At 73.9% G+C, this 54330-nt stretch carries 57 protein-coding genes (1 of these 57 only partly in view); 30 read left to right on the forward strand and 27 right to left on the reverse strand.

The features are described from left to right. Nucleotides 1-293, reverse strand: a 293-nt coding sequence (locus L2C96_RS00005; protein WP_237334578.1) for a response regulator, incomplete at its 3' end; no start/stop codon positions are given. A gap of 168 nt (nt 294-461) precedes the next feature. Here L2C96_RS00005 and L2C96_RS00010 point away from each other — a divergent pair. The 5 genes from L2C96_RS00010 to L2C96_RS00030 all read left to right on the forward strand — a co-directional run bounded on the left by L2C96_RS00010 (nt 462) and on the right by L2C96_RS00030 (nt 7790). After that, nucleotides 462-896, forward strand: coding sequence for a pyridoxamine 5'-phosphate oxidase family protein (locus tag L2C96_RS00010; protein ID WP_020420164.1), 435 nt, complete (start codon nt 462-464; stop codon nt 894-896). A 358-nt stretch (nt 897-1254) separates the two neighbouring features. After that, the gene (locus tag L2C96_RS00015; RefSeq protein ID WP_020420163.1) at nt 1255-1860 is read left to right on the forward strand and encodes a DoxX family membrane protein; all 606 of its coding nucleotides are present in this window, start codon (nt 1255-1257) and stop codon (nt 1858-1860) included. Nucleotides 1861-1876: 16 nt separating this feature from the next. Beyond that, complete coding sequence (locus L2C96_RS00020; RefSeq protein ID WP_237335114.1) at nt 1877-2512, forward strand: CBS domain-containing protein; 636 nt, start codon at nt 1877-1879, stop codon at nt 2510-2512. A 146-nt stretch (nt 2513-2658) separates the two neighbouring features. After that, entirely contained in the window at nt 2659-5208 is a 2550-nt protein-coding gene (locus L2C96_RS00025) for a cation-translocating P-type ATPase (RefSeq protein ID WP_237335115.1), read from the forward strand. Then, the gene (locus L2C96_RS00030; RefSeq protein WP_237334579.1) at nt 5205-7790 is read left to right on the forward strand and encodes a cation-translocating P-type ATPase; all 2586 of its coding nucleotides are present in this window, start codon (nt 5205-5207) and stop codon (nt 7788-7790) included. Before L2C96_RS00025 ends, L2C96_RS00030 begins: the two co-directional genes overlap by 4 nt. Nucleotides 7791-7800: 10 nt before the next feature. On the opposite strand, the gene L2C96_RS00035 is transcribed toward L2C96_RS00030, so the two are convergent. Further along, nucleotides 7801-9081, reverse strand: a complete 1281-nt coding sequence (locus L2C96_RS00035; RefSeq protein WP_237334580.1) for a nitroreductase/quinone reductase family protein — start codon at nt 9079-9081, stop codon at nt 7801-7803. A gap of 119 nt (nt 9082-9200) precedes the next feature. On the opposite strand from L2C96_RS00035, the gene L2C96_RS00040 reads away from it, so the two are divergent. The 4 genes from L2C96_RS00040 to L2C96_RS00055 all read left to right on the forward strand — a co-directional run bounded on the left by L2C96_RS00040 (nt 9201) and on the right by L2C96_RS00055 (nt 13372). After that, nucleotides 9201-10016 carry an alpha/beta fold hydrolase gene (locus tag L2C96_RS00040; RefSeq protein ID WP_237334581.1) on the forward strand — a complete coding sequence of 272 codons (816 nt, stop codon included), beginning with the start codon at nt 9201-9203 and terminating at the stop codon, nt 10014-10016. 82 nt (nt 10017-10098) lie between these two features. Continuing rightward, complete coding sequence (locus L2C96_RS00045) at nt 10099-11061, forward strand: ABC transporter ATP-binding protein (protein WP_237334582.1); 963 nt, start codon at nt 10099-10101, stop codon at nt 11059-11061. Between the two features lie 2 nt (nt 11062-11063). Then, nucleotides 11064-12221 (forward strand): ABC transporter permease, encoded by a 1158-nt coding sequence (locus L2C96_RS00050; RefSeq protein WP_237334583.1) that lies wholly within the window; start codon nt 11064-11066, stop codon nt 12219-12221. Next, entirely contained in the window at nt 12218-13372 is a 1155-nt protein-coding gene (locus tag L2C96_RS00055) for an ABC transporter permease (protein ID WP_237334584.1), read from the forward strand. Before L2C96_RS00050 ends, L2C96_RS00055 begins: the two co-directional genes overlap by 4 nt. A gap of 275 nt (nt 13373-13647) precedes the next feature. Here the strand turns inward: L2C96_RS00055 and L2C96_RS00060 are convergent, their stop codons facing one another. Then, nucleotides 13648-13953: a helix-turn-helix transcriptional regulator gene (locus L2C96_RS00060; protein ID WP_051123592.1), complete on the reverse strand. Its 306-nt coding sequence runs from the start codon at nt 13951-13953 to the stop codon at nt 13648-13650. Between the two features lie 203 nt (nt 13954-14156). Between L2C96_RS00060 and L2C96_RS00065 the strand changes: the two genes are divergently transcribed. Both L2C96_RS00065 and L2C96_RS00070 read left to right on the forward strand, forming a co-directional pair. After that, complete coding sequence (locus tag L2C96_RS00065; RefSeq protein WP_237334585.1) at nt 14157-15131, forward strand: TerC family protein; 975 nt, start codon at nt 14157-14159, stop codon at nt 15129-15131. 103 nt (nt 15132-15234) lie between these two features. Continuing rightward, nucleotides 15235-16644: a Gmad2 immunoglobulin-like domain-containing protein gene (locus tag L2C96_RS00070; RefSeq protein WP_237334586.1), complete on the forward strand. Its 1410-nt coding sequence runs from the start codon at nt 15235-15237 to the stop codon at nt 16642-16644. Nucleotides 16645-16668: 24 nt separating this feature from the next. Here L2C96_RS00070 and L2C96_RS00075 read toward each other — a convergent pair whose 3' ends face one another. The 8 genes from L2C96_RS00075 to gap all read right to left on the reverse strand — a co-directional run bounded on the left by L2C96_RS00075 (nt 16669) and on the right by gap (nt 25873). Next, entirely contained in the window at nt 16669-17589 is a 921-nt protein-coding gene (locus L2C96_RS00075; RefSeq protein ID WP_237334587.1) for a galactose-1-phosphate uridylyltransferase, read from the reverse strand. Then, on the reverse strand, nt 17586-19007 hold the full coding sequence (locus L2C96_RS00080; protein ID WP_237334588.1) for a glycosyltransferase: 1422 nt from the start codon (nt 19005-19007) through the stop codon (nt 17586-17588). Before L2C96_RS00080 ends, L2C96_RS00075 begins: the two co-directional genes overlap by 4 nt. Further along, entirely contained in the window at nt 18982-20403 is a 1422-nt protein-coding gene (locus L2C96_RS00085; RefSeq protein WP_237334589.1) for a wax ester/triacylglycerol synthase family O-acyltransferase, read from the reverse strand. The genes L2C96_RS00080 and L2C96_RS00085 overlap by 26 nt, the downstream gene beginning before the upstream one ends. Nucleotides 20404-20412: 9 nt before the next feature. Continuing rightward, nucleotides 20413-21090, reverse strand: a complete 678-nt coding sequence (locus L2C96_RS00090) for an AMIN-like domain-containing (lipo)protein (RefSeq protein WP_237334590.1) — start codon at nt 21088-21090, stop codon at nt 20413-20415. 11 nt (nt 21091-21101) lie between these two features. After that, nucleotides 21102-22976: an ATP-dependent zinc metalloprotease FtsH gene (ftsH, locus tag L2C96_RS00095; protein WP_237334591.1), complete on the reverse strand. Its 1875-nt coding sequence runs from the start codon at nt 22974-22976 to the stop codon at nt 21102-21104. Between the two features lie 117 nt (nt 22977-23093). Next, nucleotides 23094-24260, reverse strand: a complete 1167-nt coding sequence (locus L2C96_RS00100) for a site-2 protease family protein (protein ID WP_237334592.1) — start codon at nt 24258-24260, stop codon at nt 23094-23096. 10 nt (nt 24261-24270) lie between these two features. Next, complete coding sequence (locus tag L2C96_RS00105) at nt 24271-24837, reverse strand: fructose 1,6-bisphosphatase (RefSeq protein WP_237334593.1); 567 nt, start codon at nt 24835-24837, stop codon at nt 24271-24273. A gap of 13 nt (nt 24838-24850) precedes the next feature. After that, a complete protein-coding gene (gene gap / locus L2C96_RS00110) occupies nt 24851-25873 on the reverse strand; it encodes a type I glyceraldehyde-3-phosphate dehydrogenase (protein ID WP_020420145.1) in 1023 nt (340 codons plus the stop codon). Between the two features lie 197 nt (nt 25874-26070). Here gap and L2C96_RS00115 point away from each other — a divergent pair, with 197 nt between their 5' ends. After that, a complete protein-coding gene (locus L2C96_RS00115; protein WP_237334594.1) occupies nt 26071-26586 on the forward strand; it encodes a hypothetical protein in 516 nt (171 codons plus the stop codon). A 60-nt stretch (nt 26587-26646) separates the two neighbouring features. On the opposite strand, the gene L2C96_RS00120 is transcribed toward L2C96_RS00115, so the two are convergent. Continuing rightward, nucleotides 26647-26910: a 2TM domain-containing protein gene (locus tag L2C96_RS00120; RefSeq protein WP_237334595.1), complete on the reverse strand. Its 264-nt coding sequence runs from the start codon at nt 26908-26910 to the stop codon at nt 26647-26649. 177 nt (nt 26911-27087) lie between these two features. Between L2C96_RS00120 and L2C96_RS00125 the strand changes: the two genes are divergently transcribed. From L2C96_RS00125 to L2C96_RS00140, 4 genes are read left to right on the forward strand one after another with little or no spacing between them, the layout of a single operon-like run. After that, nucleotides 27088-27981: a universal stress protein gene (locus L2C96_RS00125; protein WP_237334596.1), complete on the forward strand. Its 894-nt coding sequence runs from the start codon at nt 27088-27090 to the stop codon at nt 27979-27981. Nucleotides 27982-27993: 12 nt separating this feature from the next. After that, the gene (locus L2C96_RS00130; protein WP_237334597.1) at nt 27994-28599 is read left to right on the forward strand and encodes a CBS domain-containing protein; all 606 of its coding nucleotides are present in this window, start codon (nt 27994-27996) and stop codon (nt 28597-28599) included. A 48-nt stretch (nt 28600-28647) separates the two neighbouring features. Beyond that, on the forward strand, nt 28648-28872 hold the full coding sequence (locus L2C96_RS00135) for a hypothetical protein (RefSeq protein WP_237334598.1): 225 nt from the start codon (nt 28648-28650) through the stop codon (nt 28870-28872). After that, on the forward strand, nt 28862-29122 hold the full coding sequence (locus L2C96_RS00140) for a DUF1918 domain-containing protein (protein ID WP_020420140.1): 261 nt from the start codon (nt 28862-28864) through the stop codon (nt 29120-29122). Before L2C96_RS00135 ends, L2C96_RS00140 begins: the two co-directional genes overlap by 11 nt. 23 nt (nt 29123-29145) lie before the next feature. On the opposite strand, the gene L2C96_RS00145 is transcribed toward L2C96_RS00140, so the two are convergent. The 3 genes from L2C96_RS00145 to L2C96_RS00155 all read right to left on the reverse strand — a co-directional run bounded on the left by L2C96_RS00145 (nt 29146) and on the right by L2C96_RS00155 (nt 30829). Beyond that, nucleotides 29146-29460: a hypothetical protein gene (locus tag L2C96_RS00145; RefSeq protein WP_237334599.1), complete on the reverse strand. Its 315-nt coding sequence runs from the start codon at nt 29458-29460 to the stop codon at nt 29146-29148. Continuing rightward, complete coding sequence (locus L2C96_RS00150) at nt 29457-29705, reverse strand: PLDc N-terminal domain-containing protein (protein ID WP_020420138.1); 249 nt, start codon at nt 29703-29705, stop codon at nt 29457-29459. The genes L2C96_RS00145 and L2C96_RS00150 overlap by 4 nt, the downstream gene beginning before the upstream one ends. A gap of 569 nt (nt 29706-30274) precedes the next feature. Beyond that, nucleotides 30275-30829: a TetR/AcrR family transcriptional regulator C-terminal domain-containing protein gene (locus L2C96_RS00155; RefSeq protein WP_237334600.1), complete on the reverse strand. Its 555-nt coding sequence runs from the start codon at nt 30827-30829 to the stop codon at nt 30275-30277. Nucleotides 30830-30941: 112 nt separating this feature from the next. On the opposite strand from L2C96_RS00155, the gene bioB reads away from it, so the two are divergent. The 3 genes from bioB to L2C96_RS00170 are packed head-to-tail and all read left to right on the forward strand — an operon-like array spanning nt 30942 to nt 34428. After that, nucleotides 30942-32003: a biotin synthase BioB gene (bioB, locus tag L2C96_RS00160; RefSeq protein WP_237334601.1), complete on the forward strand. Its 1062-nt coding sequence runs from the start codon at nt 30942-30944 to the stop codon at nt 32001-32003. Then, nucleotides 32003-33262, forward strand: a complete 1260-nt coding sequence (locus L2C96_RS00165) for an adenosylmethionine--8-amino-7-oxononanoate transaminase (protein ID WP_237334602.1) — start codon at nt 32003-32005, stop codon at nt 33260-33262. The genes bioB and L2C96_RS00165 overlap by 1 nt, the downstream gene beginning before the upstream one ends. Then, the gene (locus tag L2C96_RS00170) at nt 33259-34428 is read left to right on the forward strand and encodes an 8-amino-7-oxononanoate synthase (protein WP_237334603.1); all 1170 of its coding nucleotides are present in this window, start codon (nt 33259-33261) and stop codon (nt 34426-34428) included. The genes L2C96_RS00165 and L2C96_RS00170 overlap by 4 nt, the downstream gene beginning before the upstream one ends. Here the strand turns inward: L2C96_RS00170 and L2C96_RS00175 are convergent. The 3 genes from L2C96_RS00175 to L2C96_RS00185 are packed head-to-tail and all read right to left on the reverse strand — an operon-like array spanning nt 34374 to nt 36232. Continuing rightward, nucleotides 34374-34814 (reverse strand): VOC family protein, encoded by a 441-nt coding sequence (locus tag L2C96_RS00175; RefSeq protein ID WP_237334604.1) that lies wholly within the window; start codon nt 34812-34814, stop codon nt 34374-34376. The two genes, L2C96_RS00170 and L2C96_RS00175, sit on opposite strands and share 55 nt — an antisense overlap. 45 nt (nt 34815-34859) lie before the next feature. Beyond that, nucleotides 34860-35411, reverse strand: a complete 552-nt coding sequence (locus tag L2C96_RS00180; protein WP_020420132.1) for a TetR/AcrR family transcriptional regulator — start codon at nt 35409-35411, stop codon at nt 34860-34862. 5 nt (nt 35412-35416) lie between these two features. Next, nucleotides 35417-36232: a mycofactocin-coupled SDR family oxidoreductase gene (locus L2C96_RS00185; RefSeq protein ID WP_237334605.1), complete on the reverse strand. Its 816-nt coding sequence runs from the start codon at nt 36230-36232 to the stop codon at nt 35417-35419. Between the two features lie 143 nt (nt 36233-36375). Between L2C96_RS00185 and L2C96_RS00190 the strand changes: the two genes are divergently transcribed. After that, the gene (locus tag L2C96_RS00190) at nt 36376-37662 is read left to right on the forward strand and encodes an MFS transporter (RefSeq protein WP_237334606.1); all 1287 of its coding nucleotides are present in this window, start codon (nt 36376-36378) and stop codon (nt 37660-37662) included. After that, a complete protein-coding gene (locus L2C96_RS00195; RefSeq protein ID WP_237334607.1) occupies nt 37659-38972 on the forward strand; it encodes an alpha/beta hydrolase in 1314 nt (437 codons plus the stop codon). Before L2C96_RS00190 ends, L2C96_RS00195 begins: the two co-directional genes overlap by 4 nt. Here the strand turns inward: L2C96_RS00195 and L2C96_RS00200 are convergent. After that, entirely contained in the window at nt 38939-39421 is a 483-nt protein-coding gene (locus L2C96_RS00200; protein WP_237334608.1) for a MarR family winged helix-turn-helix transcriptional regulator, read from the reverse strand. The genes L2C96_RS00195 and L2C96_RS00200 overlap by 34 nt on opposite strands. 76 nt (nt 39422-39497) lie before the next feature. Then, nucleotides 39498-40202 (reverse strand): type 1 glutamine amidotransferase domain-containing protein, encoded by a 705-nt coding sequence (locus L2C96_RS00205; RefSeq protein ID WP_237334609.1) that lies wholly within the window; start codon nt 40200-40202, stop codon nt 39498-39500. 83 nt (nt 40203-40285) lie between these two features. Between L2C96_RS00205 and L2C96_RS00210 the strand changes: the two genes are divergently transcribed. Continuing rightward, entirely contained in the window at nt 40286-41164 is an 879-nt protein-coding gene (locus L2C96_RS00210) for a LysR family transcriptional regulator (protein WP_237334610.1), read from the forward strand. 1 nt (nt 41165) lies between these two features. Here L2C96_RS00210 and L2C96_RS00215 read toward each other — a convergent pair whose 3' ends face one another. After that, a complete protein-coding gene (locus tag L2C96_RS00215) occupies nt 41166-41822 on the reverse strand; it encodes a hypothetical protein (protein WP_237334611.1) in 657 nt (218 codons plus the stop codon). Between the two features lie 101 nt (nt 41823-41923). Here L2C96_RS00215 and L2C96_RS00220 point away from each other — a divergent pair, with 101 nt between their 5' ends. Beyond that, on the forward strand, nt 41924-42922 hold the full coding sequence (locus L2C96_RS00220; protein WP_237334612.1) for an SDR family oxidoreductase: 999 nt from the start codon (nt 41924-41926) through the stop codon (nt 42920-42922). A 681-nt stretch (nt 42923-43603) separates the two neighbouring features. Continuing rightward, nucleotides 43604-44347 carry an LPXTG cell wall anchor domain-containing protein gene (locus L2C96_RS00225; protein WP_237334613.1) on the forward strand — a complete coding sequence of 248 codons (744 nt, stop codon included), beginning with the start codon at nt 43604-43606 and terminating at the stop codon, nt 44345-44347. A gap of 43 nt (nt 44348-44390) precedes the next feature. Here the strand turns inward: L2C96_RS00225 and L2C96_RS00230 are convergent, their stop codons facing one another. Next, entirely contained in the window at nt 44391-47057 is a 2667-nt protein-coding gene (locus tag L2C96_RS00230) for a helix-turn-helix transcriptional regulator (RefSeq protein WP_237334614.1), read from the reverse strand. 130 nt (nt 47058-47187) lie between these two features. Between L2C96_RS00230 and L2C96_RS00235 the strand changes: the two genes are divergently transcribed. Genes L2C96_RS00235 through L2C96_RS00245 form a run of 3 tightly spaced genes read left to right on the forward strand, consistent with a single transcriptional unit; the run spans nt 47188 to nt 48694 of the window. After that, nucleotides 47188-47733 carry a hypothetical protein gene (locus L2C96_RS00235; RefSeq protein WP_237334615.1) on the forward strand — a complete coding sequence of 182 codons (546 nt, stop codon included), beginning with the start codon at nt 47188-47190 and terminating at the stop codon, nt 47731-47733. After that, the gene (locus L2C96_RS00240) at nt 47730-48203 is read left to right on the forward strand and encodes a YceI family protein (RefSeq protein WP_237334616.1); all 474 of its coding nucleotides are present in this window, start codon (nt 47730-47732) and stop codon (nt 48201-48203) included. Before L2C96_RS00235 ends, L2C96_RS00240 begins: the two co-directional genes overlap by 4 nt. Before the next feature lie 59 nt (nt 48204-48262). Further along, nucleotides 48263-48694, forward strand: coding sequence for an archease (locus tag L2C96_RS00245; protein ID WP_235716207.1), 432 nt, complete (start codon nt 48263-48265; stop codon nt 48692-48694). 2 nt (nt 48695-48696) lie between these two features. On the opposite strand, the gene L2C96_RS00250 is transcribed toward L2C96_RS00245, so the two are convergent. From L2C96_RS00250 to L2C96_RS00265, 4 genes are all read right to left on the reverse strand, one after another. Next, nucleotides 48697-49398 carry a lysophospholipid acyltransferase family protein gene (locus L2C96_RS00250; protein WP_237334617.1) on the reverse strand — a complete coding sequence of 234 codons (702 nt, stop codon included), beginning with the start codon at nt 49396-49398 and terminating at the stop codon, nt 48697-48699. Nucleotides 49399-49515: 117 nt separating this feature from the next. Next, nucleotides 49516-49680 (reverse strand): hypothetical protein, encoded by a 165-nt coding sequence (locus L2C96_RS00255; protein WP_237334618.1) that lies wholly within the window; start codon nt 49678-49680, stop codon nt 49516-49518. A gap of 85 nt (nt 49681-49765) precedes the next feature. Further along, a complete protein-coding gene (locus tag L2C96_RS00260) occupies nt 49766-50236 on the reverse strand; it encodes a DUF7144 family membrane protein (protein WP_020420116.1) in 471 nt (156 codons plus the stop codon). Nucleotides 50237-50258: 22 nt separating this feature from the next. Then, nucleotides 50259-50684, reverse strand: a complete 426-nt coding sequence (locus L2C96_RS00265) for a DUF7144 family membrane protein (RefSeq protein ID WP_020420115.1) — start codon at nt 50682-50684, stop codon at nt 50259-50261. Between the two features lie 151 nt (nt 50685-50835). Between L2C96_RS00265 and L2C96_RS00270 the strand changes: the two genes are divergently transcribed. Continuing rightward, nucleotides 50836-51342, forward strand: a complete 507-nt coding sequence (locus tag L2C96_RS00270) for a DUF1269 domain-containing protein (RefSeq protein ID WP_020420114.1) — start codon at nt 50836-50838, stop codon at nt 51340-51342. A gap of 3 nt (nt 51343-51345) precedes the next feature. Here L2C96_RS00270 and L2C96_RS00275 read toward each other — a convergent pair whose 3' ends face one another. Continuing rightward, the gene (locus L2C96_RS00275) at nt 51346-52680 is read right to left on the reverse strand and encodes a diacylglycerol/lipid kinase family protein (protein ID WP_237334619.1); all 1335 of its coding nucleotides are present in this window, start codon (nt 52678-52680) and stop codon (nt 51346-51348) included. Nucleotides 52681-52791: 111 nt separating this feature from the next. On the opposite strand from L2C96_RS00275, the gene L2C96_RS00280 reads away from it, so the two are divergent. Continuing rightward, complete coding sequence (locus L2C96_RS00280; protein ID WP_237334620.1) at nt 52792-54222, forward strand: DUF2252 domain-containing protein; 1431 nt, start codon at nt 52792-52794, stop codon at nt 54220-54222. A 34-nt stretch (nt 54223-54256) separates the two neighbouring features. Then, nucleotides 54257-54330 carry the 5' portion of a hypothetical protein gene (locus L2C96_RS00285; RefSeq protein WP_020420111.1) on the forward strand. It continues 412 nt past the right edge of the window, so the window shows 74 of its 486 coding nt (coding positions 1-74); its start codon is at nt 54257-54259; its stop codon lies beyond the right edge, outside the window.

The following is a 54330-nucleotide window of genomic DNA, read 5'->3' on the forward strand; positions in this document are numbered from 1 at the left end:
GCGCCGGCGAGGATGGCGTTGAGCATGGCCTCCTCGTCGGTGTAGGAGGTCAGGATCAGCACGTTGAGCTCGGGGATCCGCGACCGCAGCTCGCGGCACAGCTCGATGCCGTTGCCGTCGGGCAGGCGGACGTCGAGCACCGCGACGTCGGGCTTGAGCGCCGGGATCCGGGCCATGGCCTGCGCGGCGGTGGTGGCTTCGCCGACGACCTCGAGTTCGGGCTCGGTCCCGAGCAGGTCGGCGACGCCACGGCGGACGACCTCGTGGTCGTCGACCAGGAACACGGTGATCACGGCACGGCCCCTTCCGCAGATGACCTTCCCAACCTAGAGGCCGCCGCACGTGCCGCGAACCGGCGGAAGTCACCTCCGGCAGGGACCAACGTCACTTGTCACCCCGATGATCGATCCGGTGACCTTCGGCCCTGTCCGTCCGCGCGAAGCCGGGGCGACGATGACGGGGTGATCGATCAGACCTCGCCGAGGGCCCCGCGTGAACTGGGCCGCGCCGAGTCGCTGAGCCTGCTGGGCAGTGTGGGCGTCGGCCGCGTCGTGTTCACCCACCAGGCGCTGCCCACCATCCGGCCGGTGAACCACGTGCTCCACGACGGATGCGTCATCGTCCGGACCCATCCCGGCGCGGCTTTGCTGTCCGCGATCGGCACCGTGGTCGCCTACGAGGCTGACTTCATCCACGAAGGTGACCGGATCGCGTGGAGCGTCATCGCGGTCGGGTACGCGCGCCGCGTCGGCGCTCGCGAGCTGACCCGGTTCCGGACGCTGCCGCGCCCGTGGGTGGCGGGCGAGATGACCGAGGTGATCCGGATCGACCCGGAACTCGTCACCGGCTTCGCCCTCGACGGCGGCGACGAGCTCCCGGCCGAACGGCCCGCCTAGCTGTGCTACTGACGGTGGCCGGTGACAGGCTGGGCTTGGGACTTCTGTCGCAGCCTCTCATAGGGGGTTTGGCCGCCGAGGCCGGCGTGGGGTCGGTGGTAGTTGTAGTAGTCCTCCCATTCCTTAGCGGCACGTCGCGGCCACATTGCCGCTGACCTCCTCGGCATGACGAAGCACAGCCAGAAGCCGGTTCGCGCGCCTGACCAGGTCCTTCTCACTCCACACTCGCTCAGCCGAGAAGCGCTTTCCAGAACCAACCGAAAGGCCCGCCGTCCCGGGACTTTGTCCCCTCACCGGCCGAGTCCGCGACCAACACACTCGGGGCATCTCAACGGAATCCGAGCGAAGGGCGGACACCATGTCCATCAAGGACCAACCGGGACTGACCGAAGCGATGCAGGTTCCGCCGCGGGACGCCGCGGAATCCGCGCCGGCGCACGGCGCGGTCATGACCCCCACCGCCGCGCGGCTCATCGCGGTGCTGCGGATCGCCACCGGGCTGGCGTTCCTGTGGGCGTTCCTGGACAAGACCTTCGGCTGGGGCTACGCGACGACGAGCGAGCAGGCCTGGATCAACGGCGGCTCGCCCACCCGCGGGTTCCTCAGCGGCGTCGACGTCGGCCCGATGGCGTCGACCCTGCGCTCGTGGGCGGGCGACGCCTGGGCGGACTGGCTGTTCATGGCCGGCCTGCTCGGCATCGGTGTCGCCGTGACCGTCGGCATCGGCCTGCGCCTGTCGGCGATCACCGGCACCGTGATGATGCTGCTGATGTGGGCCGCGGAGTGGCCGCTGGACCGCTTCACCGAGGCGGGCGAGCCGAGCCGGTCGACCAACCCGATCATCGACTACCACCTGCTCTACGCGCTGGTGCTGATCGTGCTGGCCGCCGTCTACGCGGGCAACACCTGGGGCGCCGGGCGCCAGTGGGCCACCGTCGCGCGGCACAACCGCTGGCTGCTCTGAGGACCCGGGGGACGTGATGCGCACATTGACGGCAGGCTCGGTGATGACGAGGGACCTCGTCACCGTCACGCCGGACACCGAGTTCAAGGAGATCGCCGCGTTGATGGCCGGTGCGGCCGTCAGCGCGGTCCCGGTGGTCGGTCCGGACGGCGCACTGGCCGGCGTGGTGTCGGAGGCGGACCTGCTGCCCCGCGGGGAAGCCGCGGGCGGGCGGGTGCGCGGACGCGCCCGCCGTCGGAAGGCGGCGGCGCTGCTGGCCCGTGACCTGATGACCTCGCCGGTGCGGACGGTCGACGTCGGCGACCCGCTGCCCGCGGTCGCGAAGCGGCTCGCCGGCCACCACCTCCGCCGGCTTTTCGTGCTCGATGGCGGCAAGCTCGTCGGGGTGATCGCCCGCCGCGACCTGATGGGGGTCTACCTGCGGCCGGACACCGACGTCCAGGCGGAGGTCGAGGCGGAGGTGTTCGACCGGGTGCTGCGGGCAAGGCCGGGCTCCTACCGGGTCAGCGTGACCAGCGGGTGCGTGACGCTGCTGGGCCTGCTGGAGCGCCGCAGCGCGGTGCGCATCGCGGGTCAGCTGACGGCACAGGTCCCTGGCGTGCTGGAGGTCCGCAACCGGCTCGACTACGTCTGGCAGGACCAGGCGCGCTGAGCCGGACGTCCACAACGGACTGACCAGGGCCGTTCCGCCGCAACGGGAAGGGACCAAAGTCCACCCCGTCGCGGCCGGGCGGCCCTGCCGCCGTGCCGTCCGGCGGCGTTGGCTGGACCCGGACGCCGAGAAGAGGGGTGCACACCATGCAGGTCGCCGGGCGGACGACGACGGGAGAACGCGGGCTGACCGCCGCGGAAGCGGCGGAGCGGCTGCGTCGGGACGGGCCGAACGCCCTGCCCGCGGCGCGGCGGCGCAACCCGGCGGTCGAGTTCGTCAAGCAGTTGGTGCATTTCTTCGCCCTCATGCTGTGGGTCGCCTCGGGCCTGGCCCTGTTCGCGGGCATGCCGGCCCTCGCGATCGCGATCGCCGTGGTGGTCGTGGTCAACGGTGTGTTCTCGTTCGTGCAGGAGTACCGCGCCGACCGGGCCGCCGAGCGGCTGCGGGACCTGCTGCCGGTGCGGGCGACCGTGCGCCGCGACGGCAAGCCCCTGGTCGTGAACGCGACCGAGCTGGTCACCGGTGACGTGCTCCTGCTGGAGGCGGGGGACCGGGTCTGCGCCGACGCCGAGGTCCTGGCGGGCGGACGGCTCTCGGTCGACGAGTCGCTGCTGACCGGGGAGAGCGCGCCGGTGCGCCCGGAGCCGGGCGGCGCCGTCCACGCGGGCACCTACCTGGTCGAGGGACACGGCGCGGCCGTCGTCACCGCCACCGGCAGCCGCACCCGGCTGGCCGGCATCGCCGCGGTGACGGCCGGGGCCACGCGCCCGCGCAGCCCGCTGACCGGGCAGCTGCAGCGCGTGGTGCGGATCATCTCGGTGATCGCGGTGTCGGTCGGCGTGCTGTTCTTCGGTGTCGCGCTGCTCCTGGACTTCGCGCCGAGCGAAGGATTCCTGTTCGCCATCGGCGTCACCGTGGCGCTGGTACCCGAGGGGCTCCTGCCGACCGTGACGCTGTCGCTGGCCCGCGCGGTGCAGAAGATGGCCGGCCGCAACGCGCTCGTGCGCCGCCTGGAATCGGTCGAGACGCTCGGCGCCACCACGTTCATCTGCACGGACAAGACCGGCACCCTCACCCGCAACGAGATGTCGGTGGTCACCGTGTGGACCGGCGCGGGCACGGCGACCGTGGAAGGGGAGGGCTACCGGCCGGAGGGCCGCCTCCTCGGCGACCCGGACGCCGTCGCGGCGGCCGCGGTCCTCGCCGACTCGGCGGCCCGCTGTTCGCCCGACTCCCGCGCCGTCGAGCAGTCGGGGGTGTGGCGGCCGGTCGGCGACCCGATGGAGGTCGCGCTGCACGTCCTCGCCACCCGCGCCGGCCGCGCTGCCCGCCCGGCGCCGCGGGACCGGCGCCCGTTCGACCCGTACCGCCGCCGCTCGTCGGTGTCCGACGAGGACGGTCTGCACGTGACCGGGGCGCCGGACAGCGTGCTGCCGCTGTGCCGGGACGTGCCGCCCGGCGCGGCGGAGGCGGTCCATGAGCTCAGCGCGCGGGGTCTGCGGGTGCTCGCCGTGGCGCGCGGCGACGGCGACGACGAACGCGAGCTGGCGTTGCTCGGCCTGGTCGGTCTCGAGGACCCGCCGCGGCCCGACGTCGCCGGCGCGATCGCCGCGTGCCGGACCGCGGGGATCAAGCTCGCGATGATCACCGGCGACCACCCGGGCACCGCCGCGGCGATCGCCGCCGAGGTCGGCCTGCTCGGGCCCGCCTCGGTGGTGGTGGAGGGCAAGGACCTGCCCGCCGACGACGCCGCGCTGGGCGAGCTGCTCGACGCCGACGGTTCGGTCGTCGCCAGGGTGACGCCGGAGCAGAAGCTGCGCATCGCACGGGTGCTCCAGTCCCGCGGGCACGTGGTGGCCATGACCGGCGACGGGGTCAACGACGGGCCCGCGCTGCGCACGGCCGACATCGGGGTGGCGATGGGCGAGTCCGGCACCGACGTGGCGCGCGAGGCCGCCGACCTGGTGCTGCTGGACGACCACTTCGCCACCATCGTCAACGCGATCGAACTGGGCCGCGCGACGTTCGCCAACATCCGCCGGTTCCTCACCTACCACCTGACCGACAACGTCGCCGAGCTCGCGCCGTTCGCGGTGTGGGCGCTCTCCGGCGGCTCGATCCCGCTGGGACTGACCGTGCTGCAGGTGCTGGCGCTGGACATCGGCACCGACCTGGTGCCCGCCCTCGCGCTGGGCGCCGAGCCACCCAACCCGCGCACGATGCGCGGGCGGGCGCGCACCGGCAACCTCATCGACGGCCGGCTGGTGCGCCGCGCGTTCGGCGTGCTCGGCCCGGCCGAGGCGCTCGTCGCGATGGGCGCGTTCGTGGTGGTGCTCGTCGCGGGCGGCTGGCGGTGGGGCGCCGAACCCGGGGCCGCGCTGCTGGCCACCGCGTCCGGCACCGCCTTCACCGCGATCGTGCTCGGCCAGCTGGCCAACGCGTTCGCCTGCCGCAGCGAGTCCAGCTGGGTCGGCCGCCGCGGTTTCGGCGGCAATCCGCTGCTGCTGTGGGCGACCGCGCTCGAAGCCGCGATGCTCGCGGTGTTCCTCCTGCTCCCGCCCCTGCCCGGACTGCTCGGCGGAGACCTGCCCAGCCCGCTCGGCTGGGCGCTGGCCGCGCTGGCCGTGCCCGCGGTCTGGGCCGCCGACGCGTTGCACAAGGCGATCCGGGCCCGACGACCGAAGGACATTCGATGACCACCACGGAGCAGCCCGGCCTGCGGGCGCACGCGGCGACGGCGGAGACCGTCGCCGCGTCCCTGGACACCGACCCCGCCACTGGTCTGTCCACACCGGACGCGGACCGGCGGCGGGAACGGTACGGGCGCAACGTGCTCACCGCGCCACGCGGGCCGGGCGTGATCCGCCGGCTGGCCGCGCAGATCCACAGCCCGCTGGTGTACGTGCTGCTCGCCGCCGGTGTGGTGACGGCGGTCTTCGGCGGTTACGTCGACGCCGCCGTGATCGGCGGGGTGGTCGTGCTCAACGCCGTGATCGGGTACGTGCAGGAGTCGCGCGCCCAGCGGGCCCTGGACGCCCTGACCCGGCTGGTCCGCACCGAGACGACCGTGCTGCGCGACGGGGCGCCCGTCCGCGTGCCGGCGGAGGAACTCGTGCCGGGCGACGTCGTCGAGATCGCCGCGGGGGACCGGGTGCCCGCCGACGGCCGCGTGACCGAAGCGCACCAGCTGGAGGTCGACGAGTCCGCGCTCACCGGCGAGTCCGCCCCGGTGGCCAAGCACGACGAGGTCCTGCCCGCGGAGACGGCCGCCGCCGACCGGGTCAACATGGTGCACTCCGGCACCCTCGTCACCCGCGGGACCGGCCGCGCGGTGGTCACCTCGACCGGCGCGCACACCCAGCTCGGCGACATCCAGCGGCTGGTCGCCACGACCGCCACCGTCGCCACCCCGCTGACCCGCAAGCTCGGCGTGTTCTCCCGCCAGCTGAGCGTCGGGATCGTGGTGGTCGCGGCCTTCGCGTTCGCGCTCGGCCTGCTGCGCGGCACCCCGGTGGCGGAGATGTTCACCGCCGCGGTCGCCCTCGCCGTGGGCGCGATCCCGGAGGGGCTGCCCGCCGCGGTGTCGATCGTCCTCGCGATCGGCGTGGTGCGCATGTCCCGCCGCCGCTCGGTGGTGCGCCACCTGCCCGCGGTCGAAACACTGGGCAGCACCACGGTCATCTGCACCGACAAGACCGGCACGCTCACCGAGAACCGGATGACGGTCGTCGCCGTCCACGCCGCCGGGCGCACCGTGGACGAGTGGGCCGATCCGGGCCCGGCCGTACGCGAGTGCCTGGTCGCGGGGGTGCTGTGCAACGACGCGAGCCCTGCCGAGGGCGATCCGACGGAGATCGCGCTGCTCACGGCCGCGGCCGGCCTGGACCCGGCCCGGTTGCGGGCGGAGCGGCCACGCCTCGACGTCGTCCCGTTCGACTCGGAAACCCGCCTGATGATCACCGCGCATCGCGGCGCCGCGTACGTGAAGGGCGCGGTGGAGGAGGTGCTCGTCCGGTGCTCGGCCGAACTCGGCGAGGACGGCGCCGAGCGGCCGCTCGACACGGCGGAGGTGCACCGCGCCCAGGCGGAGTTCGCCGCACAGGGACTCCGGGTGCTGGCCTTCGCCCGGTTCACGCCCACCGGCGGGCCGCTCCCCGGCCAGGGGGAGTGGACCTTCCTGGGGTTGCAGGCGATGCAGGACCCGCCGCGGGCGGAGGCCGCGCGCGCGATCGCCGCCTGCCGGGACGCGGGCATCGCGGTCAAGATGATCACCGGCGACCACGCGGTCACCGCGGGGGCGATCGCCGGGCAGGTCGGCCTCGCGCGGCCGGGCGAGGCCACCGTGCTGACCGGCCGCGACCTCGACGAGCTGGACGACGGCGCACTGGACGAGGCCGCCGCCCGCGCGGACGTGTTCGCCCGCGTCTCACCCGCGCAGAAGCTGCGCCTGGTGCGGGCGCTGCAGCGGCGCGGCCAGGTCGTCGCGATGACCGGCGACGGGGTGAACGACGCGCCGGCCCTGCGCCGCGCCGACATCGGCGTCGCGATGGGCCGCGGCGGCACCGACGCCGCCCGGCAGGCCGCCGACATGGTGCTTCTCGACGACGACTTCGTGGCGATCGAGTCCGCGGTCGAGGAGGGCCGCGGGGTGTTCGACAACCTGCGCAAGTTCATCGCCTGGACGCTGCCGACGAACATCGGCGAGGGCATGGTTATCCTGGTGGCCGTCGTGCTCGGCGCGGTCCTGCCGATCGTGCCGGTGCAGATCCTGTGGATCAACATGACCACCGCCGTCTTCCTCGGACTGACGATGGCGTTCGAGCCGAAGGAACCCGGGCTGATGCGGCGGCCGCCGCGCCCGCCGGCCCGCCCGCTGCTCACGCGGAACCTGGTGCGCCGCATCGGGCTGGTGTCGGCGCTGCTCGTGGCCGCGGCCTTCGCCGGCTATCACTGGGAGCTGGCCGACGGCGGGTCGCTCGCGCAGGCCCGCACGGTGGCGGTCAACGTGTTCGTCGGGGTGCAGATCGCCTACCTGTTCAGCTGCCGCTCGCTGGACCGCAGCCTGCTGCGCGCGCGGCCGGGGCGGAACCGCATGCTTGGCGTCGGCCTCGGCATCACCGTGCTGCTGCAGGCGCTGATCACCTACGTGCCCGGGATGAACCGGATGTTCCACACGGCGCCGATCGGGTGGGACTCGTGGTGGCCGGTGCTCGCCGCCGCGGCCGCCGCGTTCGTGGTCGTGGAGGCCGACAAGCTGATCCGGAGCCGGATCGGGTGAGAACGGCGGGTCAGCCCGCCGCCCGCGGCCCGATGCGGAACACCGGGTGGCGGTGCGCGACTTCCGCGATCTCGGCCAGGCCCGGTTCGCCGGTGATCCCGAAGAACGCCAGGGCATCACCGGCGACCCGGGCCGAGTCGGGTCGCCGTCCGGTGCGGAGCAGTTGCGCGCGGATCACCGGAGCGCGCTCGCCGGCCGGAATTTCGGTGAGCAGCACCGGCCATTTGCGCCGCCCCCGGGCGAGCACCGCGCGCCCGCCGGCGGCCCGCACGTTGCGGACCCATTCGGATTCGCCCGTGATGGACACGAGGTGCCCGGCGCCGTCGTGGTCGGTGCGCAGCAGGGTGGTGCGCCGGATGGCGCCGGTGCGGCGGCCGGGCACTTCGAGGGTGACCACGTCGCGCGGCGTGAGCCCCAGCCGTGTGAGCAGGCGGCCGGTGCCCTGCAGGCGGGTGTAGAGACGGGGTGGCGGCCGGTAGCCGCCGTCCGATGTGGACGCCTGCGGTCGCGCCGCGCGCTGCCACCAGGTGAGGCGGGTCGCGAGGGCGGCCAGTTCGTCACCGGTGACCGGGACCGGGTCGCCGTGACCGGGCGCCAGCAGCCGCGGGCGCAGCGCGGCCAGCCCGGCGAGGGAGCGCCTGGCGCGCACCGGGTCCCAGGTGGTGTAGCGCGGCGGGCCGGACAGCCGTCGCCGGCCGGTCAGCACGCCGGTGAGCGCGTTGAGGTCCACGGTCAGCGCGGCGTCGCCGGAGAGCAGCACGCCGTCGGCCCGGTGGTAGGCGACGTGACCCGGCGTGTGCCCCGGTGTCGGCACCGCGGTCCAGCCCGGCAGACCGGGCAGGTCCGCGGGATCGCCGAACGCGCGGGTCACGTCGCTGATGTCGCCGGCCGCCTCGATCCGGTCCCGCACCCGGGCCGGGAGCAGGCGCAGGAGCGGCACCACGGCCCACCGGTCCAGGGGCATGCCGAACGCGGGCAGGTACCGGCCGTGGGCCATCGGCAGCTCCGCGGCGGCGACGTGGACCTGGACGTGCCACTGCCGCGCCAGGGTCCCGGCCGCGCCGGAGTGGTCGGGGTGGATGTGGGTGAGCAGTATCGCCCGCGGCGGGTTCCCCTCGCCGAACAGGGTGGCCGCGGCCGCCCGGATAACCGGCGCGCTGGACGCCCATCCCGCGTCGACGAGCGCCCAGCCGCCCCCGGTCGCGACGAAGTACACATTGGACGCGAGCGCGTGGCGGCCCAGCCGCAGCCGGTGCACGCCCGGCGCGATTTCCTCTGGAGCGATGCCCATCCCGGCGAGGCTAGCCGGGGCCGGGGTGGCGGAGGAGTGCCGTTCGACCCTTCTCCCGCCGGACGGGAGCCGTCAGTGTCGAAGGCGGATCACCCGCGCAAGCGAAGAGGAGCCGCCCGATGTCGTCCACCTCGACGGAGCCGCGGCGGCTCGGACCCGCCGGGCTGGCCTGCCTCGTGACCGGCAGCGGCCCGCCGCTGGTGTTTCTCCCGGGGCTGGGCCCCCACCACCGCCCACCGGCGGGCCTCGACCGCCGGTTCCAGCTCGCCCAGGTCCGGCCGTTCGCCCGGCGGCGGCGGGTGTGGTGGGTCCAGCGCCGCGAAAACCTGCCCGCCGGCACCACGATGGCCTCGATCGCCGCCGACTACGCCGCCGCGATCCGGCAGCGGTTCGGTGGTCCGGTCGACCTCGCCGGCTCCTCCACCGGGGGCAGCGTGGCGCTGCAGCTCGCCGCCGACCACCCCGATGTGGTGCGGCGGGTGGTGCTGCTCTCGTCGGCCTGCCGGCTGGGCGACGGCGGCCGGACCGTGCAACGGGAACTCGCCGCCGCCGTGCGCGCCGGCCGCCGTCGCCGGGCCGGGGCGCTGATGTTCGCGACGCTCGCCGGGGGACCGGTGGCGCACCGGGCGCTGGCCGCGGCCGGACGGCTGTTGGGCCCGGCGATGCTGCGCGGCGACTGCGCCGACATGCTGACCGTGATCGACGCCGAGGACGCCTTCGACCTCACCGCCCGGCTGCCCGCGATCGCCGCGCCCGTGCTCGTCGTCGGCGGGGGCCGCGACCGGTTCTACGGCGCCGCGGTCTTCCGGGAGACCGCGGACGGGCTTCCGAATGGCCGGCTCCTGCTGCACCCCCGGCTGGGGCACGTGGCGGCGCAGAGCGCCAAAGCGACGGTGGCGGCGGTGGACCGGTTCCTGGCGGAACCGCCGGGCTGAGCCGCCGCGGCGGGCGGAAGTCACCGGCTCGCGGGACCTTCGCCCCTCGCCCCCGGCGGTGTCCGCCGCCACGGTGGAGCCCATGACCTCTACGGTGCTCACCGGGACCGCCGACGTCCTCACCGTGACCGGGCTGCGCAAGGGGTTCGACGGCCGGATCGCGGTGGACGACGTCGGTTTCCACATCGCCCCTGGCGAAACCTACGGCCTGCTCGGCCCCAACGGCGCGGGCAAGACCACGACGCTGCGGATCCTGTGCGGGCTGCTGGCCCCCGAGGCCGGCAGCGCGGTGATCGGCGGGTTCCCCATGAACAGGTTCGCGCGGGAGGCGAAGGCCCTCGTCGGCTACGTGCCGCAGGAGGTCGCGCTCTACCCGGACCTCACGGCGCGCGAGAACCTCCGGTTCTTCGGCCGCCTGTACCGGCTGCGCGGCGCCACGCTCGCCCGGCGGATCGACGAGGTGCTCGAGCTCGTCGGCCTGGCCGACCGGGCTGGGGAGAAGGTCGAGACCTTCTCCGGCGGCATGCGGCGCCGGCTCAACATCGGCGCCGGCCTGCTGCACCGCCCTACCCTGCTCGTGCTCGACGAACCCACCGTCGGCGTCGACCCGCAGAGCCGCCACGCGATCATGGAAAGCGTCCACTCGTTCGGCGCCGCCGGCCTCGCCGTCCTCTACACGACGCACTACATGGAGGAAGCCGAGCGGTTGTGCGACCGGGTCGGCATCATCGACCACGGCAGGCTGGTCGCCGAGGGCACCCGCCGGGAACTCGTCGCCCGTCTCGGCGAGCGCGACCGCATCACGCTCACCGTGGACGGCGACGTCGCCGCGCTCGCCGCGGCCTGCCGCGAGTTGTCCGAAGTGGACAGTGTCGACGTGGCGGGCGGTGAGCTGCACCTGATCGTGCGCGACGGCAGGCGGCTGCTGCCCACGGTGTTCGACGTCGCCGAACGGCTGCGGTCCGGGATCCGGTCCGCCGAGGTCACCGAACCGGACCTGGAAGCGGTGTTCCTGCACCTGACCGGCACGGCCCTGCGGGAGTGAGCATGCATCCGGCACTCGTGATCGCGGGAAAGGACCTGCGCCAGCGCCTGCGCGACCGCTCGGCGTGGATCCTGGGGATCCTGGCGCCCGTCGGTGTCGCGATGCTCATCAGCTTCGCCTTCCGCGGCGCGGAGACCTTCCACACCACGGTGGCGGTGGCCGATCTGGACCGGGGACCCGTCGCGGCCGCGTTCACCGGGTTCCTGACCGGGCCGGAGCTGGACTCGGTGCTGGCCGTCGAGACCGTGCCCGGGGTGGCCGAGGCGAGGCAGCGGGTCGACGACGGCGGCGTGAGCGCGGCACTGGTGATCCCCGCCGGGTTCTCCGCGGCCGCGCATTCCGGGGCCGCGGTGCCGGTCACGGTGCTGACCGACGTGGACGCGCCGCTGGCGGGCGAGGTGGCCCGCTCGGTGGCCGCGGCGTTCGTGGCCCAGCTCAACGCCGACCTGCTCGCCACGCGGACCGCGCTGGTGGCCGGCGCGGATCCGGCCGGGCTCGCCGAACGGGCCGCCGCCCTGCGGCTGCCGGAAAAGGTCGTCAGCCGGGCCGGCGGCACGGCGCAACAGTCCGGAGTCAGCTACTACGCCCCCGCGATGGGCATGTTCTTCATGTTCTTCTCCATCGGGTTCACCGCGCGCGGCTACTTCACCGAACAACGCAGCGGGTTGCTGGACCGCGTCGCGGCCGCGCCGGTGGCGCCGGGCACCGTGCTCACCGGGAAGGCGCTGGCGACGTTCGCGTACGGGACGGCCAGCCTGGGCACCGTCGCGCTGATCACCACGCTGGGGTTCGGCGCCGACTGGGGGCCGCCGGGTCCGGTCGCGCTGCTGATCGTCGCACTGGGCCTGGCGCTGGTGTGCCTGACCGCGTTCGTCATCACGCTCGCCCGCACCGAGCGGCAGGCCGAGGGGCTGGCCGTGATCGTCACGTTCGGGCTGGTGCTGCTCGGCGGCAACTTCGTCTACCTCGGCGGCGCGCCGGACGTCATCCGCACCCTCACCCTCGCCACGCCGAACGGCTGGGCGCTGCGCGGGTTCACGGACCTCTCCGGCGGCGCGGGCTGGCCCGCGGTCTGGCCGCCGCTGCTGGCGATCCTGGCGTTCTGCGTGGTTCTCGGCGGGGCGTCCGCGCTCCTGGCGCGACGGGATGCGGCCCGATGACCGCGCTGCTGTTCACCGGCGTGGCGCTGCGCCGGCTCGCCCGCGACCGGGTCGCGATGTTCTTCATCGTCCTGCTGCCGCTGGTGGTGATCCTCATCGTCGGCGCGACCATCCGCGGCCAGGACAGCTTCCGCATCGGGGTCGTCGAGCCGGGCACCCCGCTGGCCGCCGGGTTGTCCCGCGCCCTGGACACCTCGCCGGCGCTGGAGACCCGGACCTACTCCGACGAGGACGCCGCCACCGCCGCGTTGCGCCGCAACCAGGTCGACGCCGTCCTGGTGCTGCCGGACGGCTTCGACGAGCGCCTGCTGTCCGGCGCCCCGGTCGAGCTGCCGCTGCTGAGCACCGGTTCGGCGGGCACCACGCAGGGCGCGTGGTCGGCAGTGTCCGCGGTCGTGGCCGACCACGCGGCGCTCGTCCAGGCGGCTGGGTTCGCCGCCGAGCGCACCGGGACCGATCCGGCGCGGTGGTTGCCGCTGGCCGGATCGCTCGCCGCCATGGGTGACCGGATCACGGTCCGGACCGAATCCGCGGGCGGCGCCCCGGACGAGCGGGCGGGCGGGTTCACCGGCAGCGCGCCGACCATGCTGGTGCTGTTCGTGTTCGTCAACACGCTCGCCGCCGGGGCGGCCGTGATCGAGACCCGCAAGCTGGGCGTCTACTCGCGTTCGCTGGCGGCACCGGTCCGTCCGCGCGAGATCGTGTTCGGCGAGGCGCTGGGTTACGTCGTGCTCGCGCTGGGCCAGTCGGCGCTGATCATCGGGGCGTCGGCCGCGTTGTTCGGGGTGTCCTGGGGCGATCCGGTGGCGGCGCTGCTGCTGACCGGGCTGTGGGCGGTGGTCGGCGCGGGCGCCGGCATCCTCAGCGGCACCCTGTTCCGCACCTCCGAGCAGGCGTCGGCGATTGGGCCCGCCATCGGCATCGCGTTCGGCATGCTGGGCGGGTGCATGTGGCCGCTGGAGATCGTGCCGCCGGCGCTGCGTGCGGTGGGGCACGTCACGCCGCACGCGTGGGCGGTGGACGCCTGGACGACGGTGCTCTCCCGCGGCGGCGGGGTCGCCGACATCGCGGGCCAGCTGGCGGTGCTCGCCGGGTTCGCGGCCGTGCTGGTCGGCGCGGCGTCGTGGCGCATGGCGCGGAAACTGGCCTGAACGCGGCGCTCCGGGCGCTCAGCGGGCGTCGAGGAGAATCACGGCGGTCGCGACCGCGAAGGCGACGCTCGCCGCCACACGTCGGGAGCCGTGGACCACCGCGGCGGCGTCCCCGTGGGACCGCTTGCGCCGCAGGGCGTAGCCGGGCGCCTGCGATCACCGGGACGCCGTGCTCGGCCCAGTGCGGGAGGAGGGCGGATCCCTGGCCGGCCTGTTCCCCGAAGCGCGGGCAGCCGCTGGGCGGGGCTCCCGCCGCGGCGGTTTCGAGCGGCGCGTCAGGCCGGGCCGAGCGCGGCGATGAGGTCGGCGACCCGGTGGTGCGCCTCCAGCGGGTGGCGCAGGTGACCGTCGCCGTTGACGCGGTAGTGGTTGCGGCGGCCGACCTTCGTCCGCTCGACGTAACCGCCCTCGATGAGGTCGGCGAGGATGAGCTGCACGGCGCGGGTGGTGATGCCGACGCGCGCCGCGATCGCGGGCAGCGTCTGGTCCGGATCGGCCACGAGGCACAGCAGCACGTGGGCGTGGTTGCTCAGGAAGGTCCACGTGCCGCCGCCGGTGCCAGGGTGATCGCTCGCCGCCATGGCGCCGAGCATAGGGCCCGCGTCCTTGACAGGCGAACTCTGTTTCGTCATTCTGGTGGTGCGGAGGGGAGTACCCACCCCGTCCGGGATCGTCACTACGGCAGCGGATGCGGCTGCCCGGTCCCGGCGCCACCCGCCCCGGCTCGCGGAGCCGGGTGGTCGGGGAGACCTCCGGTTCGTCGGACTGAACCGGAGGTGTGACAGTGGTCGTCGAGGTGTGGGTGTGGGCCGCCGTGCTCGGCGTGATCGTCGTGATGCTCGCCGCCGACCTGTTCGCCCACCGCCGAGCGCACGTGGTCGGCGTGCGGGAGGCCGCCGCCTGGTCGGCGGTGTGGGTCGCGCTCGGCGCGGGGTTCGGCGGGATCGTCTGGTGGGTGTGGGGCGGTGAGTTCGCCGCGCAGTACTTCGCCGGGTACCTGATCGAGAAGTCGCTCGCGGTCGACAACGTCTTCGTCTTCACGATCATCTTCGGCTACTTCGCGGTGCCGCGGGAGCACCAGCACCGGGTCCTGTTCTACGGGGTGCTCGGGGCGCTGGTGTTCCGGGCGGCCTTCATCGCCGCGGGGTCGGTGCTGATCGCGAGCTTCGCCTGGATCCTGTACGTGTTCGGCGCGTTCCTGGTCGCCACCGGAGTTCGCCTGGCGCGGCACCGCGACGAAACCGTCGACCCCGGGCGCAGCCTGGTGCTCCGGCTGTTCCGTCGGTTCGTCCCGGTCACGGCCGACTACCACGGTTCGAAGTTCCTCGTCCGGCAGGGCGGCCGGTGGGTGGCGACCCCGTTGCTGGCCGTGCTCGTGCTGATCGAGGTGACCGACATCGTGTTCGCGGTCGACTCCATCCCCGCGATCTTCGCCGTCACCCAGGAGACGTTCCTGGTGTTCACCTCCAACGCCTTCGCCATCCTCGGCCTGCGCGCGATGTACTTCCTGCTCGCCGACCTGGTGCACCGCTTCGTGTACCTCAAGCTCGGCCTCGCGCTGGTGCTCGTGTGGGTCGGCGTGAAGATGCTGCTGCTGGACCTGGTCAAGATCCCCACCGTCGTGTCGCTCGCCGTGGTCGCCGTGCTGCTCGCCGCGGCGGTCACCGCGAGCTGGCTGCGCACCCGCGGCGCCGCCGGGGAGCGTGCGAAAGACGCTCCGGGCGAGCTGGTCCCGCCGTCGGGACAGCGGGACACCTGACCGCCGCGCCGGCCGGGAACTTGGTCCCCGCGGCAGTGGCCTTCCGGCCGTTCCGCGCCGCGGGGCCGGTTCCTAGCGTCGGTGGGAAAACGGGGAGGTACCCATGAACACCGTCAGCAAGCGCCGCCTCTGGGCCACCATCGGCGCACTCGCCGGCGTCGTCCTGGTCGCGGTCGGCGTCACCTTCTTCGCCATCCGCGACCGGGCCGCTGAACCCGGTGGGCCACCCGGTCCGACGCCGCCGGGCGGCGACACGATGGTCGTGCGCGTGTACTTCCACCAGGGCCAAGCCGACGACCCCGCCCGCGTCGTGCCGGTCGAGCGGACCGTGCCGCGGAGCGAGCAGGTGGCCACCGCGGCGCTCGGGCAGCTGCTCGCCGGCCCGACCGCGGCCGAACGCGCCGCCGGCTACCACTCGTTCTTCAGCTCCGCCACGGCGGACGCCCTGATCAGCGTCCGCGTCGCGAACGGCGTGGCCCGCGCGGACTTCAAGGACTTCAGCCGGATCATCCCGAACGCCTCCTCCAGCTACGGCAGCGCCGCGCTGCTGGCCGAACTCGACGCCACCCTGAAGCAGTTCCCGACGGTGAAGTCCACTGTGTACTCCTTCGAGGGCGACGTGGCGGCCTTCTACGAATGGCTCCAGCTGGCCCCGCCCACCGACGACAGCGGACAGGACGCGGCCGTGACCGAAGCGGCTCGCGCCTTCCTGACCGATGTGGCCGGCATGAACCGGCCGGTGCCCGGACCGGTGACCCGCACCGGCAGCGGCACCGCCGAGGCCACCTTCTACAGCCGCACGCCCGACGGCCAGCCCAACAAGGCGCTGGCGACCATCGTGTCACTGCGGCGTGGCGGCGGCGGCTGGTCGGTCACCGGGACCCGCACCGCGAACATCCTGGTGGACCAGCCCCGCGCCGGGCAGGCGATCACCTCCCCGGTCACCGTGACCGGCCGGGCGGTCGCCTTCGAGGGCACGGTGACGGTGCGGGTGCTCGCCGACGGCAAGGGCGAGATCGGCCGGGGGTTCGTCACCGGTGGGGGCGACGTGATCCGGCCGTTCAGCGGGCCGGTGACGTTCACGCCGCCCGCGGCCGCCGGATCCGGCTGGCTGGTCTTTTTCGAGGAGTCCGCGGCCAACGGCGAGGTCATCAACGCCACCTCGGTGCGGGTGTCCTTCGCCGGGCAGCCGGCGGCGCCCACGATCGGCGCCGTGACCTGGCAGCCGCCGATCCCGGCCGGCGACGGCTGGCTGCGGCTGCCGGACGGGCCTGGGACGCTCACCGTCACCGCCGAGGTCACCGGAGCCGACCGCGTGGAGTTCTACAGCACCCCGACCGGCACGGAGACCGAGTCCCTGGCGAAGCTGCTCGGCACCGGCGTGGCGCAGAACGGCGCCTGGACCCTCACCTGGGCCTACCCGGACGAGCCGCTGCTGGCGCACTTCAGCGTGGTGGCGGTCGGCCCTGGCGGCCGCACCGAGATCATGCCGTTCAACCTGTACCACGACTGACGACCGCGAGTGGTTCCCCCGGGTCTACGCCGGGGGAACCGCCGGAATCGCCGCCCTGGCGCGCAGCCGTCGGGCGGCGTCCTCCGGCATCGTGGTCACCACCGGGATGCCGGTGGCCAGTTCCAGCCCGGCGGGCACAGCCAGGCGCGGCACGATCCGCATCGACCAGCACAACCACGGCGCGTGCTCCAGACCGGACGGCGCCGTGTGCAGGAACAGGTTGTACGGCGGGTCGCCGAGCTCGTCGCGCAGTGCGCGCAGCATCGCGCGGACCGTGGCCGCGGCGGAGGTCAGCTCGCCGGTGCTCACACCCGCGAAGTCGGCCGCCGGGCGGCGGGGCGCCACCCGGACCTCGAACTCCGCGGTGGGCGCGAACGGCGCGAACGCGACGGTCTGCCCGTCGTCGAGGACGACGCGCGAGGTGTCGGACACCTCGCCTGTGTACGGCCTGCCCTGCCGCTCGTATCGCTCCCGCTGGGCGGACAGCTCGCGCCGCGCCGACGCGGACAGCACCGGCAGTCCGACGACCTGGGAGTGCGGGTGGTCCAGCGACGTTCCGGCGGCGGCGCCGCGGTTGCGGAACACCGCCACCTGCGCCGCGTCCGTCCGGAGCGCGCGCAGCCGGTCCCGCCACGCGAGCAGCACGTTCGCCGCCTCCGCGTCGGTGCCGGTAGCCAGGTCCCAGTCGTGGCGCGGCGATTCGATGATCACCTCGTGGTGGTCGGACAGCGCGTACCGGTTGCGCACCGACCGCACGAGCCAGCCGCCGCCCGGCGCGGGCAGCCGCCACGTTTCGGGCGGCGTGTCCTCCGACGGGCCGGGGCAGAACGGGCAGCCCACGGCGCCGGTGTGCGGGCGGCGGGCGCGGTGCGGTGCGAGCACGGACCAGTCGCCGGTGAGCGGGTCCTGGCGAAGTTCTCCGCCGTGCCAGGATGTCGCGGTCATGCGGGAACCTCCGTCCGCCGGGAGCGGAAGGCGTCCCGGCACCGGTGCGAGCAGAACCGGTAGTGCCTGCCGTCCTGGTCGAGCGGGATCCCCGGCCCGGCGGCGACGGTCATGCCGCACTCCGGGTCCCGTCCGTCGCCGGCGGTGCGCAGGGAGCCGGGGCGATTCCCAGCACGCAGTCCCGCGAGGAGGGTCAGCTCGTCGAGCAGCAGGCGCGGCAGCAGGAAGTGCTTGCGCACGCGTTCCCGCCCGGCGGCGGCGAGCACCGCCGCGCGCGCCGGCCCGGTGAGCAGGTCCACGACCGCCTCCGCGCACCCGGCCACCGAGTCGACCAGCAGCCCGCCCGCGCCGTCGGCCATCTGCAGCGGAATACCGCCCGCCCGGCCGGCGACGACGGGGGTGCCCTTCCACATCGCCTCGGACACCACCAGGCCGAACCCCTCGCGCAGCGACTTCTGCACCATCACGTCCGACAGCCGCTGGAACGCGTTGACCTCGACGTTGCCGACGCCGGTGAGGTTGGTGAACAGGTGGATCCCCGGATCGGACTGGGCTGCCTCGCTGATCGTGCGGTAGATGTCCCACGCCTCGGGGTCGTCCAGCGCCATCGAGCCGGCGAGCGCGAGCTGGACCCCGGGCACCTCGGCGCGGACGAGGCGGTAGGCCTCGATCACGCCGAGCGGGTCCTTCCACGGGTCGAAGCGGGAGATCTGGGTGATCAGCGGGCGGTCGGTCTCGATGCCGATCCAGTTGAGCACCGCCCGCGCCGTGCGGTCGTCCAGCGACATGTTCTTCGGGCTGAGCGGGTCGATCGCGGGCGGGATGATCTCCACCCGTCCCGGGTCGAGGTCGGGCGGGACGAACTCCGCCATAGTGAACACGGCGGCGTCGTAGTGGTCCGCGAACCCCGCCAGGTAGGACCAGGTGGCGGGGTCGGGTTCGGAGGTGTCGATGTGGCAGCGCCAGATCCACGACCGGTGGTCGCGGCCGGCGTAGGCGAGCAGCGGCACCGGCTGGGGGTCGTGCACGAAGACGAAGTCGGTGCCGGCGAACTGCGGGTCGGCGGCCAGTTCGGCGGCGTTGCGCTCGGCGGTTTCCTCGTACAGTGCGATGTCCGCCGTGGTGAGCGGCTCGCGGGAGCCCTGCAGGGCGTTGTGCATCTTCTTGGTGACGGTGAAGAACGGCGGCCGGCCGCTGATGATCTTCCACGTCGCGGGCAGCCCGAGGTCGGTGTAGAGCGGCACGGCCGAGCGCAGCAGCTCCGACACCCCGCCGCCGTAGGGGGTGGCGCTCACGTGCAGGATCCGGGCGCCGCGCAGCTCGCGGGCGAGGTCGAGCAGCGGGTCCATGATCTCGTCCGGGACCACGTGGCGGTACGCGGAGACGGCGAGGTCACCGACGTCGACGGTGTGCAGCACGGCTGCCTTCCTTCCCGGGCACGGCCTTGCCCAGCTGGTCCAGGTCCTTCTCGATGGCGCGGACGACGACGTCCACGTCGGGCACGCTGTCGAAGTCGGCGGTCACGCCGAACGCGAGCCGGTCGTGGTAACTGAGGACGGCCACGCCGATCCGCAGCCGCAGGGCGATCGGCACGTAGGGGTAGAGCGCGACCACCGGACGGCCGAGCAGGTGCAGCTGCTCGCGCGGTCCCGGCACGTTGGTGGTGACGGTGACGAGCATGCGCTCGACCAGCCACGGCGCGGCGTGCATCGCCCAGGACACCGGGGGATAGGGCTCGTGCCCGGCGAACGACAGCACCGCCTGGCCCGCTTCCCGTTCCCTGCTCGCCTTGTGCACGGCGAGGCGTTCGTGCACGGTGCGCAGCCGCTCGACCGGGTCGGCGACGTCCACTGGCAGCATGGGCAGCATGAGCGACACGTGGTTGTCCAGTGTGGACTGATCGGAGCGCGACCGGACGCTCACCGGCACCAGGCTGCGCACCGACGTCGCGGCGGGCTCCTCGCCCCGCTCCAGGAGCAGCTGCCGCAGGCCCGCTGTGATCGTGGCGAGCACGACGTCGTTGACGGTCACGCCGAACCCGGTGGCGATCCGCGCGACCTCGCCGAGCGAGGTGCCGGTCATCGCGTACCGCCGGTCGGCGTGGATCTTCCCGCGCAGCGACGAGGCCTTCAGCGGGACCAGGGCACGGGCGAGCGAGGCCAGGCCCCGAACCGCGCCGGTGACCTGGGCGGCCATCCGCCGTGGCGATCGCGCGGCGCCGGCCAGCACGCGCATCTGCTCCACCGGGACGGACAACGCGGTGCGCAGGCCGCCCGCCAGCAGGCGCAGCCCGCCCGGCTCCGGCGCCGTCTCCGCGGCCGGCCAGGCTTCAGGCCGGGGCGGGGGCTCGTCACCGAACATCGCCTCGTGCAGCGCGTTCCCGCCGATCCCGTCGGTCAGGCAGTGGTGCACTTTGGACAGCACCGCCCACCGGCCCTCGGCCAGCCCCTCGATCACCCAGCACTCCCACAGTGGACGGTCCCGCGGCAGCCGTTCGGACATGACGAGGCCGACCACCTCGCGCAGCGCGGCATCGTCGCCGGGCGACGGCGCGGCGACCCGGTGGAAGTGGGTGGCGGGGTCGAACCCGTCCTCCTCGACCCACGCCGGGGCGGCCAGGTCCAGCGGGTACCTCCGCAGGCGCTGCCGGTACCGCGGCAGGGACCACACCCGTGGGGTGAGGTCCCGCACGATCTCGTCCTGCGGCGGCGCCGGTGCCTCCAGCACGGCGATCGACGCGATCGCGAGCGAGGCGGAGGGGTCCTCGTCCTCGATGGCGAGGAACAGGGCGTCGAGCGGGCTGAGCCGGTCCATGGCGCACCTTCAGTGGGCGACGTCGACGACGACCCGGCGGTAGGAGTCGTCGAGCACGGTGAACACACGGAACGGCAACCGCTCTCGCACGCCGGCGGCGAAGGCGCTCTGTCCCTCGAACGAGCCCGCGAAGCGGACTTCGCGCAGCGCAGCCCAGTCCCGCAGCTGGTCGGTGGTGTAGAGGCGGTCGCCGACGGCGGCGAGCAGGCGTCCCGGCGCGTGCCCCGACGAGTCGTAGCCGAGCGCGGGCGCCCGCACCACGATCTCCAGCGCCGCGCCGCCCGCGACCGGGACCGGCTCGCCCGAGCCGTCCGCGGTCACCACGTCGGTGTAGCGCAGCGCGTACCCGGCTTCCTCCGGGCCGTTGACGTCGAACACCAGCCGGTCGAAGCAGCCGTGCCTGCCTGCCCGCACCAGGTACAGCGCCTCCGGCGCCATCGCGCCGGCCTCCTGCGGCCCGGTGGTCCAGCCGGCGGTGATCCCGCAGCCGCCTGGCCCGGGTGGCGCCGTCCGCATCGGGCCGCGGCCCATCGGTCCCGGGCCGGGCGGCTGCGGGCCGGTGACCGGCGCGGGGACCGAGCTGCTCGCGGGCGCGCCGGGCCGGGGCGCGGGCGGCGGATCAGCGCCGCACCCGGTGGTCAGCGCCAGCGCGACGGCAGCCGCGACCGTGATCAGGAGTGTGCGCATGCCGTGTCCTTTCACGACGCCAGGGTTCGCTGCGATCGTTCGGCGCGCAGGGCTTCGGTGACCGCGCTGCCGTCGACGGTCTCTTGCTCCACCAGCTGGGCGGCCAGGTGTTCCAGCGCCACACGGTGGTCCTGCAGGGTGCGGACGGCGAAGTCTTCGGCCTCGCGGAGCAGCCGGGCCACCTCGGTGTCGACGATCCGCTGGGTCTCCTCGGCGTAGTGCCTGGCCGTCTGTGGCGGTCCGCCGAGGAACGCCGGTGTCGCGGTGGGGTAACCGACCGGGCCCAGCGCGGGGGACAGGCCGAACTCGGTGACCATCTTGGTGGCGAGTTCGGTGGCGTCGGCGATGTCGTTGGCGGCGCCGGTGGAGCCCTGCGCGAAGGTGACGATCTCCGCCGCCCGGCCGCCCATCCGCACGGCGAGCAGGTCCCGGAGGTAGGCCTCGCTGTAGAGGTGCCGTTCGGCCTCGGGCAGTTGCTCGGTGCTGCCCAGCGCCATGCCGGCGGGCAGGATGGTCACCTTCGCGACGGGATCGGCGTGGTCGCACAGCGCCGCGATCAGGGCGTGCCCGGACTCGTGCACCGCGACGGCGCGCCGTTCCTCGGGGAGCAGCGCGTTGGAGGTCTCGCGGCGGCCGAGCAGCACGCGGTCGCGGGCGGCGGCCAGGTCGGCGGCGCGGATGACGGTGCGGTTGTCCCGCACCGCGTTGATGGCCGCCTCGTTGACCAGGTTGGCCAGGTCGGCGCCGGAGAAGCCGGGCGTGCCGCGGGCGACGACCTCCAGGTCGACGTCCTCGCCGACGTGCTTGCCGTCGACGTGCACGCGCAGGATCGCCAGCCGCTCCTGCTGGTTGGGCAGCGGGATGGTGACCTGCCGGTCGAAGCGGCCGGGCCGCAGCAGGGCCGGATCCAGCGACTCGGGCCGGTTGGTGGCGGCGAGCACGACGATCCCGCTGCTCTGGTCGAATCCGTCCATTTCGGACAGCAGCTGGTTGAGGGTCTGCTCGCGCTCGTCCTGCCCGCCGAACCCGTTGAGCCCGCGGCGGCTGCCCACGGCGTCGATCTCGTCGATGAAGATGATCGCCGGGGCGCGGTTGCGGGCTTCGGTGAACAGGTCCCGCACCCGGGAGGCCCCGACCCCGACGAACATCTCGACGAACGCCGAGCCGGTGACCGACAGGAACGGCACGCTGGCCTCGCCGGCGACCGCACGGGCGATCAGGGTCTTGCCGGTGCCGGGCGGGCCGACCATGATCACGCCGCGCGGCCCCTTGGCGCCCGCCGCGGCGTAGCGGCCTGGGTTGCGCAGGAAGTCGACGACCTCGCCGATCTCCTGTTTGACGCCCTCGTAGCCGGCGACGTCGGTGAAGCGGGTGGTCGGGCGCTGGGCCTCGATGATCTTGGCCTTGGCGCGGCCGAACCCCATGACACCGCCGACCGGCGAACCCTGCGCGCGGCGGCCCATCCAGAAGAACAGGCCGATCAGCAGCACCACCGGCAGGAAGGTGACCAGCAGCGAGGTCCACGACGTGTGCAGCTTGCCGGAGACGGCGACGCCGTGGTCGGCCAGCCTCCGCTCCAGCCCGGTGTCGCCGAGCGCGGTCGGGACCTGGCTGCTGAACGCGGTGCCGTCGCGGAGGGTGCCGGTGACCGTGCCGACGTCGTCGACGGTGACCTTCTCGACCTGGTTCGCGTCGACCTTGGCCACGAACTCGGTGTACGGCAGGGTCGATCCGCCGGGCGAGAACAGCCAGATGGGCCCCAGCACCGCACCCAGCACGACCAGCCACAGCAGGGGCGACAACCAGCGCTGCCAGGCCGGCGGCTTCGGCGGCTGGGGTTTGGGCGCGGGATCGGGCGGGGGCCCTGGCTTCGCCGCACGCGACATGTCGGGTGTCCTCTCCTCCGGTGGGTCTCCGGTTCAGCCAACCGCGATCTCCCCGGCGCGGGGGAGCGGCGAAAGTCCCCGGCCGCGGTGGCGGAAGGCCCTGCCTCCCGGGCGGCGTCACGCCTGGGAGCGCGGCTCGGCGGCCGGCGCCTCCGCCTGCTTGCCGAGGACGGCGAGTTCGACCGTGCGGACGAGGTCGTCCGCGGTCACGGCGCCCGCGAGCCTGCCGTGGTCGAGGACGACCAGCAGGTCCCGGCCGGGCCGCAAGGCGGTGCGGGCGAGCACGTCGGCGAGCCACTCGTCCGGGCCCGCGGTCACCGCGGCGTCCAGCGGCCGCGCGACGTCGGCGACCCGGGTCTCGAAGCGCAGCCGCGCGGGCAGCCGGGCCAGCTCGCCCAGAGCGACCACACCGAGCGGGGCGCCGTCGAACGAGACCACCGGGAACACCCGTGCCCTGGCCGGGACCGCGACGGTGTCGAGGAACGCCTCCACGGTCAGCCAGCCGGGCGCGGTCACCGGGGCGGGATCCAGGACCGCTCGCACCGTGCGGTCGCCGAGCAGGGACCGGGTGGTGTCCCCGGTCAGCTCGGCCTGCGCCGCGGACACCAGGAACCACCCGATGAGCGCCAGCCACAACCCGCTCAGCTGCCCCAGCACGAGCACTTCACCGACGCCCAGCACCATCAGCAGGACGCCGAGCACCTGGCCGGTGCGCCCGGCGACGAGCGCGGCGCGGGCGCGGTCGCCGGTGCGCTTCCACACCGCGGCACGCAGCACCCTGCCTCCGTCCAGCGGTGTGCCGGGCAGCAGGTTGAACAGCGCCAGCACGACGTTGGTGAACCCGATCCAGGCGATGCCCGTGGCCACGAGCTCGGGCAGGACGCCGGCGGCGAGGAACGCGGTGCCCCAGCACAAGCCGCCGAGCACGAGGCTGATCGCAGGCCCGATCGCGGCGATGACGAAGTCCGCGCGCGGGTTCGGCGCGCTGCCTTCCAGTTCCGCCGCGCCGCCGAGCAGCCAGAGCGTGATCCGCTTGACCCCGACGCCGTAGTGCCTTGCGGTGACCGCGTGCCCCAGCTCGTGCGCCAGCAACGAGGCGAGGAAGCACACCGACGCCGCCACCGCCGTCCCCCAGTACGCGGCGGTGGCGTGACCGGGGGCGGCGGCGGGCAGGACGGACGTCGCGATGACGTCGGTCAGCAGCACCAGGATGACCAGCACCGACCAGTGCGCGCCGACCGGCACACCGGCGTACCGCCCGAGCGGGATCGTGCCCCGGAGCACCGCGGGCTCCTCAGTGCCCGGCCGGCACGGGCTGGGCGGGCAGCGGCTGCCAGCGGTCGATCAGCCGTTCCTCCAGCGCGTGCATGGTGGTGTACTCCAGGTCCTCCAGCGCGAGGCGGTGCGGCTCGAACGGCCCGTGGCGGCGCAGGTAGTCCATGATCTCCCCGGCCTGGCGGCGCGCTCCGTCGAACCGCGCCGGGTGCGACTGCGACACCGGCACGACGGGCGCGTGGTGCGAGCCGCGCATACAGCCGACCAGGGAGTGTGGAAACGCGATGAGCAGGTCGTAGATCCGTTCCGGGCAGTCGAAGACGATGCGGCTCTCCTCGTAGAGGTCGTAGACCTCGAAGGAGAACCCGGAGCGCATCTTGTGCGGCCGGAGGTTCCATGCGCCGGGCCCGGTCTTGTCCGCCAGGAAGCGGATCACCGGCTCCGCGTATCCGGCGCCTACGCCGCGCAGCTTGCCGCTGAACGCGTCCGAGAGCAGGTCCTGCGCGGTGGAGAGCATCTCGGGGTGCACTGCCGAGTGACCGACGAACCCGCCGGTGTCGGCCTTGATGCTGCTGCACGCGGTCATGGCCGGCTCTTCCTCACAGGCTGTGGCCGATGAGCTCGACCAGGTCGAGGGTGCGCTGGCTGTAGCCCCATTCGTTGTCGTACCAGCCGAAGACCTTCACGAGGTTGTCCTCGGTCTTGGTCAGGCTCGCGTCGAACACGCAGGATGCGGGGTCGCCGATGATGTCGCGGGAGACGATGGGGTCCTCGGTGTACCGCAGGATCCCCTTGAGCTCGCCGTCGGCGGAGACCGCGAAGGCGCGGTTGACCTGCCCGGGCGTGACCGGCTCCGAGACCTCGACGGCGAGGTCGGTGAGCGAGCCGTTCTCGACCGGGACGCGGACGGCGACCCCGTCGAGCTTTCCTGCCAGGTCGGGCAGGACCTCGCCGACCGCCTTGGCGGCGCCGGTGCTGGTCGGGATCATGTTGACCGCGGCCGAGCGCGCGCGGCGCAGGTCCTTGTGCGGGCCGTCGAGCAGCGCCTGGTCGTTGGTGTAGCTGTGGATCGTGGTCAGCAGGCCGCGCCGCACCCCGAACGCCTCGTGCAGCACCTTGACCATCGGCGCCACGCAGTTGGTGGTGCAGGAGGCGTTGGAGACGACGTCGTGCGCGTGCGGGTCGTAGTCGTCCTCGTTGACGCCCATCACGATGGTGGCGTCGACACCCTTGCCGGGCGCGGAGATCACCACTTTGCGGGCGCCCGCGGCCAGGTGCGCCGCGGCGGCCTCCCGTGTGCGGAACCGGCCGGTCGACTCGATGACGACGTCGGCGCCGAGCGCCTCCCAGGGCAGGTCCGCCGGGTCCGGGCAGGAGCTGACGTGCACCCGGTGCGCGCCGACCTCCAGAACCGGCCCGAAGTGCCCGCCGTCGTGGACCTCGACGGGCTGCCGGAGCGGCCCGAACGTCGAGTCGTAGCGCAGCAGGTGCGCGAGCGTGGTGGCCGAGGCCACGTCGTTGACGCCGACCACTTCGATGTCGCTGCCCGCGCGGTCGAGCACTCCGCGCAGGAGGTCCCGTCCGATCCTGCCGAATCCGTTGATGCCCACCCGGACCGTCATGCTTGGCTCCTCTCCCGGAAAAGGCCGATGCTGCTGCTCCCGCGGCGGCCGGCCCAGGGCCGAAGTGCCCGTCCGCCACGGGCGGTTCCGTCCTTCCTGCCCGGGACTTCGGGCCCTGTTCCGGGGACCACCGGCTCTTTCGCCGCTTTCCGCTCCCGGCGGTTGATGAGGCGGGGGACAGCAGAAAGGGGACCGCCATGACCACAGTCGCCCGGACCGCCGCCGCGGTGGCCGCGGCCGCGCTCGTCGGCGCGCTCACCGCGTGCGGCGGGGACGACAACCCGCCGCCCGCGCCGCAGACCAGTTCCGCGCAGCCGGCGGGCCCGACCTCGCCGAGCGGGCCTGGCCCGGCGACCACGACGAGGAAGACCACCACCGCACCCCAGACCCCACAGACCACGAAGACCGCGCAGACCCCCGCGCCGGGCACGACCATCGCCGGGGAGGGCATGTCCGCCGCGGACGCCGCCGCCCTGCAGCAGTCGGTGGACCAGGGGCACCAGCCGTGGCGACTGGACATGGCGGCCGTGGCCGAAGCGTTCGTGCGGTCCCGGCTCGGCTGGAGCGGCGCGGACGTCGCGCTCGCCGACCCGCACACCGCGGAGGTGATCAACACCGCGACCGGCCGCATCGTGAGCCTGCAGCTGCGGCAGCCGGCACGCGCCGGCGACGGCGGGATCTGGGTGGTGGACAGCGGCGTGTGGATCAGCTGAGCCCGGACGACGCCCAGTCCGATGTGGACCGCGGAGCCGCACGGGGCCGGTGCGACGCGGTCACGGCATCCGATCCATCTCCCTGCGGATCCGCCTCTCGCTGGGCGAGTTCGGCGCGAACGTGTCCCAGGTGTGCATGATCAGGCCGAAGCCCCAGAGGGCGAGCGGGAACATCGGCCAGAAGAACCCGGCGCCGGTGAGCGCCCAGATCCCGACGGCGAATCCGTTGAAGAGGACGAAGACGAGCACGTGCGCGTAGTAGTCGTGCTTCCGCTTGAGCCGCGCCAGTGCGAGCCGGCGACGGTCGGGTTCGGTGTCGGTCACGGTGACCACCTCCTTGGCGCTTCCACCGTGCGCCCGCGGCTCGCGCGTGCACGACGGCCGCTGGTCCCCGGTCCCCGGGACCTTGGGCCCGGCGACCAACGGCAGGGCCGGAAGTCCCTCCGGCCGGTGACCATGGCCTGCTGCCCGCGGGCGCCTCGTCTCCCTACGTTCGTGGGCATGACCATGAGCAGCGCGCAGGACGCGATCGTCGTCGGGATCGACGGATCCGAACATTCCCTCCGGGCACTGCGGTGGGCCGCCGCGAACGCGCGGCGCCGCCACGAGCCACTGCACGTCGTGTATGCGTTCGCCCCGCTCGCCGGGTTCTACGGGGCCGGGATGCCGGTGCTGCAGAACGCCTACGACGAGCTGGTGCGGGTGGGCGAGAAAACGCTGGCGGACGCGGTGCGCACCGCCCGCGAGGTCGCCGGCGACGAAGTCACGATCACCTCGGAGATGCCGGACGAGCCGGCGGCGCCCGTGCTGGTGTCCCGGTCCCGCGGCGCCCGGATGATCGTCCTCGGCAGCTCCGGCGCCGGCGGCTTCACCGGCATGCTCACCGGATCGACCACGGTCGAGGTGTCGGCCCACGCGCAATGCCCCGTCGCTGTCGTCCGCGGCCGGGACACCGAAGACGGCCCGGTGGTCGTCGGCGTGGACGGCAGCGCGAACAGCGAGCGGGCGCTGGACACGGCGTTCGAGGAGGCGTCCTGGCGGGGCGCGCCGCTGATCGCGGTGCACGCGTGGAGCGACGATCAGTTCACCGGCTACTACGGGGCCCTGCCGCTGGCGGTGGACTGGGACGAGATCGAGCAGGACGAGCAGCGGCTGCTGGCCGAGCAGCTGAGCGGCAGGCAGGAGCGGCACCCGGACGTGAAGGTCGAGCGGGTCGTGGTGCGGGACCGGCCCCGGCACCAGCTGCTCGACTGGAGCGCGCAGGCCCAGCTCGTCGTGGTCGGCAGCCGCGGGCGCGGCGGGTTCGGCGGGCTGCTGCTCGGTTCGACCAGCCAGGCGCTGCTGCACCACGCCCAGTGCCCGGTGATGGTCGTCCGCCCCGGACACGAGCGCTGAAACGAGAATCCCATGCGAGCGAAAGACATCATGAGCACCCCGGCCGTCACGGTCGAGCCGGGCACGCCCGTCAAGTCGGCGGAGTGGCTGATGGCCCAGCGCGGGTTCACGGCCCTGCCGGTCATCGAGGAGGACCGGCTGGCCGGGATCGTCACCGAGTCCGACTTCGTCGCCGACCGCTTCCGCGGCGAGGGCACGAGGGTCGCTCGCCGGGTCGGCGAGGTGATGACCACCGGCGTCGTCACGGTCGGCCCGGAGACCGACGTGACCGAGGTGGGCCGCATGATGGCCGGCCGCGGGATCCGCGCCGTCCCGGTGGTGGACGGCAACCGGATCGTCGGCGTGATCACCGCGCGCGATCTGGTCCGCGTGCTGGCCCGGCCGGACGCCCTGCTGGAACACGACATCCGCGCCCGCCTGGCCGTGCTCGGGCGGGCGGACCGGTGGTACGTGGACGTCAAGGACGGCCGGGCGCTGATCCTCGACAGCGAGGGCGGGCAGCGGGACGACGAGATCGCCGCGGCGCTCGCGGAGGGCGTGCCGGGCGTGATCGAGGCGCGGTGTTATGCGGGAGACGTCGAGCACTTCGACGCCGTCGAACGCGTCCCGAGGGCCTGAACCCCTGGCATGCGGCACCAAATCCGACCTGAGAACGAGGCCCCACTGATGTCCTGCCACCCCGCCGGCCCGATCGTGGTCGGCTGGACCGCGGCCGAGGCACGACTGCGGCGGCTTCCGCTCAACCTGCGGGTGCTCGCCGGGACAGCGACCGAGCGCAACTCCACGATCGTCTTCCCGGCGCAGCTGATGAGCAGCTTCCGGTCGCTCAACTCGTTCACGGGGTCCGAGATGGCCGGCGACGGAGGGGAACCGGTGGATCATGCGCGCTGAACCAGGGGACTGGCTGGTCATCAAGTCGCCCGTGATCGGGCAGCCGGCGCGGCGCGGCCAGATCATCGAGGTGCGCTCGCCCGACGGTGCGCCGCCCTACCTGGTGCACTGGCTGGAGGACGACCGGATCACGCTGGTGTTCCCGGGGCCGGACGGGCACGTGGCGGCCGCCGCCGAGCAGGCCGCGGCCGACGAGCGTGCGCGGCACCGGTTCGAGCGGCTCCAGGAGGAGATCGCGCACCACCGGTGAGCGGGCTTCCCGAGCCGCCGTGGTCAGGACTTCCGCCGTCGCCGCCTGGCTGGTGCCGTGAACACGGGGCGGCTGAAGATCGAGCTCATCAGGGCGATGCCGAAGACGAAGCCGAAGTTGTACCAGTTGCCGTTGTTGTGCACCTCGTAGATGCCGACACTGTCGTCGAACAGCGAGACGATGAACGCGATCGGGCAGATGATCCCGTGCCACAGGCCGAGCCAGAACCCGGCCGGGTCGGGCGTGCTCGCCGCGGCGTCGTTCGGTCCCGCCGCGCACGCGGCGACCAGCATAGCGGTGACCAGGACCAGCCCGGCGATCCGGGCGCGGCCCCTCACGGGTGCGCCGGTTCCGGCTCGATGACCGGCTTGCGGCCGAAGCGCCGGTAGGCCAGCGGGCCGAGGAAGTTCACGGCGATCGCCAGCGCCCAGGCGCCCTTCGGGCCGCGCACGGATTCGGCCGGGCGGCGGGACAGGTCCCACCACGCGTCGGCGGCCAGGGCCACCTGCAGGGCTGCCGCCGCGACGATGGCTCCCTGCTCGGTCCGGCTCAGTTCGCGCCAGTGCCGGTGCGTGTGTCGCATGGTTCCTCCTCGTCGGCTCTACGGGTCCAGCGTGTGCGAGCGGCGCCGCCGCGGGAAACGGGCGTAAGCCACCCGTGGCGAGGACCTAAGTCAGCACCTGCGCCGGGCTTCTGTCCGATGTGGCCGCCGCTGCCCGCGCCGGCGCACTGCCGCCGTGACGCTGTTGTCCGAGGGTGAACTGCACGTGCACCGGATGCACGCGGCGGGCGTGGACCGGGCGCGGGCGGGGACACCCGGCTGATTGGAGAACGCCCGCTCCACCGAAGCCTGGCGATGGGGCGGCCGGCCGCCGGGCGAACGGCTCGAGCACGTGAACGGCGGATTGGAACCGGCGTGTCTGGACCGGGATTCCACTGGCGCGATCGAGCAGCACACGCGCGGCCTTGGCCGGGTCGATCGGGTCCGGCGGCAACGTGCTGCGGTTCGCGTTGGACGTGACCGACCACGAGCGGGCCGAGGCGGCGGTCGCCGTTGCGGAGGAGCCGAAGTTCGGGCACTCCGTCCCGGACTTCGCCGCACTGCTGGAGGAACTTGCCGCTGCCGTCCTGGCGAGCTGCTCCGGAGGGTGGTCAGCGGCGCACGCGGGAGCGGATGCCGTCCAGCAGCAGTTCGATTCCCTGCTCGAAGTCGCCGGGGCCGCCGGGGTCCCGGTCGATCGCCCCGGCGCTGGAGGCCTGCAGCGCCGCCTGTTCGTCCGCCGTGTGGCCGAACACCAGATGCAGCAGCGCCCGGGTGCCGACGTCGACGAGGTCGTCCGGCAGGCCGCCGTCGCGCAGGGCCTCCCGCAGCTGCGCAGCCGGTTCGCCCGCGCCGAGGCCGAAGGTGTGCGCGGTGGCGACCACCTCGGCGCCGTCCCGGTAGGCCAGCATCGCGTCGCGCAGTTCGGCGCAGATCTCCACCGCCCGCTGGTCCCACTCGGTGGCCTGGCGCTCACGCTTGCCGCGTTCGAGGATTTCGTCGGCGACCGCGGCCAGCAGCGTCTGCTTGTTCGGCACGTGGTGGTAGAGCGCGCTCGGTTGCAGCCCGAGTTCGGCGGCCAGCCGGCGCATGGTGAGCGACTCCAGGCCGTACTCGTCGAGGACCTCGATCGCGCGCTCGACGACATCGCGCCGCTGGTAGCGCACGCCGGACTCCTCCCGTTGACCTGTTCGCGGCGCCCAGTGTACCGTCAGCGCCGCTCACCCGAACACCGTTCAGGTTGTAATCGAATAGTCACTCTGAGTCAGGAGAAAGTGGATGGGCTCCAGGTTCGAGCAGCTCGCCGACGCGGTCCTCGCCGGGGTACCCGCCGGGCCCGGCGACGCCCTCGCCGTGCTGGGCGCCGACGACGCCGAAGTGCTGTCCGTCGTCACCGCGGCGGGCAGGCTGCGCCGCGCGCACTTCGGCAACACCGTCAAGGTCAACTACCTGGTGAACCTGAAGTCCGGTCTGTGCCCGGAGAACTGCAACTACTGCTCCCAGGCGCTCGGCTCCGCGGCGCCCATCCTCAAGTACTCCTGGCTGTCCACGGAGGAGGCCCTCAAGCAGGCCGGCGCCGGGATCTCCGGTGGCGCCGGGCGGGTGTGCCTGGTCTCCTCCGGACGCGGACCGTCCAACCGGGACATCGACCGCGTCGCCGAGATGGTCGGGGCGCTGAAGGCCGAGCACCCCGACGTCGAGGTCTGCGCCTGCCTCGGCCTGCTCTCCGACGGGCAGGCCGAGCGCCTCGCCGACGCCGGGGTGGACGCCTACAACCACAACATCAACACGGCCGAGAGCCACCACCACAACATCGTCCAGACCCACACCTACGCCGACCGGGTGGACACCGTGGAGAAGGCGAAGCGCGGCGGGCTGTCGCCCTGCTCGGGACTCATCGCCGGGCTGGGGGAGACCGACGAGCAGCTGGTCGAAGCGCTGTTCGCGCTCAAGGAGCTGGACGCCGACTCGATCCCGGTCAACTTCCTGATGCCCTTCGACGGCACCCCGCTGGCGGACACGTGGGAGCTGTCCCCGTTGCGGTGCTTGAAGATCCTGGCCATGGCGCGGTTCGTCTGCCCGGACAAGGAGATCCGCATCGCGGGCGGCCGCGAGATGCACCTGCGTTCGCTGCAGCCGCTCGCGCTGCACGTCGCCAACTCGATCTTCCTCGGCGACTACCTCACCTCCGAGGGGCAGGCCGCCGAGGCCGACCTGGAAATGATCCGCGACAACGGTTTCGTCGTGCTCGGCTCCGAAGAGGACATCGCGGCGCGGGGACCCGTGGACCCGGCGATCCGGCGGCGCGGCGCGGGCACCGCCGTCGTCCCCAACGCCTGATGACCCCCGCCGAACTGCTCGCGTTCGACCGCGGGCACCTGTGGCACCCGTACACCTCGATGACCGATCCGGCCCCGGTGCGGCTGGTCACCGGCGCGTCCGGCAGCCGGATCACCGTCGACGGCGCCGGGGAGGTGGTCGACGGCATGGCGTCGTGGTGGTCGGCGATCCACGGCTACCGGCACCCGGTGCTCGACGAGGCGGCGCGGCGCCAGCTGGCGACGATGTCGCACGTGATGTTCGGCGGTCTCACCCACGAGCCCGCCGTCGAACTCGCGGCGCGGCTGGTCGACCTCACCCCGGCCGGGCTGGAGCACGTGTTCCTCGCCGACTCCGGCTCGGTGAGCATCGAGGTGGCGATGAAGATGGCGCTGCAGTACCAGCGCGGAACCGGCCACCCGGAGCGGACGCGGTTCCTCACCGTTCGCGGCGGCTACCACGGCGACACCTTCGACTGCATGAGCGTGTGCGACCCGGACGGCGGCATGCACGCGATGTGGTCGGGGGTGCTGCCGGAGCAGGTGTTCGGCGACTGCCCGCCCCGGTCCGAAGTGGACGTCGCCGGGTGGGCGGCGGGCTTCCGCGCGCTCGCGGCCGAGCACGCCGGACGGCTGGCCGGGCTGATCGTGGAGCCCCTGCTGCAGGGCGCCGGCGGCATGCACCCCTATCCGGCGAGCTGTCTGCCGGTCTTCCGGGAGGTGGCCGACGAGCACGGGCTGGTGCTGATCTTCGACGAGATCGCCACCGGTTTCGGCCGCACCGGCACGCTCTTCGCCGCCGACGCCGCGGGCGTGGCGCCGGACGTGATGTGCGTCGGCAAGGCGCTCACCGGCGGTTACCTGTCGCTGGCCGCCACCCTGTGCACGACCGAGGTCGCCAGGGGACTGTCGGCCAGCGACTCCGGTGTGCTCATGCACGGGCCCACGTTCATGGGCAACCCGCTGGCCTGCGCGGTCGCCAGCGCCAGCCTGGACCTGCTGTCCAGTGTGGACTGGCGGGCCGACGTGCTCCGGATCAACGCGGGATTGCAGGCGCTGCACGGGATCGAGGCGGCCGACGTGCGGGTGCTCGGCGCGGTCGGCGTGGTCCAGCTGGACCACCCGGTCGACGTGGCCAAAGCGACCGAGGCGGCGCTGGCGGAGGGCGTGTGGCTGCGGCCGTTCCGCGACCTGATCTACACCATGCCGCCGTACGTGTGCACCGACGACGACATCGCCACGATCTGCCGTGGCATCGCGGCCGCGGCGGCGGTCGCATGAGCTGGGCGGAGTGGCTCGCCGCGCAGCGCGCCGCGCGAGAGGCCGCCGGCCTGCAGCGCACGCTGCGCCCGCGGGCGGCCGGCGATGACCTCATCGACCTGGCGAGCAACGACTACCTGGGGTTGAGCGGCGATCCCGGCGTCCGCCGCGCGGCAGCCGAAGCCGCGCTCGTCTGGGGCGCCGGGGCCGGCGCGTCCCGCCTGGTGACCGGCACGACCACGCTGCACGCCGAGCTGGAGCGCGAGCTGGCCGAGTTCACCGGCCGCGAGGCGGCGCTGGTGTTCTCCACCGGCTACCACGCCAACCTGTCGGCGGTGACCGCGCTGGCCGACCGGGACACGGTGATCGTCTCGGACGCCCACGTCCACGCGTCGCTGATCGACGCCGCGCGCCTGTCCCGGGCCGCCGTCCGGGTGGTCCCGCACAACGACGTCACCTCCGTCCGGGATGCGCTGGCCGCCGCCGGTGACCGCAGGGCGCTCGTGCTGACCGAGTCGGTCTTCTCGGTCCTCGGCGACGCTGCCCCGCTCGCCGAGCTGGCCGGGGTGTGCGCCGAGCACGACGCGCTGCTCGTCGTCGACGAGGCGCACGGGCTCGGCGTGGCCGGCGACGGTGGCCGGGGACTGCTGCACGGCCTCGGCCTGTCCGGTCATCCGCACGTGGTGATGACGGCGACGTTGTCCAAGTCGCTGGGCGCGATGGGTGGCGCGGTCCTCGGCTCCGCCGCGCTGATCGACCACCTCGTCAACCGGGCGCGCCCGTTCATCTTCGACACCGGGCTGGCGCCCGCGCCCACCGCCGGGGCTCTGGCCGCGTTGCGCACGCTGCGCGCCCGGCCGGACCTCCCGGTCCGGATCCACGAGCGCGGCGCGGCGCTGGCCGAGCGGCTGAGCGTGCCGGGCTCGGCGGGTGCGGTGCTGTCGGTGCCGATGCCTTCGCCGCGCGCCGCGCTCGCCGCCCAGGCCGACGCGCTCGCGGCGGGAGTGCGGGTGGGGTGTTTCCGGCCGCCGTCCGTGCCCGACGGGATTTCCCGGCTGCGCATCACGACGCAGGCCGGGCTGGACGAAGTGCGCTGGGCGCGCGCGGTCGACGTCCTGGCCCGGGTGGCCGCTCAGCCGAGCTCCTCGGCGAGCGCGACGAAGATCCCGGCGGGGCCGCGGACGTAGCAGAGCCGGTAGCTGTCCCCGTACCGCACCACTTCGCCGACGGGTTCCGCGCCGTGCGCCCGGAGGCGGTCGAGCACGTCGTCGATGTCCCGGACGGCGAACATGATGCGGTGCGCGCCCAGCGCGTGCACGGTCTGGGCGCCGTCCGGGCTGGCGGGTGAGTGGTACTTGGTCAGCTCGACCCGTCCGTGGCCGTCGGGGGTCCGCATCATCGCGATGTCCGTCCGGACGCCGTCGAGCCGGAGGAGGCGGTCCACCAGGCTGCCCTCCAGTGTCGCCTCGCCTTCCAGCTCCAAGCCGAGTTCGGTGAAGAACGCCTTGGCGGCGGCGAGGTCGTCGACGACGATGGCGATGTTGTCCATGCGCTGCAGCGCGGTGTCGGTCATGGTGACCACTGTCCCGCCGTCCCGCCGCCCGACGCGAGCTGGAGCTCAGCCGAGCCCGTTCAGCAGCAGGTCCGCCACCACCTTCGCGGCCAGTGGGGGCGCGCCGGGCGTCACCGAGGTCGCCGATGACGTCGCCACGAGCATCCGCGCGGCGGCGTGGTGCCGGGGCGCCGGTCTGGCGTCCCCGGTCACCCGGGCCAGGTAGGCGCTCACCGCCGTGATGATGGAGTCGTGGATTTCGCGGGCGCGGGCCTGCAGCTCCGGGTGGTGCTCGCTTTCCCGGAACACGATCCGGTGCATCGGCGTCTGCTCGCCGAGGTGCCGCGCCAGCCGCCGCCAGAGCTCGGCCACCGCGGCGTGCGCGTCGGGCGGGACGGTGGCCGGCACCAGGTCCGCCAGCGTGCGCGTCGACCGTTCCCGGATCAGCGCCAGCAGCAGGCCTTCCTTCGTGCCGAAGTGGTAGAAGATCAGCCCCTGCGGCACCCCGGCCGCGGCCGCCAGCCGCGCGGTCGACGTGCGCGCGTACCCGCGCTCGGCGAACAGCTCCTCCGCCGCGGCCAGGATCCGGTCGCGGCCGGAGGCGGCGGGTTCGTCCACGGCGCTCAGAACTCGGTCACCCCCGCGTCCGGAGCCAGCTCGTGCGCGGTGACGTACTTCGACTCGTCCGAGGCGAGGAACAGCACCATGTCGGCGACGTCCTCGGGCTCGGTGATCACCACCGGCAACAGGTTCGTCAGCATCCCGGCGAGCTTCGGGTCGCGCTCGAACCCCTTGGCGAACGCGGCCTGCAGCCCCTCGCCGGTCATCCCGGTGTTCACGCCCGTCGGGTGCACGCTGTTGACCCGGATGTTGTGCCGCGCCAGCTCGGTCGCGAAGGCCTTGGCCATGCCGCGCACCGCCCACTTGCTCGTCGTGTACGGCACCAGGAACGGCTGCACCTTCATCCCGGCCGCCGAGCTGATCAGGATGATCGACCCGCCGCCCCGCTCGACCAGGTGCGGCGCGCCCGCCATCACCGTGTTCCACACGCCGCGCACGTTCACGCCGATCGTGTCGTCGAAGATCTCCTCGGTCACGTCGTCCCACGGCGCGGGCACGCAGATCCCGGCGTTGGCCACCACGATGTCCAGCCCGCCCAGCTCGGCGACGCCCGCGTCCACGCCCGCCCGCAGCGCCGCCAGGTCCCGCACGTCCGCCCGCACCCGCACCGCCCGCCGCCCGGTCTTCTCCACCAGGCTCACGGTCTCGTCCAGATCGGCGAGCGTGGGGGAGGCGTAGGTGACGCTGGGCAGCGTGGCGGCGATGTCCACCACGATCACGTCGGCGCCCTCCTGCGCCAGGCGCACCGCGTCCGCCCGGCCCTGGCCCCGCGCGGCGCCGGTGATCAACGCGACCTTGCCCGCAACCCGTCCCGCCATGGTGAGTCTCCTCGTCTCCCGCGCCGTCGCGGGTCGCCGCCGACACTGCCCCTGAGTGAGTACTCAGTCAAGAGCCTTGACGGGTTCGTGCCCCGATGCCATCCTTCCTCCTCATATCAGGGTCTCTGATGATTGGTGGTTCGATGACGCACCAGCCAGCCGTCTCCGCGCAGGCCTCGGGCACCCGCGAAGCCCGGCGGGTCGCCGTGGCGAGTTTCGTGGGCACCGCCATCGAGTGGTACGACTTCTTCCTCTACGGCGCGGCCGCCGCGCTCGTCTTCGGGCCGCAGTTCTTCCCCTCCAGCAACCCCGCGGTCAGCCAGCTCGCGTCGCTGACCACGTTCGCGGTCGGGTTCCTGGCGCGCCCGGTCGGCGGGATCGTGGCGGGCCACTTCGGCGACCGGATCGGCCGCAAGCGGATGCTCGTGATCTCGCTGCTGATCATGGGCACGGCCACCGTGCTGGTCGGGCTGCTGCCGACCTACGCCCAGATCGGCGTGGCCGCGCCGATCCTGCTCGTGGTCCTGCGGCTGGCACAGGGCGTCGGCGTCGGCGCCGAATGGGGCGGCGCGGCGCTGATGGCCGTCGAGCACGCGCCGCCGTCCCGCCGCGGGCTCTACGGCGCGGCGCCGCAGCTCGGCGTCCCGGCGGGCGCGATCGTCGCGAACCTGGTGCTGCTGGTCGCCTCGACCTCCACGCGCGAGGCGTTCGTCGAGTGGGGCTGGCGGCTGGGCTTCCTGGTCAGCTTCGTGCTGGTGATCTTCGGCCTGGTGATCCGGCGCCGCCTCACCGAAAGCCCGCTGTTCGAGGAGGCCGCACGGCACCGCCCGGCGCGAGTGCCGCTGCTGGAGGTGCTGCGCGACCACCCGCTGGCCGTGCTGCGGGCGGTGTTCGTGACCGGCGCGTCGACCGCGATGGGCTACATCATCCTCACCTACATCCTGTCCTACGGCACCGCGGAAGTCGGCTACTCCCGCAACGAGCTGCTGATCGTCGTGATCCTCACCAGCGTGGTGCAGCTCGGCGCGATCTACGGGCTGTCCGGGCTGGCCGACCGCTTCGGCCGCCGCAAGGTGATCGCCGCGGGCGCGATCGCGCAGGCCGTCGCGGCGCTGCTGTTCTTCCTCGTGTTCGACACCGGCGTGTTCGTGCTGGCGCTGGTGGCGTGCGTGGTCACGGTCATCACGGTGTCCGCCCAGTACGGGCCGCTGCCCGCGCTGCTGTCCGACCAGTTCCCGACCCGCATCCGCTACAGCGGCGTGTCGCTGGGCTACCAGCTGGGGAACGTGGTCGGCGGCGGCCTCGCGCCGGTGGTGGCGACCGCGATCTTCACCGCCTCCGGCAGCTCGCTGCTGGTGGGCGTCTACCTCGCCGGGATGGCCCTGCTGGCGCTGGTCGCCGTCGCGCTGACCCCGCGGGGTGAGGCGTGACCCGCCGTCTCGGGGTCCTGCTGCTGGCGCTGGTGCTCGCCGTCGTCCTGCCCGCCGCGCCGGCGAGCGCCGCGACCCGGCTCACCGGGACGTTGCCGAACGGCGCCACCTGGATCGCCGACGTGCCCGCCGGCTGGAACGGCACGCTGGTGTTGTTCAGCCACGGTTTCCGCCCCGGCCCGGACAACCCGCCCGCCGACGCGCCCGACGCGGCGACCGCGCAGGCGCTGCGGGACCGCGGCTACGCGCTCGCCGGATCGTCCTACGCCCACGCGGGCTGGGCGCTCGACACCGCGGTGGCCGACCAGCTCGGCACCCTCGCCGCGGTCGAGGAGCGCATCGGAACCGCGCGCGAGGTGGTCGCGCTGGGGCAGTCGATGGGCGGCCTGGTGTCGGCGCTGCTCGCCGAGGGCGGTCGCGTCGACGGGGTGCTGACCACGTGCGGTCTCGTCGGCGGCGGGGTGAACCTGAACAACTACCAGCTCGACGGCATGCACGCCCTCGCCGAGCTGTTGCTGCCCGGGCAGGAGGTCCAGCTCACCGGGTTCACCACGCCGGCGCAGGCCGCCGCCACCGTCGCCGCCCTCACCACGGCGGTGCAGCGGGCGCAGGCCACTCCGGACGGCCGCGCGCGGATCGCGCTCGCGGCGTCGCTGATGAACATGCCGACGTGGTCCACGGGGCCGCGGCCGCCCACGGACTTCGCCCAGCAGCAACAAGCGCAGTACACGTGGCTGTTGCAGACGCTGCCGTTCGTGATCCCGTCGCGCGTCAGCATCGTCTCGGAGGCCGGCGGCGACAGCGGCTGGAACACCGGCGTCGATTACGCGCGGCTGGTGCACCGGTCCGCGCAGCTGCCGCAGGTCGCCGCGCTCTACCGGGAGGCGGGCCTGGACCTGCACGCCGACCTGGGCGCGCTCACCCGCGCCGCGGACATCGCCCCCGACGCCGGGGCGCTGGCCTGGATGCGGCGCACGTCGACGCCGACGGGGGAGCTGCGGGTGCCGGAGCTGACCCTGCACACGATCGCCGACCAGCTCGCGCCGGTGGAGTACCAGCGGGACTACGCGCTGCGCGTGGCCCGCGCGGGGGAGAGCGCCCTGCTGCGGCAGGCGTACGTGCAGCGGGTGGGGCATTGCGCGTTCACCCCGGCCGAGTACCTCGCCGGGTTGTTCGCTGTGCAGCAGCGCATCCGCACCGGCGCCTGGTCGGACGCGGCGCGGCCGGAGCGGCTGCAGGAGGTGGCTTCGACGATCGGGGACGCGGCGTTCGCGCGTTACTCGCCGCCGCCGTTCGTCAACGCGCGCTGAGCGTTGGCGTGCGAGGCGAGCATGCCGTAGCCGTCCTCCAGGTCCCGGCGGAACCCGGCGCGGCGGTCGTCGTCCATGCCGGACAGCATCCGGTCCTCGAGCTCCCGGACCAGCGGCGTGCACTCGTCGAGGACCCGCTCGCCGCGCTCGGTGAGGGTGGCGAGCAGGACCCGGCGGTTGGCCGGGTCCTCCGCGCGCTCGATGAGCCCGTACTTCTCCAGCGTGAGCACCATGGTGTGCATGGTCTGGGGCCGGACGAACGAGCGGCGCGCGAGCTGCGCGGACGACAGCCCGTTGCGGTGCCGCAGCGCGGTCAGCGCGGTGTACTGCAGGGTGGTCAGCCCGAACGGGCGCAGCGCGTCGTCCATCAGCGAGCGGATCACCAGCTCCAGCCGCTTGACCAGGTAGAGGGTCAGCGGGGCGTCCTCGGCGCGGGATTCGGTCACCACCCCATGCTGCCACGGTCCGCTGTGGACTCCGCGCGCACCAGCCAGTCCTGGTGGCTGGTGCGCGCCGGCTCCTGTGTCAGGACGCGGACCCGGCAGCCAGCAGTTTCAGCAGTTCCGCGGCGAGTAGAGCGGACGAGGCGGGGTTCTGCCCGGTCACCACGGTGCGGTCGGTCACCACGTGCGGCGCGAACGGCTCACCCGTCTCGACCTTCAGGCCCGCCTCCGTGAGCCGGTCCTGCAGCAGCCAGCGCGCCTTGGCGGCGTTGCCGGCCAGCTCCTCCTCGGCGTTGCTGAACGCCGTGATCCGGTACCCGGCGAAGGCGTTGCCGCCCTCGTCGGTCGTGGCGGCCAGCAGTGCGGCCGGCCCGTGGCAGACCACGCCGAGCGGCTTGCCCTCCCGCAGGGCGCGGGCGAGGATCCGGCCGGAGTCGGCGTCGGAGGCGAGGTCCTCCATCGGGCCGTGCCCGCCGGGCACGTACACCGCGTCGAAGCCGTCCAGGTCGACGTCGGCCAGCGCGACCGGGTCGGCGAAGTCGGCGGCGGCCGCCTCGCGCAGGTGGGCGGCGGCCTCGGCGCCGCCGGTGGCCTCCGGGCTCAGGCTGGCCTCGTCGACGGGCGGCACCACACCGCCGGGCGTGGCCACGGTGACCTGGTGCCCGGCCGCGGTGAAGGCCTCGAACGGGACCACGGCCTCCTCGGCCCAGAAGCCCGTCGGGTGCTGGGTGCCGTCCGCCAGCGTCCAGCGGTCGGCGCCGGTCATCACGAAAAGAATGTTCGCCATGCCTGCGACGGTAGGCGGGAAGTCATCGGAAATCGAATAGAAGTGGCGATCGATTCCATAGGTTTTCCGATACCTTGGCTGGTGTGGACCTGAACCTGCTGCGCACCTTCCTCGCCGTCTACCGTTCGGGCTCGTTCACCGCGGCCGCGCCCCTGCTGGGCCTGTCCCAGCCGACGGTGACCGCGCAGGTGCGCACCCTCGAGCAGCAGCTGGGCCGCGCGTTGTTCACCCGCCTCCCGCGCGGCGCCGAACCCACCCACCTGGCGCACGAGCTGGCGGGCCGGATCGCGGGGCCGGTCGACGCGCTGGCCGCCGTCGCCGCGACGGCCACCGTCCACTCCGGACCGCCGGAGCCGGTGTACCTGGCCGGGCCGGCCGAGCTGCTGTGCGTGCGTGTGATGCCCGCGCTGGCGCCACTGGTCGCCGGTGGCGGGCGGCTGCGGGTGGCGACCGGGCTGACCGATCCGCTGCTGGAGCAGTTGCGCGCCGGGCACCACGACCTGGTGATCTCGACCCGCCGTCCCCGCGGCCGTGCGCTGGTGGCGTACCCGCTGATGGACGAGGACTACGTGCTCGTCGCCGCGCCGTCGTGGGCCGCGCGGGCCGGTGACGACCCGTGCGGCGCGGTGGCGGGCCTGCCGCTGGTGACCTACGCCGAGGACCTGCCGATCGCGCGCCGGTACTGGCGGGACGTGTTCGGCAAGCGGCTGACCGCCGAGGCGGCGGTGACCATGCCCGACCTGCGCGGGGTGGTGGCCGCGGTGACCGCCGGCGCCGGGTACAGCGTGTTGCCGCGGTACCTGTGCGCCGCCGAGCTCGCGGCCGGCGCCCTCGTCCCGCTGCACGAGCCGGAGGAGGCGCCGTTCAACACGGTGTTCCTGGCGCAGCGGCCCGGCTCCGAGGTGAACCCCGCGGTCGAGCGCGTGCGGGACCTCCTTCTGCGCGAGGCGCGCACCTGGTAGCTCAGATGACGATGCCCCGTTCCCGGATCGCGTCCCACGTGTCCAGGGGCAGCTCGGTGAGGGCGAAGACGTCGTCGACGGCCGAGAAGCGGACGCCGGCGCGGGCGTCGACGATCTGCTGCGCGACCGCGGGGTCGACGGCGCAGGTCTGGGCGATCGCCGTGGCCGGGGCGGCGTTGAGGTCGACCAGGCCGCCGTCGTCGTAGTCGCGGGGCAGGTCGGGGCGGCCGATGCGCAGCTCGCGCGCCATCGCCGGGTCGTTCGCGGCCAGCTCGCGGGCCTGCCTGCGGCGTTCCCGGGCGGCCTTCACCCGGGCCACCGCCGGATCCTCGGGTGGCGCGGCCGGGCGCGGGGTGCTCCCGCGGCGCCGCAGGAAGTGCTGCTGTACCGAAGCGAGGGCGATCATCGCGATCATCACGGCGCCGCCGATGACCGAGCGCGTGTCGTCCGCCGGCGTCGACGTCCTGTCGCCGGGCGGCAGGACCGCCAGCACGGCCACCAGTACCGCGAAGTACAGGACCGCCCACAGGTGGATCCGCGGCCGGCGCAGCCGCACCGCGGCGTGCACGAACGGCACCCACGCCAGGATGCCGAGCGACAGGATCGTCACCGGCAGGTACCACCAGCCGGTCCAGCGGCCTCGCGTGCTCGTCGTCATCCCGGTCCTCCCCTTGGCTGTTCCTGCTTCGACGCGCGCCGGGGGCGTTTGGTTGCCACCCCGGCCGAGCGGGTACCGCCCCGGGGACGGAAGGAGTCGCCATGCCGAAACCGGTGTCCGAGCAGGTGGTCGTCATCGTGGGGGCCTCCAGCGGGATCGGGCGGGCCAGCGCGCTCGCCTTCGCGGAGCGGGGCGCGCGCGTGGTGTGCGCGGCGCGCGGTGTGGAGGCGCTGGACTCGCTGGTGCGGGAGATTCGCGACGGCGGCGGCCAGGCTCTGGCGGTGCCGACCGACGTCGCGGACCCCGCCGCAGTCCGGCGGCTTGCGGACGAGGCCGAGCGCGAGTTCGGGCGGATCGACACGTGGGTGAACGCCGCGGCGGTGGCGGTGTTCGGGTATGTCGAGGAGATCAGCGACGCGGAGTTCGAGCGCGTCATGCGGGTGAACTTCCTGGGCCACGTGCACGGCACGAAGGCCGCGCTGCCCGCGTTGCGGCGGGCCGGTGGCGGGGTCGTCATCGGGATCGCCTCGGTCGAGGGCGTCCGCGCCGTGCCGTTGCACGCCCCGTACACGGCGAGCAAGTTCGCGCTGCGCGGGTTCTACGACTGCCTGCGGATCGAACTGGCCCAGCGCGGCGACCCGATCGCCGTGTCGACGATCCTGCCCGCGGCGATCGACACCCCGTTCTTCGAGCACTCGCGCAGCAAGATGGGCGCCCTGCCGAAGCCGCCGCCCCCGGTGTACGCGCCGGAAAGCGTGGCCGAGAGCGTGGTGTTCGCCGCGGAGCACCCGCGACGGGAGATCCCGGTCGGCGGGGCGGCGCTGGCGTTCTTCCTGGGGCAGCGGCTGTCGCCCGCGTTCACCGACGCGGTGCTTTCGGTGCGGCGGCTGGGAGCCGGGGCGTTCCGCAACGAGCGCCCGGACAACGGGGTGGACAATGTGGACAGTCCGGTGGCGGAGACGGGGAGCGTGCACGGCAGCGAGGGCGGCCGGGTGTTCCGGGGCAGCGCGTTCAGCCGGGCGGTCGGGCGCCTGCCTCGCCCGGGGGAGCTGCTGACGGCCGCGGTGTCGGCGCTGCACCGCCGGGAGGCGTCGCGCTGACCCGGCTCGCCGTGCCGGCCGGCCTGCAGGCCTCCGGCAAGACGACGTTCTACCGGCGGTGCCTGGCCGGGGACCACGCGCACGTCAGCAAGGACCTGTGGCCGAACGCGCGACGGCGGGAGGCGCCTCAGTCGCGGTTGGTCGCGGAGCTCTCGGAGGTAGGGCCCGCCGGACCGCGCGGGATCGTTGCGGCGCAACGCTTCCCGTGCACGCCGCGTGCCGGAGGTCGGCCTGTTCGCGACACTGGCCCGGCTCGAGCCGCTGGACTGGACCGAAGGGTTCGACGCACTGTACGAAGTGGAGTTCGACGGAGCGGGCGGGTTCGTGGTGCGTCCTGGCCCCGGGCGTCCCGCTGCGCCTGGCGGGTGAGGCCGAGGACGTGCAGGCACGCCTGCGCCGAATCGGCGCCGGGATGAGACCTCGCGGCGACACCGGTCCACTGTGGAGGCCCCCATCTGCACGACGTTCAGTCAAAGAATCACCCACCACTGCTCTACATCGTGGTTGAAACACACTCGCGTTTACCGGTGTTCTACTTCGGAACGAGCACCAAACGGACTCGAAACGGTCACCGAGCGCATTCCGGCGTGATCATGTTCCGCCATCCGGGGTAGCGTGCGCCTGCTCGTAGCGCCGCCCGGCGGCGCGCGAAATCCCCCGACCCTTCCTGGAGTTCCCACGATGACGTTCATCGGACGCCGGTCGCTGCGCGCGGCCGTCGCCGGGGCCCTGCTGGCCACCGGTTTCGTTCTCGGCACCGCGACGGCCCACGCGGCCGCCGAAGACCCCCGTGCCACGCGGCACGAGGGCAATGCCAGCACCTGCGCCGATGCCAAGCTCGCCGGCTCGATCCTCACCTCGCCGGACGACTACACCTACACCCGCGGCAAGCTCGAGGACGACCAGTACCTCGACATCCTCACCGTCTCCCCGGACATCACGGTGACCGGCATCGTCGTCAAGGGCGGCAGCGCCTACAACGTCTACGAACCCGGCAAGCTCGGCCTGCCGGACAGTCCACCGTGGATGGACCTGCGGGCCCCGGTGACCGGCCAGAACGCCAACATCCCGCAGCTGAGCCACTGGTTCGTCTGCGGCACCGAGAACACGACCACCACCACGACGACCGCGCCCAGCACGCCGGGGACCGGGACCACCACCGCGACGACGACCGCGTCCCCGGGCACGTCGTCGTCGAGCGCCGTGAGCACGACGCCGGAGTCCAGCGCGGGCACCACCAGCAGCTCCGCGGCCGGCGGCGGCGCCGTCGCGACCACCAGCGGCGGCCCGAAGGCGACCACGCAGAACGCCGAGGAACTGGCCTACACCGGGTTCGACGGCGGCTGGCTGATCGCGCTCGGCGCGGCGCTGGTCCTCGGCGGCGCGGCGCTGCTGTTCGTGGTCCGCGCCCGCCGGAAGGCCTGATCCACCCGCCCGGCGGACCGGTCACCTCCGGTCCGCCGGGCGGTCAGCCGACGCCGGCCGTGCGCGCCCACTCCGCGATCTGCGTGCGGTTGGCCAGGTTCAGCTTGTTCAGGATGCTGCGCACGTGGCTCTCCACCGTCCGCTCCGAGAGCACCAGCCGCTCGGCGATGGCCCGGTTGGACAGCGCCGCCGCCAGCAGGCCGGCGATCTCCCGTTCCCGCGCGGTCAGCGGATCGGCCGCCCGCAGGCGGTCCAGCAGCTCCGACGCGCGCCGCACGGCGCCGGGCATCCGCAGGCGCCGCGCTTCCGACAGCGCGACCCGCGCGAGCGGTGCGTCGCCGGTCAGTCCGGCCAGCGCGAGCCGGTTCAGCACGACGTACGGGCGCGCGCCGGTGCGGGTGTCGATCGCGATGGCCTCGGCGAACCAGCGCCGCGCGTCCTCGTCCCGGCCCAGCACCGCCGCGGCACGCGCCCGCCACGCCACGAACGTGTCCGAGCAGAACACCCCGGCCCCGCCGGAGACCACCGGCGGCAGCGTGGCGAGGTGGTCGGCCACCAGCCCGGCGATCTCGCGGTCGCCGAACTCGTCCGCGAGCAACAGCAGGTGGAACGCGGTCGCCGGGTTCTGGGCGAGGAACGCGGTGTCGACCTTCGGCCGGACCGCCTCGTAGCGGGCGGCCGCTTCCGCCCGCCGCCCGAGCACGAGCGCCACCACCGGTCCCGACACGACGGCGATCGCGAGCGCCGGGGTCTGGTCCAGCGCCAAGTCGGCGCCGTCGGGGATCTCGCCCGGGTCGCCGGTGACCGTGGCCAGCTGCTGGCGGAACGCGAAGGACAACCCGGCCGCGGTCTCGTCCTCGGCGAGCTCGGCGGTGGCGACCTCGGTGGCCAGCTCGTCCAGCTCCCTGGCCGCCGCGAACGACCCGCGGTAGGCCAGGACCGACGCGCGCAGCCGCAGCTCGTGCCAGCGCACCAGCGGCAGCCGGGTGGCGCGCGCCAGCTCGGAGATCGCGGCCAGCTCGACGTCGACGGCGGTCATCGTGCCGACCTCGAAGGCCGCGTCCAGCCGCCACTTGTGCCCCCACAACGCCAGCAGCGGCTGGCCGGTCCGGGCGGCGAGGTCGATGGCCAGTGTGGCGAGCCGGAGCCGTTCCGGCAGCGGCAGCTCGATCGGCCACACCTTGAACCGCGCCCGCACCGCGTCCACGAGCGCCTCCGGGTCGCCGCTGGACTCGGCGAGCGCGAGCGCCTCGTCGGCGAGCCGGGCGGCTTCCGCGGTGCTCCCGGTCTCGGCCGCCAGTGACGCGCACTGGGCCAGCAGCCGGGACCGCGGCGCGGGATCGTGCACGACGCCGAGCGCGGTCGTGGCCAGCTCGGCCAGGCCCGGCACCAGATCCGGGGCGGCGATGTCCCGCACGACCAGTGCCGCCGCGGCCGCGAGGTCGGGACGGCCGCGCGCGGCCTCGCGGGCGTGCTCGAAGGCCTGCCGGAAGCGGCCCGCGCGGTACTCGGCGGTGGCGAGCTCGATCAGCAGCTCGGGCAGGCGCGACAACTCGCCCGCCCGGCGCAGGGCGTCGTGCGCGAAACCCAGGAACCGGGCCGCTTCGGCGAAGGCGAGCGAGCGCGTCGCCTCCGCGGCCGCTCGCCGGGCCCAGTCCGCGGCGCGCGACAGAGCGGGTGTGTCGGCGGCGGACCGCAGCCAGTGCCCGGCGACCACCCCGGCCAGCGCCGGATCCCGCCGGGCCCGGTCTTCCAGCGCCCGCGCGGCGCGGGCGTGCAGGGACTCGCGGACGCTGGGTTCGAGGCCGGCGTAGATCCCGTCCCGCACGACGGCGTGCGCGAAGCGGCGCAGCCCGGCGCCTGCCGGCACCAGCACCCCGGCCCGTACGGCGGGATCGAGCCAGCGGGCCACATCGTCCACTCCGGACACTTCGGCGAGGACGGCGCTGTCGACCTCCTCGCCGAGCACGGCGGCGATCTCCAGCAGTTCCCGCGTCGGCGACGGAAGCGCCGCGACCGTCGTGCGCACGAGGTGGCCGAGCGGAACGCCGTCGCCGGACCGCGCGATCGCCCGCAGGTACAGCGGGTTGCCGCCGGATCGCCGCAACGCGTGCCGGGCGTCGAGGCCGCAACCGTGGTGGGCCAGGAACTCGCGCACCTCGGTTTCGGACAGCGGCGGCAGGGTGATGCCGTGCGCGCCGGGACGGCCGAGGAGGTCGGGCAGCGCCGCGTCGAGCCGCCCCGGCTCGGTGTCGCGGTAGGTCGCGAGCACGGCGAGCCGGGACCGGTGCAGCTCGCCGGCCAGGTGCCGCAGCAGCCGCAGCGACGTTTCGTCCGCCCAGTGCAGGTCCTCCAGCACGAGCACCAGGCCGTCCGGCTCGGCGGCGGCCACCAGCGCGTCGGTGGCGGCCGCCGCGAAGCGGAACCGCGCGGCGGCCAGGTCGCCCACCTGGTCCGGTTCCGGCACGTCCAGCCCGGCCAGGACGCGGCGCCACGGCCACAGCGGCGGCGCGCCCGGATCGTCGACGCACCGGCCCCACCGCACCGGCGCCGGGCCGCCCGCGGTGGCTTCCTCGCAGAGCCGGGTCTTGCCGATGCCTGCCGGGCCCGCGACGAGCAGCAGTCCGCCCGCGCCCGCGGCGGCGTCGCCGAGCAGGCGCGCGACCTCGCCCCGCGCCGCGGCGCGGCCGACGAACGGCTCGGTGCCCACGCCAGGAGTATCGCCCGCGCGGCCCGCTCCGTGACGGGATTCAGTGCCGCGCATCCGTGCCGGCACTGATGTGGCGGCCCCGCCGCCGGGCGGACAGTCGTGCGGTCACCACAGCGGGAAGGAGAACCCGATGTACGCCACCGTTCACCAGTTCCGGCGCTCGTCCGGCGACGGAGACGAGGACCGGGGCACGTCCCGGCCCGGCTCCCTCGGCGGCTGCGTGCTCGCCGAGATCGCCGGCGCGGCCGGCGCCGAGATCACCTTCTGGCCGGACCGCGACAGCGCTGCCGCGGACGGCGGTTCGGCGGTCTACCAGGTCGAGTTCACCGGCACCGCGCCGGGCGAACCGCGGTTCGCGCAGCTCACCTGGTTCGCCGGGCCGCGCAGGCAGGAGGTCTCCGACGCCGGGGCGCGCGCGGGACGCGACCGGATCTGGCCCGCCGTCCGCGAGGTGCCGGGAGCAGGCAACTGCTACGCGCTGGTGGGGGAGGACAACGCCTGCCTGGTGCTGGGTTTCGCCGACAGCGTCGAGGCGATCGAGGCGGCGCAGCGGGCCGTGATGACGACCGAGCTGCTGCCCGGCGAGGACGAGGCCCTGCTCCCCGGCCCGGACCGCGTCGACGTGCACCGCGTGCTCCACGCGGACCTGCCCGCGCCGGTGGGTGATCCCCGATGACCGCCGTGCGCAGCGGGAACTGGACCGTCGTCGCCGCGGGCACCACCGCGCGGTTCGCCGTCCGGAACCTCGGGTTCAATCGGGTCACCGGCACCATCCCGGTGCGGGGCGGCTCGGTGCAGGGCTCGGCCGTGCGGGCCGAGCTCGACCTCGAGGGGCTGGACACCGGCCACGCGAAACGGGACGCCGACCTGCGCAAGCCGAGCCTGCTCGACAGCGCGGCCCGGCCGGTGCTGCGGTTCACCGGCACTGCTGTCGACGCCGGGCGTGTCGACGGCGCGCTGGAGCTCCGGGGCGCCACCTGCCCGATCACGCTGACGGTCCAGCCGGCCCCGGACGACCGCCCGGAGGCCCCACACCTGATCGCGACCGGCGTCCTCGACCGGGCCCCGCTGCGGATGCGCGTCCCGCGGTTCGTGATCGGCCGTCACATCGAGATCACTGTGGACGTCCGCCTGGCGCCCGGTTGACCACGGTTCATCCCCGGCGGGTGGTGCGTGCGGCCGCGGGCGGGCGGATCGTGGACCGCGTGGGATCGCGGGCACTGGCCGGCCGGGACGGCCGCCGTCCGGTCCACGCCGCGGATCTGCGGATCCGGGCGTGGGCCGCCGGCCGCGAGGCCTGCCTGGCCGAGGCGGTGGAGGCGATGGTCCGCAGCTTCCTGGGCCGGGTGCCGCGGCCGTCGTCCGACGTGCGGTTCAGCGTGTCCGGCGGCAGCGACACCGACCTGCTCCGCGCCCTGCTCACCAGGGCGATCGACTGCATCCGCGTGCTGAACCGCATCCCGGTGTCCGTCACGGTCGTCCGCACGGCCACCGGGTTGTCGGTCGAATGCGCGACGGTGGACGCGGGCGCGATCCTGCCGTGCGGCGCGCTCCCGAAGCGCGTGTCCGCGACGGGGTTGCGCTGCGAGCCGGCGGGTGACGGGCGGTGGCTGGCCACCGCGCTGATCGACGTCTGAATTCAGGGCGCGGGCGCGGTGCCGCCGAGGTGGGCGGGCAGCCACCACAGGTCGTCGGGGCCCGCGGGCTTGTCGGGGTACTCCGCCTGCGCCTTGTCGAGCAGCAGGCTCATCCGGTCGCGCAGCTCGCGGGTGACCGCGTCGGCGTCGTCGTCCGGGCCGGTGCGCAGCGGCTCGCCCATCAGGATCGAGACGGGCACGTGCCGCTGTGTCAGGTTGCGCGGCCTGCCCTTCGTCCACAGGCGCTGCGAGCCCCACACCGCCATCGGGATCAGCGGCACCCCGGCCTGCGCCGCCATGCGTGCCGCGCCCGACTTGACCTCCTCGACGGTGAACGACGGGCTGATCGTGGCCTCCGGGAAGACGCCGACGACCTCTCCGGCGCGCAGCCGGGCGACCGCCTCGTCGTAGGCGCCGCGGCCTGCCTTGCGGTCGACCGGGATGTGGCGCATTCCGCGCATCAGCGGCCCGGAGATCCGGTGGTCGAAGACCTCTTTCTTGGCCATGAAGCGCACCAGCCGCTTCGCGGGCTGCGCGCCCAGCCCGCAGAAGACGAAGTCCAGGTAGGAGACGTGGTTGCAGGCGATGACCGCGCCGCCGCGGGCCGGCACGTGCTCGCTGCCCTCGACCCGCAGCTTCAGGTCGAGGACCCGGAACATGGTCTTGGCGAACAGGACGACGGGCGGGTACACGAGCTCTGCCATCCCGTCAGGTTACGGGACCGTAGGTTACTTTCGCGTAGGGTGCGGATGTGACGTTCGTCCGGTTCTCCGGTCGGAAGGTGACGGGCCGGCCAGGGCGTCGAACAGGTCCGGCAGCGGTCATCGCGGCGATCGTGTCCGGCCGACGCCGTGCTCGCCGGCGTTCCCCGCAGTTCCACGGCTCCGGTCAGGAAGAAGTTGCGCCACGTCGCTCTCCGCGGGCGCCTCGGTGCCGGGGGTGACCTGCACGACCACGCGCACGAGGAGCGGGTCGATGACGATCACCCCGGCTCCGCCGTCGTCCGCGATTATCCGGGGATCCGTCAGCGCTCCCAGGAAAATCCGTGTGGCGCAGGGCCCTCCGCGGCCGTCACCGCTGGAGCCGGCGTGCCTCGCCGCCGTGGACGACCACCGCCCAGATGACCACCACGTCGAGCGCGATGACGAGCGTGGCCCACACCGGGTACGCCGACAGGAACGCCAGCTGGGCGACCGCGTTCACCGTGGCCAGGACGACCGCCGTGACACGGGCCCACGCGGCGCCGGTGAACAGCCCGATGCCGGCGGCGACGGCGAGCGCCCCGACGATCAGGTGCACCCAGCCCCAGCCGGTCAGGTCGAACACCAGCGTGCCCGCGGCCCCGACGAGGTAGTACTCGTCGTTGAACAGGGCGACCAGCCCCTCGATGACGTTGAAGATCCCGAGCAGCACCATCATCGCGCCGCCGAACCACACCCAGCCCATCCAGGCCGAGCGTGACTCGTACGGGGCGGGCGCCGGTTCCGGGGGACGGGTGCCGCCCAGCGGCTCGACGTGGGGCTGCGCATGCTGCTGAGTCATGGGTTCCTCCTGCTGGAGCGGATCAGTCGGTGAGCCGCATCTCCCGCCCGTGCGCGATGAGCGCGTAGATCACGAAGACGTCGAGCGTGATGACGATGAGCGACCAGACCGGGTACGCGGGCACGAAGGCGAGGTGGATGATCGCGCTCGCGCCGGCCAGGATCGCGCCGAGGTACTGCGCGACGCGGTTGCCGGCCAGGACGCCGCAGCCGATGACGACGGCGGTGACCCCGAGCCCGAAGTGCACCCAGCCCCACACGTCGTAGGAGACCTCGACGACGAGACCCGACGAGGGCACCGCGAAGTAGTCCTCGTCGAACACCGCGACGAGGCCCTCCACCGCGTGGAAGAGGCCGAGCAGGACCAGCATGATCCCGCCGAAGGAGACCCACCCGGTCCAGCCCGTGGCCGTCCGGGGTGGGGTGGAAGAGGTGTAGCTGTCGGTCATGTCGCGCCTCCCGCGGAAGCCGGGGTCCGGACGTTCCACGGTGCACCGCCGCCCGCGCGGACGCCTCATTCCCCGCGGGTGATGGCACCGGGCCGCGCGCCGCGCACAGTCCCCCGCGTCGAAACCCGAACCGGGTGAACAGGAGGAAGGTATGGGCACGTTGAGCGTGTGGAAGTTCGAGTCGCCGCACGGGGCCGAGAACGCACTCGGGCTGCTGACCAGGCTGCAGAAGGAACAGCTGATCAGGATCCAGGACGCGGCGTACGTCAGCTGGCCCGAAGGGCGGAAGAGGCCGAAGACCAAGGAACTGGGCAAGCTGACCGGTGCGGGCGCGCTCGGCGGCAGTTTCTGGGGCTTCCTGTTCGGGCTGATCTTCTTCATCCCGTTGCTGGGAATGGCGGTGGGCGCCGCGATGGGCGCGCTGGCCGGGTCGATGCGGCACGGCGGCATCGACGAGGACTTCATCCGCGAGGTGCAGCGCCAGGTGACGCCCGGGACGTCGGCGCTGTTCGTCGTCACCAGCGAGGTCGTGGCCGACCGGGTGCTCGAACCGTTCAAGGAGACCGGCGCGACCCTGATCACCACCAACCTCTCCGCCGAGCAGGAGACCCGGTTGCGCGAGGCCTTCGCCGAGTCGGAGGAGGCGCAGCGGGTGTGACCGTCAGGTGGTCCGGCCGGACAGCACCCGGAACAGTGCCGCGACCACGGCCCGCGTCCCCGGTGGCAGCAGCGCCGCCGGGGACGCTCCGGGCGCGTCGCGCGGCACCCGCACCCGCAGCGCGCCCGGCAGGATCCGGAACCGCAGCGGCGGCGCCAGCCGCGCCGCCTCACCGTCGACGCCCGCCTCGACCGCGGGCAGTCCCGACTCCACCACGAACTCCGGCGCCGACCACGACCGGTACCCGGGGAACCGGGAGATCCGGCCCGCCATCTCCGCCGAGACCAGCCGCGGCACCTCGGCCGCGCGGTTCACCGTCACGGTGACCACGCCGAGCGATCCGCGGTCCAGGCGTTCCCGCGTGCCGAACCCGCTCAGGTGCTCCAGCCGGTAGGGGCCGTTGGACACCAGCACCACGTCGGCCGATTCGCTGCGGGAACCGTCCGGCAGGCCGAACCGGAGGTCCGGCCGCGGCGCGTCCGGGCCGAGCAGGCCGGGCAGCTGCCGGGCGACAGTCGCCGCCTTGGCGTCGCGGTAGTCGGGCGACTGGACGACCGAGGCGTAGACGCCCAGCGAGACGTTGTTGACGAACACCCGCCCGTTGAGCTCGGCCAGGTCGATGCGGCGTTCCAGCGCGTCGCCGAACGCGGCCAGCGCCGCGGGCACGTCCTCCCGGTCCAGTCCCAGGTCGAGCGCGAGGTGGTTGCGGGTGCCCGCCGGGACGCAGACGAACGCCAGTCCGTGCCGCCGGGCCACGTCGGCGACCAGCGCCTGCGACCCGTCGCCGCCTGCCATGCCGAGCACGTCCGCGCCGCCGTCGGCCGCCTGTTCGGCCAGTGCCCGCAGGTCGTCGCCGGGGCGCAGCTCGACCGGCTCCACCCCGAGCGCGCGGGCCCGCTCCGCCAGCCCGAACCGGGCCGCCTTCCCGCCGCCCGACCGCGGGTTCAGGATCAGCACCCCGCGCCGGGCCGGGCCGACGCGCTTGCCGTCGGCGGACGGCGGGTGCCCGAGCGCGGCCCGAGTCGCCGCCCCGGACAGCGCGACCAGCACGACCACCACGAGGAACCACAGGTAGGCGCGCAGATCCGGGAGCGCCACCGTGGCGGCCAGCGCGAGCACCGCCACCGCGGCGGACAGGACGCGCCGCGGTCCCCGCCGCACCAGCGCCGCCCACGCGGCCGCCACGGCAACCCCCACGAGTACCGCCGCGACCACGAGCTCGACCGGGTCCCGCAACAGCACCAGGACCGTGACGGCGAGCGCCGTGGCGCCCGCGAGCAGAGCGGCGAGCGCGAACCCGCGCCGCGCCGCGGGGGAGCGAACCGCACGACCGGTCATCGCCACACACCGCCTCCCGCTGCCGGGCCACCACTGTGACCGCGGGGCCCGGGACCGGCCTCACCCGGGCCGGAGGAGGCGTTCCGCGGCGCCGGCGCGGACCGTGCCGGGATGACACGCACCACGACACGCACGATGCCCCTGGCGGCCGTGGACGGCGCCGGCCTGACCCGCGCCGAGCGGGCCGGACGCGGAAAGGCCGCGCGGACGCGGGTTCCGCGGTCCCGGCACGCCGCCTGGACCCGTGACGGACCCGGGCCGCTGGAACTTCTCGCCGGCCAGGACGCCTCCCGCGTGCCCGAGCTGGTGCCCATCCGCTACGGGCGGATGGCGGTCACGCCGTTCACCTACTTCCGCGGCGCCGCGCTGCCGATGGCCGCCGACCTGGCCGGCACGCCGGTCACCGGGTTCACCGTGCAGGCCTGCGGTGACGCCCACCTGATGAACTTCGGTCTCTACGCTTCGCCGGAACGGCGTCTGGTCTTCGACATCAACGACTTCGACGAGACGCTGCCGGGGCCGTGGGAGTGGGACGTCAAGCGGCTGGCGGCGAGCGTCGAGGTCGCCGGGCGGGACAACGGCCACACCGGCAGGCAGCGGACGACCGCCGTGCTCGCGGTGGTCGGCGAGTACCGGCGCGCGCTGCGCGAGTTCGCCGCGAGCACCGCGCTGGAGGTCTGGTACGCCCACGCCGACGTGGAGACCGTGCGCGAGGTGTACGCCGGCGAGCTCTCGGCCGGGCGGCGCCGGCGCCTGGACCGGACCGTGGCCAAGGCCCGCAGCTCCGGCCACAGCGGCTCGTTGCGGCGGTTCGCCGCGGTCGACGGCGGGCGGCTGCGGATCGTCCCGGACGAGCCGCGGATCATCCCGCTGGACCGCGTCGCGGGCGACGGGGTGGACCCGGCCGAGACGGCGGAGCGGCTGGACGCGATCCTGCAGGCGTACCGGCGCTCGCTGGAGCCGGAACGGCGGGCGCTGCTGGACCGCTACGCGGTCGCCGACATGGCGCTCAAGGTCGTGGGCGTCGGCAGCGTCGGCACCCGCTGCTGGATGATCCTGCTGCTCGGCAACGACGAGCACGACCCGCTGTTCCTGCAGGCCAAGGAGGCGGGCGAATCGGTGCTGGAACGGTTCGCCGGACCGAGCCGGTTCGCCAACGCCGGGCAGCGCGTCGTGGTCGGCCAGCGCCTGATGCAGACGGTGAGCGACATCTTCCTCGGCTGGGTGCGGGTGCGCGGGTTCGACGACCGCAGCCGCGACTTCTACCTGCGCCAGCTGCGGGACTGGAAGGGGTCGGCGGCCGTGTCGGGCATGCGGCCCGAGGGGCTCGCCGCCTACGCGCGGTTGTGCGGCTGGACCCTGGCCAGGGCGCACGCGCGGTCCGGCGATTGCGTGGCGATCGCCGCCTACCTGGGATCGTCTCCGGTGTTCGACCACGCGGTCCGGGACTTCGCCACCACGGCCGCCGACCAGAACGAGCGCGACCACGGTGCGCTGCGCGCGGCGATCGACGAGGGGCGCATCACCACCCGGGACGGGTGAGGCCGGCGCGGGCGGTCCGCGGCACGATCCCGGCATGGTGGCAGCGGAGGGCCCACGGCCGGGTCCGGCCGCCGCGGATCTGGTGCTCGGCGGCGGCGCACTGGCCGT

This window comes from Amycolatopsis tucumanensis (assembly GCF_021654135.1).
GTDB classification, from domain to species: domain Bacteria; phylum Actinomycetota; class Actinomycetes; order Mycobacteriales; family Pseudonocardiaceae; genus Amycolatopsis_E; species Amycolatopsis_E tucumanensis.

Bases quoted from the DNA above. Each gene is read 5' to 3' on its own strand.
- L2C96_RS00015 (WP_020420163.1), top strand. From the start codon at position 1,255: ATGTCCATCAAGGACCAACCGGGACTGACCGAAGCGATGCAGGTTCCG.
- L2C96_RS00020 (WP_237335114.1), top strand. From the start codon at position 1,877: ATGCGCACATTGACGGCAGGCTCGGTGATGACGAGGGACCTCGTCACC.
- L2C96_RS00025 (WP_237335115.1), top strand. From the start codon at position 2,659: ATGCAGGTCGCCGGGCGGACGACGACGGGAGAACGCGGGCTGACCGCC.
- L2C96_RS00030 (WP_237334579.1), top strand. From the start codon at position 5,205: ATGACCACCACGGAGCAGCCCGGCCTGCGGGCGCACGCGGCGACGGCG.
- L2C96_RS00035 (WP_237334580.1), bottom strand. From the start codon at position 9,081: ATGGGCATCGCTCCAGAGGAAATCGCGCCGGGCGTGCACCGGCTGCGG.
- L2C96_RS00040 (WP_237334581.1), top strand. From the start codon at position 9,201: ATGTCGTCCACCTCGACGGAGCCGCGGCGGCTCGGACCCGCCGGGCTG.
- L2C96_RS00045 (WP_237334582.1), top strand. From the start codon at position 10,099: ATGACCTCTACGGTGCTCACCGGGACCGCCGACGTCCTCACCGTGACC.
- L2C96_RS00050 (WP_237334583.1), top strand. From the start codon at position 11,064: ATGCATCCGGCACTCGTGATCGCGGGAAAGGACCTGCGCCAGCGCCTG.
- L2C96_RS00055 (WP_237334584.1), top strand. From the start codon at position 12,218: ATGACCGCGCTGCTGTTCACCGGCGTGGCGCTGCGCCGGCTCGCCCGC.
- L2C96_RS00060 (WP_051123592.1), bottom strand. From the start codon at position 13,953: ATGGCGGCGAGCGATCACCCTGGCACCGGCGGCGGCACGTGGACCTTC.
- L2C96_RS00070 (WP_237334586.1), top strand. From the start codon at position 15,235: ATGAACACCGTCAGCAAGCGCCGCCTCTGGGCCACCATCGGCGCACTC.
- L2C96_RS00075 (WP_237334587.1), bottom strand. From the start codon at position 17,589: ATGACCGCGACATCCTGGCACGGCGGAGAACTTCGCCAGGACCCGCTC.
- L2C96_RS00085 (WP_237334589.1), bottom strand. From the start codon at position 20,403: ATGGACCGGCTCAGCCCGCTCGACGCCCTGTTCCTCGCCATCGAGGAC.
- L2C96_RS00090 (WP_237334590.1), bottom strand. From the start codon at position 21,090: ATGCGCACACTCCTGATCACGGTCGCGGCTGCCGTCGCGCTGGCGCTG.
- ftsH (WP_237334591.1), bottom strand. From the start codon at position 22,976: ATGTCGCGTGCGGCGAAGCCAGGGCCCCCGCCCGATCCCGCGCCCAAA.
- L2C96_RS00105 (WP_237334593.1), bottom strand. From the start codon at position 24,837: ATGACCGCGTGCAGCAGCATCAAGGCCGACACCGGCGGGTTCGTCGGT.
- gap (WP_020420145.1), bottom strand. From the start codon at position 25,873: ATGACGGTCCGGGTGGGCATCAACGGATTCGGCAGGATCGGACGGGAC.
- L2C96_RS00115 (WP_237334594.1), top strand. From the start codon at position 26,071: ATGACCACAGTCGCCCGGACCGCCGCCGCGGTGGCCGCGGCCGCGCTC.
- L2C96_RS00125 (WP_237334596.1), top strand. From the start codon at position 27,088: ATGACCATGAGCAGCGCGCAGGACGCGATCGTCGTCGGGATCGACGGA.
- L2C96_RS00130 (WP_237334597.1), top strand. From the start codon at position 27,994: ATGCGAGCGAAAGACATCATGAGCACCCCGGCCGTCACGGTCGAGCCG.
- L2C96_RS00135 (WP_237334598.1), top strand. From the start codon at position 28,648: ATGTCCTGCCACCCCGCCGGCCCGATCGTGGTCGGCTGGACCGCGGCC.
- L2C96_RS00140 (WP_020420140.1), top strand. From the start codon at position 28,862: ATGCGCGCTGAACCAGGGGACTGGCTGGTCATCAAGTCGCCCGTGATC.
- L2C96_RS00150 (WP_020420138.1), bottom strand. From the start codon at position 29,705: ATGCGACACACGCACCGGCACTGGCGCGAACTGAGCCGGACCGAGCAG.
- bioB (WP_237334601.1), top strand. From the start codon at position 30,942: ATGGGCTCCAGGTTCGAGCAGCTCGCCGACGCGGTCCTCGCCGGGGTA.
- L2C96_RS00165 (WP_237334602.1), top strand. From the start codon at position 32,003: ATGACCCCCGCCGAACTGCTCGCGTTCGACCGCGGGCACCTGTGGCAC.
- L2C96_RS00170 (WP_237334603.1), top strand. From the start codon at position 33,259: ATGAGCTGGGCGGAGTGGCTCGCCGCGCAGCGCGCCGCGCGAGAGGCC.
- L2C96_RS00175 (WP_237334604.1), bottom strand. From the start codon at position 34,814: ATGACCGACACCGCGCTGCAGCGCATGGACAACATCGCCATCGTCGTC.
- L2C96_RS00185 (WP_237334605.1), bottom strand. From the start codon at position 36,232: ATGGCGGGACGGGTTGCGGGCAAGGTCGCGTTGATCACCGGCGCCGCG.
- L2C96_RS00190 (WP_237334606.1), top strand. From the start codon at position 36,376: ATGACGCACCAGCCAGCCGTCTCCGCGCAGGCCTCGGGCACCCGCGAA.
- L2C96_RS00205 (WP_237334609.1), bottom strand. From the start codon at position 40,202: ATGGCGAACATTCTTTTCGTGATGACCGGCGCCGACCGCTGGACGCTG.
- L2C96_RS00215 (WP_237334611.1), bottom strand. From the start codon at position 41,822: ATGACGACGAGCACGCGAGGCCGCTGGACCGGCTGGTGGTACCTGCCG.
- L2C96_RS00220 (WP_237334612.1), top strand. From the start codon at position 41,924: ATGCCGAAACCGGTGTCCGAGCAGGTGGTCGTCATCGTGGGGGCCTCC.
- L2C96_RS00225 (WP_237334613.1), top strand. From the start codon at position 43,604: ATGACGTTCATCGGACGCCGGTCGCTGCGCGCGGCCGTCGCCGGGGCC.
- L2C96_RS00235 (WP_237334615.1), top strand. From the start codon at position 47,188: ATGTACGCCACCGTTCACCAGTTCCGGCGCTCGTCCGGCGACGGAGAC.
- L2C96_RS00240 (WP_237334616.1), top strand. From the start codon at position 47,730: ATGACCGCCGTGCGCAGCGGGAACTGGACCGTCGTCGCCGCGGGCACC.
- L2C96_RS00250 (WP_237334617.1), bottom strand. From the start codon at position 49,398: ATGGCAGAGCTCGTGTACCCGCCCGTCGTCCTGTTCGCCAAGACCATG.
- L2C96_RS00260 (WP_020420116.1), bottom strand. From the start codon at position 50,236: ATGACTCAGCAGCATGCGCAGCCCCACGTCGAGCCGCTGGGCGGCACC.
- L2C96_RS00265 (WP_020420115.1), bottom strand. From the start codon at position 50,684: ATGACCGACAGCTACACCTCTTCCACCCCACCCCGGACGGCCACGGGC.
- L2C96_RS00270 (WP_020420114.1), top strand. From the start codon at position 50,836: ATGGGCACGTTGAGCGTGTGGAAGTTCGAGTCGCCGCACGGGGCCGAG.
- L2C96_RS00275 (WP_237334619.1), bottom strand. From the start codon at position 52,680: ATGACCGGTCGTGCGGTTCGCTCCCCCGCGGCGCGGCGCGGGTTCGCG.
- L2C96_RS00280 (WP_237334620.1), top strand. From the start codon at position 52,792: ATGACACGCACCACGACACGCACGATGCCCCTGGCGGCCGTGGACGGC.